The sequence below is a fragment of the Anderseniella sp. Alg231-50 genome, from assembly GCF_900149695.1.
Taxonomy (GTDB): Bacteria; Pseudomonadota; Alphaproteobacteria; order Rhizobiales; family Aestuariivirgaceae; genus Anderseniella.
Window position 1 is genome coordinate 1 of the sequence record NZ_LT703007.1, and the last position, 57,320, is coordinate 57,320.

Genomic DNA, 57,320 nt, shown 5'->3' on the forward strand with positions numbered 1-57,320 from the left:
GGCCCGGGCAATCCACGTGGGCGTAGTGACGGTTATCCGTCTCATACTCAACGTGAGCCGTGGAAATGGTAATACCACGGGCTTTTTCCTCAGGTGCCTTGTCAATCTCGTCATAGGCGGAAAATTCCGCACCACCAGATTCAGCCAGAACCTTCGTGATCGCCGCCGTCAGCGACGTCTTGCCATGGTCAACGTGACCAATCGTGCCGATATTGCAGTGCGGCTTGTTACGTTCAAACTTTGCCTTGGCCATTTTACAGTCTCTACCTTTGCCTGGGACATCAAAAAATCATGAAGCAGCAGTGTTCGGCATTTCGGTCCAGCCTAACTCACGGTCTGAAAATGCCCTGGAGCGGGTGAAGGGAATCGAACCCTCGTCTTCAGCTTGGAAGGCTATTGCTCTACCATTGAGCTACACCCGCCTTCGGTTCAGGGCACACCAAAAAAACTTCAAACTACCGTTCGGTCATCTTCCTCGTTATTCGCCTTTTATGCACGCCAACCAACCAGAACAAGTGGTGGAGGGAGTTGGATTCGAACCAACGTAGGCATAGCCAACGGGTTTACAGCCCGTCCCCTTTAGCCACTCGGGCATCCCTCCGGAACCTGCCGACACCAAAAGTCAAAGAAAAACCAATGACTTATAGTGAAACACAAAACCCTTGCTCAGATGACTTTCGCGCATAAAACATTATGCCCGGGGATTAGCCGGGCGCTTTAGAGCCGTGTTATGGCCATGCGACTGAGTTGTGTCAACAGGATTCGGTCGCAAAAATTCAAGCAAATTCTCAAGCCTGCCAGTTACTTGCCGCTCACCAGAGCGCCAATTTGCCGGAAGGGCTGTTCAATTTTCCCCGTCTCTTTATACAGGCGGTCATGAACAGTTTCAAACAATCAGGCCACAAGCGAAAAATCCGCGACAAGTCCCAAGGTCATGACAGGGCGAAGCCGCGGTCGGGGCAGGCACCTGACGGCAACGATATCATATTCGGATTGCATTCGGTAACCGAGGCCCTGAATAACCCGCGCCGCGAGCTTGTGTCACTGAAATGCACCGTGAATGCACAGGATCGGCTGGCCTCTGCCCTGGCGACGCATCCGGACCTGGAGCCGGAAGTCGTCCACCGCAGCCAGCTCGACCGCATAACCGGTTCAGATGCCGTGCATCAGGGCGCTGTGCTGACCGCAAGGCCGCTCGATCAGCCCGACCTGGATGACATTCCCCTTAACGGCACAATCGTCATTCTCGACCAGGTTACCGACCCGCACAATGTCGGCGCCATCATGCGCTCGTGTGCCGCTTTTTCCGTCACCGCCCTGGTGGCGACCGCCCGGCACAGTCCCGACAGTTCCGCGGTAATGGTGAAATCGGCGTCCGGTGCCGCAGAACATGTTCCCTTCGTCCGGGTCAGTAACCTGGCCCGGGCCATGGCGCAGTTGCGCGACAGCGGCGTCACCCTGATCGGACTGGACAGTGAAGCACCTGAGGATATTGCGTCCCTTGACGTTTCGGCGCCATACGCAATCGTACTGGGTGCGGAAGGCAAGGGTATGCGCCGTCTCACCCGGGACAACTGCGATCATCTCGCCCGGCTCGACCTGCCCGGTGAGATCCGCAGCCTGAACGTGTCCAACGCGGCGGCGCTGTGCCTGTACGCCCTGAAGCGCTGAACGCCACCCTGCCCTTCATTGCCGCCATTGACGGCAATTCAGAAACAGGGACCGCAAAAACGACGCACATTGTCTTAAATGGGCTTGCAACTCACATAAGGGACAAGTATTCAGTCGCCACGCCGAACGGCAGTCGCGCTTGAAACACCAGTGCCTCAGGAGCCGGCTTAGCTCAGTTGGTAGAGCACCTGATTTGTAATCAGGGGGTCGGGGGTTCGAATCCCTCAGCCGGCACCAGTTAGATCAATAACTTAGCAGAATATAACAGGCAGCTGCTTTTACTGCCGGTACCATATGGGTACCAAAAATGTGTTTTGGGGAGTGTCAACGTGCGTCCTTTGGTGTCGGGCATTTTTAAGTCGAATCAACGGGTTGTTAACCAAGGGTTGTTGCGGTTTAACGGAAGCAGCCGGCTCCGCTCTCTCACGCTTGACGGCGCTCCTCTAAACAGGAAAGCATGCGGGAAACACGTATTTTCTCTGGCAACCTGTTCAATCATTTCGTTCCAATTCACCGATCAGTGAGAATCGGATGGCTTTGCCTTCGACGGCCAGGGACCAGTGTGTGAAGTCCAGCACGTCAACACAGTAGTTCCCCCGCCCCTGCAAAATCAGTCGGATTTGAGCCGTCTGCGTTCCTTTCGTGACCAATCCGGTCAGCGTGGCATCACCTGTTAACCGCCATTCCCGGTAAAGTGTCGGGCCAAGTCGATTTTCAGAGTCTGCAGGGTCACGGGTATCGACCCCAAACCGCGTCATCACTGAAGGCAGAGGAAAACTGATCTCACCTCGCTCCTGGCCCTCCCGCGATAGCTTGAACTTCAAAATATCAGGCTCAACGGTACTTTCCAGGGCATATACAAGAGAGCCTTCGGGCTCGTCAGATGACGGCTTGATCAATCCCAATGTGTTGTCCGCACTTCCATCCAGTTCGGCCCTGGAAGTAAACCTGATCGACTGCAGGATATGCCGGCCAAGGGTTCCAACCTCGCTTACCGTCTCACTCCGATACCCCGTTTCGGCGCAACAGGCGCAAGCGTGGGCAGAGTTGATCGGAGCGAATACCAACACAACTAGGATACCGGCGGCTCGATACGACGCTCCGGCCCAGAAGCATGCCTGACAAATGAAACTTACTTTTCCTATCATTCTGGATTCCATGACAAATGTGATCAGGCGCAGCGCAGGACCTGGTAGCATTTAGGGTTTTACCGGCGCAAATTTCATAAACGGCGGCTGGTGCGATATCTATTTTGAAACTTCATCTGGCGTTAAAGTCATCATGTGTTTAACAGCAATATCTCAACTGGCCAACGTGACCGGACGACAAGCTGCTTATCAACACAATCCCGCCTGATTTACTTCTGTTTTTGATCTATCTTTTTAAATACCTTACACTGACAGAATGGGATGGCTTCGTATGGTTATGTCCGCTTTTGTCGCCGGGATAGCTTGTCAGGCCTTTGGTCAGGGAGAGGGTTTCATGGAGGAAAATACCTGCTGAACCCAGCTGTTTTACTCCCTTGTTCACTGTGCTGGACAGGTCGGAACAAAGATATCTCCTGTAAAGGAATATCTAGTTGAGCCAGATATTCGGGAGAAATCCAATCCTTGGATTTCAAAGTTGGCGGACCGACAAGCTGATCATCAAAGTCGTGGTCAGAACAGGGAAGCAGCGCTATGGGTAGCAACAGGCACGACCAGAACAGCGTCAACGATTTCAGGAAGACGCTGGCCGATCTGATCCGGATGAATGATGAGCACCGGGGCCAGTATCCGGACGGCAACCCGGCTACGAGACCACATCATCCTCACCACCACCAGCAGACCCACGCCCGTCACGCCGGCAAGACCAAACCAGGCATGCCCAGGCACTTAACCGAGACGCCGCATCCTGTTGCGCCACCGGAACAACACCGGCACGCTGCATCACGCACACACCTGCCGACCAGGCATCTGCAAAGCCGTGATGAAATGTTTGAAAACCGGATGTCTTCAGTGATGGCAAAACACAGCCGGCAAAAGGACGTTAACAGCGGCATGAAGGTTCAAGCGGGCCTTTTCGCAGTCGGCCTGTTTGCCGCCTGCTCTGCCACCTTTGCCCTGGTTTACTATCTGACGGCAGATGACAGGGTTACCCAGGCCAGTTCTCATTTCCAGGCACCGACTGCGCAGGCAGTATCGGGTACCGGCAGTTCCGGTGTATCCGGCAATATTACAGGCAGCAATCACGTGGCAGCCGCTCTGTCACAACCGCAGGCAGCGCCTGAAGCCAGCGCCAATGTGGCCAATGCCAAGGCACTGTCGGACATTGCCAATGGAAACTGGCTTGTCCTGCCTTCGGATGAACAACAGCAGTCCCGGTCTGAAGAAGCTGCTTCCGCTGGACAGCAGACTGTCAGCCAGGAACCAGTGGATTCAACCGTGCTAACGCGACAGGAATTGTTTGAATCGTTTCAAACCTATCTTGAAAAGACAGGCCAGGCTCCTGTTACCAACAGTCCGCACCAGGAAGCGCTTTTCAACTCGTTTGTCCGGTGGAATATAGAAGTTGCTAAAGCGAACTGAATTTCCAGTCCGGCAGTCGCAGGGTGTGCCCTTCAGCCGGCAGCAGCAAAACCAGGACCGGTACATAAAACAGGTAGCTCGGGTTTTGTCCTGGTAAATGCAGTCAGTAAGACCAACCGAAGCGATACGCATTCCTCAACAGGGAATACAAATTACGGGCCAGCCTGAAGCTTTTTGATTTTCGCCTGTTCGCATGAGGAATGCAGCCCGAAACAGTCAAGCCTGCGGCGTCACTCAGCCGGGCAGCAACATCCTGATCATCGAGCCTAAGGGTAATCAATCTGTCAGCCGGGATTATCCGATGTACCTGTTCGCGATGACGGGCAAAACAATCTTTGAACAAGGCCTCGTCGGCCGATCTGACCAGTCTCTTGTCAGCAGGCAGTACGTGAGAGTACTGCAGGACCTCATAAGGCCGCAGTACCCTTGGCATGACACTGAGAGACCAGTGAGCAGCAAGCGAGTTCCACCAACTGTCGGCATCCCTGTCGATGTACAGGAACACGGCATCATCTCTCATATCAAGCAGTTCATGGTAGATGCCCGCCCAGGGAATGTCGAAATGGGCGTCATATTTTTCTATCACGGGTTGCAGTACGCGGACCACGCCGGCCTTGTCCGAGAGAATTTTCGCTACCATCGCTTCATAGCGATTTCCATCCACCACGGCCGGCGAATGACAACTGGATATACCGTTCTGCAGAAACAGTTGATGAGCGGAGCTTGTTCCGGTTTTGTGGTAGGACACACAAAAGAGTTTCTTTTTTTCCACCATCTGCCTATGCCCAAAAATATTGAGACTTTCTTTCAGTCATGAGAGATGCTCAAAACAAGCAGCGGGTCAAGATGGCCCGCAACCCAAGGTGGCGAGCTCACAGCTGAAAATTCAATACAATTCTGTTTGGAAGAGCACTTTCGAATTATGGTGCAAGAACGCAAAACACTGTTTACTCCCGTTTCGGGTAATTTTCGACCTGTGTTGGGTCTCTTCTGCCGAAGACCAATAGCAGAATCAACTTTGCCCACAATATCGCTGCAAAATGTTGAGAACCGAATGGGTGCAACCGATCCTTCGCTTTACAGCACGCAAAACATTCACCCGTGGAATGGACAACGTTGATGAATTTCAAACCCGGCAAGATATTCCCTGAAGTGAACGGTCCGAAAATTTTTCTAATCGGATACAATAAATGCGGCACCAAAACCTTTCATGACTTTTTCCGCAAAAACGGCTTAAGGAGTCTGCATTTCAGGAAAAAGTACGGGCCTTTCAAAGGCGCGCATCTGGCAAGATCCATGGAAGAAAATTCCAAGTCCGGAAAGAACATTCTGGATGGCGTCTCGCGATACCAGGTCTATTCAGACATGGTCTACGTGGACAATGACACGGCAATTGAAGCCAACAAATTCTTTCGGGAACTCGACAGTCATTATCCTGGCTCCCATTTCATATTCAATGACCGCCCGGTTGAGGACTGGATACGATCACGGATAAATCACGTAGGCGGTCCGTACAACAGCTTCATCGAGAGGTGGCAAAACGCAACCGGGCTTTCACGCGAAGCGGTAATCGACTTCTGGCGAACAGAATATTTCCAGCACAAGAAGCAGGTCCTGGAGTATTTTCAGGGAAGGCCTGACTTCATGCATTTTGATCTGACCCGCCACTCCGTGTCTGACCTGGTTTCCTTTTTAAGCCCGGCATATCGACTGGATGCAGATAAGTGGGCGGTGAAAGGGACAACGAAAGAAAGAAACAGGAAATACAAGCTCACCTGAAGCGGCGCTAGTTTTTCACGTTCGCCTGAAAATCCTTATAGAATCCGTTTTCCGTCGCAAATTTCTTGGATACTGAGCCGGTGATCAGTCCATCGTTCTCGTCCAGATACCGCAATACCAGAACCAGTGTCCTGTAATAGTTGCTGTTACCCGCATAGCTGTTGGTTTTTACGGCATATGCTATTTTGCTGTATACTGATTGCGTGTATTTGAAATGCAGTATCGGCAACATGTACTCGGTCGATGGCGCACTGTTCAATCGGTGAGAACCACGATATGCCACGCCATCCAACCATTTTACGATTGGCACTTTGCAAGTGATTTTGAGCGCGACGTTTGGCTGGTGTTCAAACGCCTGCGCTGTACCATTGTCAGCCACGTCATCTAACATGCGATCAAGCAGGCGGCCGGTTACACTCTGCCCCAGGTCAGACGGGACAGTGTCACCTTCCGTCCATTTCACGTACGGCTTGGAATCATAGAAACTGTAACGATCGAGCAAATCGGACAGCGATTTCGCCTCGAGAGGTTCGGCGAGGTCGGCTGTTGACTGCGGATAGAAGTCGACCATGACTGCGGGAACCGCGGCAATCGCCTTTTCGTCAAGAACCTTCAGGAACGCCTGCACCGTCGGGAATCCAGGCGGGAGTAACAGGTACTCATCCAGATCAGCATAGATACACCACCTACCTTTCAGATAACGGCGGGGAAACCAGTTTTTCCATGCCGCTCCGGCTCTCAGTCCCCATTGTCGGAAGCCGGTAATGTCAGGCCGCAACCACAAGCGCTGTCCAAACTTGTACTTTGACCGGACAAGAACGCAGTCTTTCTGCTGTTGTATGTATCCAGCGGATCCGTCATCAGAGTGGTCGTCGATAAAGCAGAATTGCTCGACGCCCAGCTTGCGGTAGTGATCCAGGAATGACGGCAGGAAGAACATTTCGTTCTTGATTGGGGCAACCAGGGTGAGCCTGTCGTTGGAGAATTTGTCGTAATCAAAGCTGAACATCCTCAACGTCTTAATGGTCGATGCTGCATGGGTCCACACCAATTGTCGCCGCAAAACGGATGCCCCCGCGATCCGGCAGGATTTTGACGCATTGCCGCCACATGTGAGAAGCGGGCAATTATTCCAACACTCCAGCAAGACGGTAGTGAAACTTGTTTGTGTTACACAAAATACCGGATTTAAAGTTGACACAAAATGTGGCAACCGTCCTGAGACACACACCAATTTCAGCAAAACACCCACAATTTCGACAAAAAACCGTCAAACTGCCTGCCCGCTCCCACCCTGGCCAACGCTGTGCAAGGCACCGTCCGGTCCCCCTGCCCCATTTGATTGCCATCGTATTGACGCAGGTCAAGGAAGCCCACTGCACTGCTGATAGCGTCTGGTTCACCGGATCCCGGAATGCTGGACAAGCAGATGCCATGGCATCAGAAAGACGAAGGCGATGACAACACCCGATCACCGGAAACCCTGGACCGACACCCTGCCGTTTCCCAGGCGCTGGCTCGGTTACATCGCCATCAAGCTCCTGGTCGTTGCACTGGGCGTGTATCTGGCCCTGCGCTGGAAAGGCGTGTTGTAGCTTTTGTCGTGAGGCAGCAGATGCCAGACCCACTCACTTGCAACAATAGCGGTCGCCGGATGTAGACAGGTGGCGGGGCTGTATTGCTCTTGTCACTGCCTGACTGTACGGTTCGCTCAAGTCTGAAACTCACCAACAGGTGCAATGATGAGAAAGATCACAGCGACCAAACGTGTGGTCACAATGCAAGTGGCAGCGGTGCTGGTGGTAACCGCCCTGTATGCCGCCTGGTACCTGTTGTCATAACACAGGCACGACATGAGGCATTGGGATCAGTGCGACATGAGCACCGGTGCTGTCATGTTCTGTAGAAGGGTTCTGGTCACCCCGCCAAACACGAACTCCCGCAATCTTGAATGCCCGTAAGCACCGATCACGATCAGGTCGGCTCCATTGTCGGCTGCTTCATTAAGCAGGGCGTCGGCCGGTGACAGGTTGGGAGCAGAAATGCTTCTTGCAAACACCTTCAAGTCATGACGAGAAAGAACTGCAGCCAGTTCCGCACCTGGCAGATCACCGGCAACCTCAGGTTCGTCGCGGGCATTTGCCCATAACAATTCAACGCGTTTCGCTCCTTTCATGACAGGCACGGCATCAAATGCCGCCCGCATTGCTTCACGAGTGGCATTCCATCCGACGATCACATTGGTTCCGATGGACTTAAACTCCCCCATGTTCGGCACGACGAGAACCGGCCTTCCCGATTCAAGTATCAGGCGTTCAACAAAGTCAGGCTCAATGGTGTTGCTTGTCGACGAATTCAACTGACCCGCAACAACGAGATCCGCGTACGGGACATGCCTTAGCATGACGTCTGCCAGCAAACCGGTCTCGCCGTCCACCCGCCGCCATTCCGCCCGAACGGCATGACGGCGTGCAGCGTCTTCAAACCTGGTCTTTACATCTTCCAGATGGTCTTCAAAAAACCGGCTGTTATCGATGTCGGCAGAGATGGCACCAAAGCTGGCGGGAATGGCAATCCCGTGCGGGCTGGGCACCGGGTATACACCCAGCACATGCGCATCATGGCGGTCGGCAAGTGAAAAGGCCGCATCCATGACGGCGTCCTGACGTTCTATATCAACCAATGACACGGCAATTGTTTTAATCGACATACAAACCTCCGTTTTGACCATGCTGCCGATCTACAGACTAGTGATTTGCAGCGGGACCAATCTTGACCTGCATCAAATACTTCAGTTGACTAACCAACATTATCACATGGAACGGGCTCCAATGTCTGCTGGCCGCACCATGCAGACAGTGGCAGAGGGCATCATGCGACGCGCCATTGGTTTGCCCTGGTTTGTTGGTTGTGGCCTCGTTTCTGCATTACCTCAACAAAGTACAAACGAGGTGTATTATTATGAAACAGACCCTTGCATTCACCCTGACCAGCCTGATTTTTGCCGGTTTGACCAGCCTGGCGCCAGCTGCAGAAGCCGCTGGCTCGGGAATTGACACATCGGCCTGTTTCAAGACGACAAGTTACACCGCATCCAGCGGCAAGCGTTACCGGGTAAAGATGCCGAAAGGCCAGGCCTGTTTCGACAATCGTTACGGCATTCAGGGCGGTGCCCATGTTGCAAGAGCGACAGGCGGCGACAATCCCCTCGGCGCCATCAGCGCGGCGCGCTCCATGAACCGTCGCAATGTGGTCTTCGTGGTAATGGGGACATGCGAATCCTCTTGCTGGATTCAGTGGAACTTCATGAAAAACAAGTGCTGGGCCGGCAACCGCGCCCCGACGTTCCGACAGCATGCCACCACCGCCAGCGGCCGCAAGATCAATCCCCATTCCAGGTCACGATCATACTGGATCAACGCCGGTCGTGAAGGCCCGGGACGGCAATGGACAGTCTGGAAGCCGTCCAGCAAGTATCGCTGCTCCGAGACCGTTATGAACATGGCTTCGACCAGCGGCAACACCGGACATGGCGGCCGCGGCAGTTTCAGGCACGACCGGGGACGGACACCAGGCCTGTTTTATGTTCGCGGTGCCCGCTAACACTGATCATCGCAGGATAAAACCACAAGCGAACTGACATTCCGGATGCGTTTCCCGGATGGTGTTGAACGGTACCATCCGGGAAAACAGTGCTTCTTGCATGCGCAAGGGATCAAGACTGTGCAAGCGTTCGGTTTTTACTTCACGCTGATGCAACCGCGATAGTAAGCTGCCGGCATGTCTTCCACCGTCGGCGCGATTCCAGGTCAAAACAAAAACCCAACGGGTTTCAGACGTGCCCTCACCGGCCGAAACCTCCGATTGATATCGGGGCTTATCCTGTTCGGTTTTGTCTTCACTCACCTGGTCAATCACAGCCTTGGCCTGATCTCCCTGGAGGCCATGGAAGACTTCCGGGCCATCCGCATCTCGGTGACCAGATCATGGGCCGGCACGGCAATTCTGCTTCTGGCGGCGGTTGTTCATGCCGTCCTGGGTGTTGAGAAGATAATATCCCGCCGACTTTCTGCAATTTCAGCCCGCGGGCTCCTGCAAATCGCAACAGGTATCCTGATTCCGGTCCTGTTGGCGCGCCATCTGATCGGCATGCGGATCTCGCACGAATTGTTCGGGGTGAATGACAATTACGACTTTGCCCTGTGGGCCATGTGGCCCGCCGAAGCGTGGCGGCAGGCCGGTCTCATTACGCTGGTATGGGGGCACGGAACCATCGGCCTGTATATGTGGATCAGGTTCAAAAACTGGTTCACCTTCTTGAAAGCCCCCCTGCTGGTTGTTGCCACCCTGGTTCCCGTACTGGCGTTTGCAGGATTTGCGGTCGCCGGCAGGCAATTTCATGCTACCCGGACTTTTGACAGCCCACTAAACGGCGAACAGTACACGACAATAATCCGCATTATGGACATTGCCCTTTATCTGTCCCTGGCACTGATCGTGGCAGTCCTGCTCATCAAGGCGGGACAATGGATTACCGCCGGGTTCAAGCCAAAGGTATCGGTAACCTACAACAACACCGTAACCAAGACGGCGCCTGCCGGTCTTACGCTGCTGGAAATATCCCGCGAAGCAGGCATTCCGCATGCATCCGTGTGCGGCGGGCGGGCACGGTGTTCCACTTGTCGCGTCAGGATTGTGTCCGGCGGCGAGAACCTGCCTCCGGCAGATGCCCAGGAACTCAAGGTTCTCAGCCGCGCCGGGATAGACACATCCGATATCCGGCTCGCCTGCCAGATCAGACCAAGCGAACAACTGTCCATCATCCCCCTGGTGCCGGCGGGCCGCGCCACCGGCCGCCGGTCCAGCCGTGACAAATATGCCCAGGGAGTGGAGCAGGTTGTTACCTTGATGTTCATCGACATACGCGGCTTCACCAAGTTCTCCGAAGGCCGCCTGCCGTATGACGTCGTCTACATACTGAACCAGTACATGGGCAGGATGAGCGAAATCATCACCGCGCATTCAGGCTATGTCGACAAATTCATGGGCGACGGCATCATGGCGATCTTCGGCATGGAAGATGAAAACACTCATGGTGCCACCGATGCGCTTCATGCAGCAATTGACATCAGCAAGGCACTGGATGAATTGAACCATAGCCACGAAGCCACCTTGTCTGAACCGTTGCGCATCGGCATCGGCATTCACAGCGGCGAGGCCATTCTGGGCCGCATCGGCACCAGCAGGGTCCATACGGCAGGCGAGCGCATCACCGCGCTGGGCGACACGGTCAACACGGCCAGCAGGCTGGAAGCGCTGACCAAAGAACTGGCACAGGAAATCGTCGTCTCTCTGAAAGTACTTGAGACAGCGAATGTGGATCCGTCCGGCCTGGTTGCGGAAAGCTACGAAATTCGCGGTCGCGAGGACAAGATTGCCGGCATCTCGCTGGCCAGCGCTGCCCAACTGTCAGGTATCATCTCACAAGCCCGTTAGAATCGTTCGCGCAATCTGGCACTTCGGTCGAATTCGTGACACACTGCAATGGATGAAAGCGTGGTCTTAGCGAATGGACACCAGCCTCATAAGCTCATGTATGAGTGGTGAATATCACTGGTACAGCAGGCAAATCCTTGAACTTTATCTTGATCACGTGATCAACACCGGGGATTTTCTGCGCTGGTTCCACATGCCCAATTCCAGTTACATCCCCACGTCAGAGTGCATAGCAAACTCGCTTGACCCCGATTATGACTACCGTCTGTGGCGCCCCGGCCCCCTCGACGGATTTTCAGCGAAGTCCGGCTGAATTTGACCGCTCCATGTCCTTGACACACGCCTAACCTGCAGCCAAACATCACTGCTTACCAGCCCCACTGCGGCGCCCCCCGCCCGGCTTAAAACGGAACACATCCATGAAGTTTGCACCTGACGTCATTTCAGCCATCGGCAACACACCGCTTATCAAACTGAGGAAGGCGTCAGAACTGACAGGCTGCACAATCCTCGGCAAGGCCGAATTCATGAACCCCGGCCAGTCGGTGAAGGACCGGGCGGCCTTGTTCATCATCCGCGATGCCATCAAGTCAGGCCGCTTGAAACCCGGCGGCACCATTGTTGAAGGCACAGCCGGCAATACCGGGATCGGCCTGACCATGGTGGCCAACGCTATGGGATTCAAATCCGTCATCGTCATTCCAAACACCCAGAGCCAGGAAAAGAAAGACACGCTGCGAATGCTCGGTGCCGAACTGGTCGAGGTTCCGGCAGCGCCCTACAAGAACCCGAATAATTTCGTGCGCTATTCCGGACGGCTGGCGGAGAGGTTGAATGATGAGCGCGAAGGTGGAGCCATCTGGGCGAACCAGTTCGACAATGTCGCCAACCGCCAGGCCCACATCGAAACCACCGGTCCGGAGATCTGGGAACAGACTGACGGCCGGATAAACGGCTTCATTTGTGCCGCCGGGTCAGGCGGAACCATAGTCGGCACAGGCATGGCGCTCAAACAGCGCAACAAGGACATTCGTATCGGCCTCGCCGACCCGCACGGCGCGGCTTTGTACAGCTATTTCACCACCGGTGAACTCAAGGCAGAAGGCAGTTCGATCTCGGAAGGCATCGGCCAGGGGCGCATAACCGCAAACCTGGAAGACGCACCGATTGACCACGCCTGGCGAATTGGGGATGCGCAGGCGGTGGAAATCGTTTTTGACCTTCTGAAGGAAGAAGGCTTGTGCATGGGTGCATCCACAGGTGTGAACATTGCAGGGGCCATGGAGCTTGCACGGGAAATGGGACCCGGCCACACCATTGTGACGGTCCTGTGCGACTTCGGATCACGCTACCAGTCGCGCCTGTTCAATCCGGAGTTCCTGAGGTCCAAGGACCTGCCGGTACCGGACTGGCTGGAATCTCCCTTGAGCGTTCCCGACGTTACCGTTGATCCCGAAGCCTAGCGGGTGGTTTTGATGACTGAAGTCCTGTTTCGCGAAGATGCCTATCTGAAAAACTGCACTGCCAGGGTACTGGAGGTAAATGAGCGCGGCGGCATCGTGCTGGATCGCTCCAACTTCTATGCAACCGGCGGCGGCCAACCTGGAGACAGTGGCACCATGCAGTTGGCAGACGGATCAGGCATAGCGATTGCCACGACGGTATATGGCGAAGATCGCACCCAGATTATCCATGTGCCGGCGGAAGGCGCCACACTGCCGGCGGTTGGTGAAAGCGTGGAACTGTCGCTCGACTGGCCACGCCGGTTCGGCATGATGCGGGTTCACACGGCGCTTCACCTGATGTGCGCTTTAGTGCCGTTTCCCGTTACGGGCGGCCAGATTTCACCGGAAGGCGGCAGGCTCGATTTCGACATTGATGATCCCGGCGCAATCGACAAGGATACACTGACGGCAGGTCTTCAGGGCCTGGTGCGGGCGGATCATGGCATTTCGCAACGCTGGATCACCGATGCGGAACTGGAAGCCAATCTCGGCCTTGTACGCACCATGTCTGTAAAACCACCCATGGGTTCCGGCAAGGTTCGGCTGATCGCGATCGGTGAAGACGGCACGGTTGACCTGCAGCCATGCGGCGGAACGCATGTTGCTTCTACTGCCGAGATTGGCAACATTGCTGTCACCAAGATCGAGAAGAAGGGCAAGAACAATCGCAGGTTCAGGCTTGCCCTCATGGACTAGGGTCCGAACCCTAACAACAGGCCTGACGGGGTCGAGACGAAAGTAGACACATGCCGACACTTCTGGACGAGCGCGAAAACCTGGTCTCAACCCAATGGCTTGAACAGCGGCTCGAAGCGCCTGACATCGTCATCGTGGATGCGTCCTATTACCTGCCGGATGCCGGCCGCAACGGCCGTGAAGAATATGACGAGCAGCGTATTCCCGGTGCTGTGTTCTTCGACATTGACGACATATCCGACGAGACCAGCAACCTGCCGCATACCATGCCGCCACCGGAAAAATTCTCCTCGCGGATGAGGAAAATGGGCATCGGTGACGGCATGCGTGTGGTGGTTTATGATGGCGCCGGCCTGTTTTCCGCAGCTCGGGTGTGGTGGATGTTCCGGACTTTCGGTCATTCGGATGTCGCCATTCTTGATGGCGGCTTTCCAAAATGGCTCGCCGAAAACCGGCCGGTTGAAGACGGCCCTGCAATGGCGCGCCAGCCTCGGCACATGAGCGCGCGCTATTCTGCGTCCAGCGTGCGCGACAAGCAGGACATCTACAATGCCATCAACTCAGGTTCACAGCAGATTGCGGACGCCAGATCCCCTGCCCGTTTTTCTGCTCAGGAACCCGAACCGCGCGCCGGCATGCGCGGCGGCCATATGCCGGGCGCACGCAATGTTCATTACAAGACGCTGCTCAATGACGACGGCACGGTGAAATCCACCGACGCCATTGCCAGGGTTTTCGAGGAGGCAGGAATTGACGTGGCCAAACCGGTCATTACCTCTTGCGGATCAGGTGTAACCGCTGCAATTCTCACACTCGGTCTGACGCTCGTCGGACATAACGCCAATTCCCTTTACGACGGTTCATGGGCTGAATGGGGAAGTGATCCCGACACCCCCATCGAAACAGATTGAAGACACAGAAAGCGGCCGGCACATGAAGCGCAAAATTCCATCTTCAGGGTTTGGCAATGCAAAAAAGGCGGCAAGCGTGAAACAGGAGACCCGGGACATCGAAACGACGGTGACGTATCTGTCCATGGATCATCCGCCGTCATTGCGGGTCATGCCGCCGGCCAATCTCAAGCTGGCTCTGATGCATGTGCTGGATCCGACGGTCAGCTATTACCGGTATCTTTATGATGCAGTCGGCAGCGAACACCACTGGATCGACCGCAAGCTGTTAAGCGATGACCAGCTGGCAGCGGCCATCAATGCAGATGGCGTGGACATTTATGTTGCCTATTGCGCCGGCAATCCGGCCGGGTATTTCGAAATCGACGTTCGTGACACCGAAAAGTGCTGGTTGGCCTATTTCGGGCTCTTGCCCGAGTTTCACGGCCTCGGCATCGGCAAATGGCTGCTGTCGGAAGCTGTGCGCACGGCCTGGACCGGCAAGCCCGAAAGCCTGCACGTGGAAACCTGCACCCTGGATTCCCCGCATGCGCTGGGACTGTACCAGAAAATGGGGTTCGTTCCCTATGAGCGTCGCAACAAGACCATGACCGTGCCGGTATAGGTCAAAACACCATGCTCCCCGCCCGCACCCGAAAACTCATCGGGACATTCATCTTCCTGGCATTCCTGATTGTCTACTCGCTGATCGCCATGGCGGTCGGCGCACGCTACCTGGCAACCGTGCACGGCGTCTGGCAGTTCCTGTTTTATGCCGTCGCCGGACTGGCCTGGCTGCCGGGCGCCATGGCGATCATCTCGTGGATGGCGAAGGCCGACAGGCAGTAGCCAAAGGTGGCAAACGCTCACGTAAGTCCCCGTGCCCCCCGAGCCGAATACCCGGAGGGGTGAAAATCGCGCCGCATCATGTCCGGCAAGTCTTGCGCGACTAAAAGATCCGAACCTGCATCGGCGTGATCTGACGGATGCCGCCAAAGCCGAGCATGCGCGGTGGCGACAGCAACTCGATCCTTGGCGCGCCATCCAGAATGGCCGCGAGACTCTCTTCCATTTCGATCCGTGCGAGCATCTCGCCGATGCAGCGGTGCGGCCCAAGTCCGAAGACCGGATGAAACCGTGGATGATCGGTGCGGCGGATATCGAACCGCTCCGGGTTTGCGTAAACCGCCGGATCGCGCATGGCCGACATGGTGCTCAGGCTCAGGGCCACGCCCGCCGGCACCTCGATGTCGTCGAGTTCCACAGGGGCCGTTGTCAGGCGTGGAATGGTCGCGACCGAGGGTTCGCAGCGCAGTCCCTCTTTCACAGCGCCCGGGATCATGCCGTGATCGGACAAGAGCGCGGGCCAGTCGGAGGGGCGTTCGAGCAACAACGCGATCAGCATGGCAAAGGCGGAACGGGTCGTGTCGCTGCCGGCAATGATCAGGCCGACAACCTGGAAAGCCAGACTGTCGAACGGGATGTCGTGGTCTTCCTGCCAGTCGGTGACCAGTGCCGAGAGGAGGTCCGCACTGGAAGCGGCCATGCGCAGGCGCAACTGCCCCTTTACGTAATGAAACAGATCCTTTGTCGCGTTTTCTGTCGTGTCATGCCGGTCGTGCGGATAGACCGGCCCGAAAGCGAGCGAGGCATCGTACACCAGCCGTGCGAAGTGCCGGGTATCGTCTTCGGGAAGGCCGAGGATCGAGGCGATCATCTCAGCAGGCACGCGGGCGGCTACACAGTCGACAAAGTCAAAACTCTCTCCGCGCGGCAAACTTGCGATGATCCTGTCGGCGACGGCGCGAACCTGACCGCGCATTTCCTGCATTGGCCGGTGGGCGAAACTGCGCGCGAACAGGCCGCGCTTCTTGCGGTGCATCCCGTAGTTTGAAAACAGCAGCAGGTCTGAGATGAACCGCGCCGTGATCCCGTCCGGGATCTGCTTGAGCGCCACGAATTCCGGTCCCTCGACCTGACGCGTTCTGGGATCGGTCAATAGCAGTTGTACATGTGCCGCGCGAAGCACGAGATACTGGTTGGGGCCGAACTGCACCAGTGGTGTCTCCCGGCGCAGTTCAGCCAGTCGAGCGTGCGGTGCGTCATTCAACGTAGCAGGGTCGACGAAGGCCGGGTAGGATGTGGTCGTCTTTGTCTGTTCTCTCATAGGGTCGCTCCAGTATGTGTTTGATGTCGCCAGTAATCGCCTCCCCCGATCTGGTCGATTTGCTGCCATCGGATGTGTCGAGGCATTGCGGGCTCACCTAGCACCTCAGCGTTGTCACCAGCGTTGTCATGAGGGTTGTATTGCCAGCACCTCAGCGTTGTTTCTTTGAAGCTGCGCGACAGGTGAAATCCGATGGAAACCCCCTGCATCCGAGCGCTAACCTTGCGACCGGGCAATTTCTCATTTCTGCCAAATCTTTGATGTGATTGTTGTTTCAACTGGCGCGGACTGAGGTGTGCGGTTTGCCACAGACCCTGGACCGGCCGACATTGAACAATCGCGCCAACCGATCGCCAAGTGGCCCGCGATCTTCCGCCAAGTCCGAACCGACCGGGCGGATGCAGTCACCTCCGGCTAAAGACCGCCATAGCGGCAAGGAAAAACTCGGCCGGAAATAGCCACATATCCGATTTCGGAGGATTGAGAAATGGTAGCCATTCCTGTTCTGATCGTTATCCCTGCAACCGATACCGCACGTGAGTCAGCACGCATGTCGGCAGAGTCATTTGCATCCGGGTCCCAGGCCGGGACCGGCATCGATAAAACTGCGGAAAGTGACCTGCCCGAAGGCGTTGTACTGGACACAAACTTTGCCGCCGTACCCCTGGGGATGGCTACACCGACGCCTGAGAGCTTCAGCATGACCGCCACCAGCGATGATCAGCAATTCGTTGTCCGCGGCATGGTGGATTCCGAACAGATCTCCTCGCTGACCAGCACCAGTTCCGACGGTCCACGCGTATTTTGTGACACCCAGGTGGGATTGGCACCGATTTGCCCCGGAGACGCAGCCAGCGGCAATGCCGCGGACGTGCGCGGACTGCTGGGCGTCAGCCAGCTGTCACGCCGGCAATTGAGCGGCGACGGCGTGGCAGTTGCCATTGTCGACAATGGTATAAACTTGGCTCATTTGCGCCAGCGTGGCCTGTCGGCCCGGCTCGATCCTCATGTTTTCTGGACCCCTACCCCGAACATAAAACCCGGCGAGTACCCGGTTGACCACGGCACAATGTGCGCCTACTGCGTATCGATTGCGGCACCGGAATGCACGTTGCTTGACTTTCCGCTTCTTGGCTCGACAACCAGCGGCGGCTCGGTGATGGACGGGTTCCTCTCAGATGCGGTCCAGGCCTACAACGTCATGCTGACCATGATGCGCAAACCGGAGGCAGAACGGCCCTATCATTCGCTGGTGGTCAACAACAGCTGGGGCATGTTCCATCACAGTTGGGATTTCCCCCCCGGTCATCCAGGACGATATGCCGACAATCCAAACCACCCGTTCAACCTGATTGTCGGCAGCCTGGCGCAGTCTGGAGCGGACATCCTGTTTGCCGCCGGCAATTGCGGCACTGACTGCCCCGATGGACGCTGCCAGGGCGTGACGACGGATGTCATTACCGGTGCCAACTCACACCCTGATGTATTGTCGGTGGCAGGTGTGGACGTCAATCAGGATCGCGTCGGTTATTCATCAATGGGCCCCGGCCAGGCGCCGCTGGCGACGGAAAAACCCGACCTTGCCGCCTACACGCACTTCAACGGTTCTAACGCCTTCGGCGTTGGCAGCGCAGATGGCGGCACGTCCACGGCGTGTCCGGTTGCAGCCGGGTGCATAGCCGCGGTCAGAACCAACCTGCCACCAAGCCTGATGTCGCCGGCTGACCTTGCCCAGGCAGCCAGGGACAGTGCCGTGAAGCCCTCGGGCCCGGCCGGCTGGGACAGGGAAGTCGGCTTCGGCATCATCAGCCCGACGAACCTGGCCACGCGGGTGACCCCGATTGTCTAAACGAATGGAAGGCCGGGGCTGTTTCCGGTAGGCTTATAGCCCATCGGAAACTGCCGTCAGGCGCACAAAGCCAGCTTAGAGTGAGTACCATGGGTGAAATGGTGATGATGAATGTGCAATGTCCCGGCGATAAACCGTCCATCGAGGTCGTTGCAAAAAAGCTCAATGTCACCGTCTCAGCGATTGATACAAAGTTCGGTATCATCCTGGTTGATGTGAAGCGCCACATCTACACGGTGCGGGTCGACAAGGAGCAGCTCCCCAAGGATCAGCAACAATCCGAAGGGGTGTCCGGCCCCTACTCCGACCCGAAGATCGCCCCGTTTGGCACGCCTGATGCAAAAGACGAATAACGGCTCAGAATAAATGATTTGGAAAATTGGTCGGAGCGGCGGGATTCGAACCCACGACCCCTTGTCCCCCAGACAAGTGCGCTACCGGGCTGCGCTACGCTCCGACTGAAGCGGGGTATAACATTCACTCGCCATAAAAGAAAAGCCCGCAAGTTCGATTGCGGGCTTATTATTCATCACTGGATTCCAGATCATTTGGCCTGGTCAGGCACCAGCAGGCGGCGGGCTGCGGCGAGGTCGGTCAGGACCAGGCGCAATTCGTCAATCTGGGCCGGGGTGAGTTCGTGCACGATCTTTGTCTCGCGCGGTTCGGCAGGTGCCGGCGCTGCAGTTGCACTTGCTTCGGCTTTGGCTTCCGCCGGCTTGGCGGCTGTCTTGCGGGCTGCCTTGACGGTTTCTTCCGCCGGATCAACCGACACCTCGCCGCGACCAATGCCGATCACATGGGCAATACCGTTGTCCTTGAGGATCTTCTGCGCACCGCGGATGGTGTAGCCTTCACCGTACAGGAGCGTGCGAATGCCCTTGAGCAGGTCTACATCGGCGGGACGGTAATACCGCCTGCCACCGCCGCGCTTCATCGGCCTGATCTGTGAAAACCTGGTTTCCCAGAACCTCAGCACGTGCTGCGGCACGTCCAGCTGTTCAGCTACTTCGGATATGGTTCTGAATGCTTCGGGCGCCTTGTCGGTCAAATCTCAGCCTCTTTCGCGTTCCATGGTCCAGATCAAGTGTGCAGGGCTCCCCCGCACACCCATTCACTCGTCACGCTACTGAAAGTCAGTCGCCCCCGCCGGACGGCGCCTCTCCGTTTACAATCGCCTTCATGATCTGGCTGGGTCGGAACACCAGCACCCGGCGCGGCGTAATCGGCACTTCTTCCCCGGTCTTCGGGTTTCGGCCAATGCGCTGACGCTTGTCACGCACATCGAATGTCCCGAACGACGACAACTTGACCTGCTGGCCGTCCACCAGGGCGTCCGACATCAGATCAAGAACCGTTTTAACCAAATCCGCAGACTCCGTTCGTGACAGCCCTACCTTACGATGGACCGCTTCACTCAAATCTGCACGCGTGAGTGTCTTTGTCATTACTCCACCCCCTCGATGGTGTCTTATCCTAACACCCAATTGCCGGGTAGAGTCAATTGTAACTTTGTATTTAGATCAAGCACTTGCTTTGGGAATTATGCACTGCGCTGCAACACCTGCCGCAAATTTTCCGCAAGGTTACCAGCGAGCCAGTACCGCACCCCAGGTAAAGCCGCCGCCCATGGCCTCCATCAGCACCAGTTTGTCAGGTTGCAGACGACCGTCTTCGCGCGCCACATCCAGCGCCAGCGGAATTGACGCAGCCGATGTGTTTCCGTGATGGCCGACGGTGATGACAACCTTCTCGGTGGTCAGTCCGAAACGGCGTGCTGTTCCGTCCAGAATTCGCTTGTTGGCCTGGTGCGGAACGAACAGGTCGATCTTGTCCGGTTCAACACCGGCCTCCTCAAGCGTCTCGCCCATGACATCGGAAATGTTGGTGACGGCGTGCTTGAACACCTCCCGGCCTTCCATCCGCAGATGGCCGACGGTCTGGGTGCTCGAGGGCCCGCCATCCACATAAAGCTTGTCGCGATAGCGGCCGTCGGAGCGCAACCGCGTTGCCAGGATTCCCTTGCCGGGGTCATCGTCATCATTGGCGGCTGTGACCACAACGGCGCCTGCACCGTCACCGAACAGCACGCAGGTGCCGCGATCGGTCCAGTCGAGAATCCGCGAAAAGGTTTCGGCCCCGATCACCAGGACGTTGCGCGCGGAGCCTGCCCGCACGAAGTTGTCTGCCGTAGTCAGGGCATACACAAATCCTGAACACACCGCCTGAACATCAAAGGCAGCGCCCTGCAGGATGCCAAGCTCGCCCTGAACGGTTGCCGCGGTTGCCGGAAACGTCTGGTCCGGTGTCGAGGTCGCCACGATAACCAGGTCGATGTCGGCAGCCGCAATACCCGACCTGGAAAGAGCTGCCTCAGCCGCCTTGATTGCCAGGTGCGAGGTCAGCTCGCCCTCTGCCGCAATATGGCGCTGGCGAATGCCGGTTCGCTCAACAATCCAGTCATCTGATGTGTCGACCATTTCAGCCAGCTCGGCATTGGTCATTACCCGTTGCGGCAAATAGGATCCGACAGAACGGATTACGGAACGTGTCATATATATTATTTATTCCTGCTCAACTTGCACTGGCCGCTTCGGCCTGTTCGTCCGTGTGATCGTGATGCTCGTGTGGGGCAAGTTCTATGCCCCTGTCAATCCTGTCCACGAGATCATTGGCCACCATGTCAGCTGCAACATGAATGGCAGATGAAAATCCTGTTGAATCCGTGCCGCCATGGCTTTTGACCACGACACCGTTCAGCCCCAGAAACACGCCGCCATTGTAGGTGCGCGGATCAAGCCGTTTCTTTAACCGCGAAAACGCACCTTTTGCAAACAGAGCCGCGATTTTACTCACAACAGTGCGGCTCATTTCCTCACGCAATACGGCGACAATCTGCTGCGCGGTGCCTTCTGCCGTTTTCAGGGCAATGTTGCCGCTAAAGCCTTCCGTCACGATCACATCGACCTTGCCGGTGCCAATATCGGTTCCTTCCACAAAACCTTCATATTGCAGCGGCAGCTCGGCTTCTCGCAGCAACGCGCCGGCCTCGCGAACAGCTTCAACGCCCTTGACTTCCTCCACGCCGATATTCAGCAACCCGACCATGGGGCGCCGGATGCCGAACAGGCATCGCGCCATCGCCGCTCCCATGATGGCATTTGACACCAGCTGATCGGCATCAGCCCCGACGGTCGCGCCCATATCAAGCACGATGCTGCGGCCTTTTTGAGTCGGCCACATCCCGGCAATGGCAGGCCGGGAAACCCCTTCGGTGGTCTTCAGCAACACCTTGGCCATGGCCATAAGGGCACCGGTATTGCCGGCTGAAACAGCTGCATGGGCTTCGCCCTGCTTCACCGAATCAATCGCCTGCCACATGCTTGATGTCTTGCGGCCACGCCGGATCGCCTGCGACGGCTTGTCGTCCATCGCGATTGCCACGTCGGTATGATGCACAATCGAACGGGCTTTCAGCGCCGGCAGGCCATCGAGTTCTGCCATGATCGCCGTCTCGTCTCCGAACAGGACAAAGCTGAGTTCCGAACGCGCTGCAAGCGCTTCGGCAGCGCCTTGCAGCACCACTGGCACCCCGTGATCACCACCCATTGCATCAAGCGCAATAATTATGTCTCCGGAATCACTTTTCAATCCGCATGCCCCTTTTTGTCGAACGTCGAAGGATAGTGGTTTGCGGCATGGACACAACAGGTAAGTGTCGTTTGCACCATCGCCCGCCTAATCACTGTCCTTGAGTTTCAACTGCTTCAACACAGCAAAGGGGCTGACCTTCGGTTCATCGGTTCCAGCTTCTCCCGACGATGATACCGGCAATTCCGCACCGTCTTTTCGGGGATACGGATCAAGCTCCAGGCACAGCGCTTCAACGGCAAATTCGCCCAGCTCGATTTCGCCATCGTCGATGTAGCCGATATCTTCCTCGTCATGTGACACAACGACCTCTACATCATCGGCGGCAAGCCTGCTGTCCCTGGCGATGAAAACCTGATCCAGTTGCGCGCGGACATCGCTTTCGAACGGGTCCAGCGTCACTACGCAGGTCTGGGTAATGCTCGCTGATGCCTCGCCGCGAGCACGAAAACCGCCACGTTTCCAAGGCTGTATATGGATAGTTGCAGATATCGAATGCACTGCTTCCACCCCGAACCGCGCGGCAACCGCGGCACATTCCTCCGTGGTCGCGCTGATGGTCTCCGACGCACCTTCAGGTGCCATCCTGCTAACGTCGAACAGGCGGGAAAATTCGAGATCTTCACTCATATGCTTCAATTACTTCTATCGATTCCGGTTGATAAGGATCAGGGGCGCAGGCCGTCCAGGTTCAGATTGCCGGCCCGGATTTCAGCCCGGTCCATTGCGCCAACCGCGTCATGCATCAGTATGGTGTACTTGGCAAGCCGTTCGGCAGCCTGTGTTCTGCTTTCGGTACCTTCGAAGACATTTCTCACCAGCGCCGCTGCCACTGACGCCTCGCCTTCAGCACGCGCATTTGCATAGGCATTGGCCCGGCCATAATAGACGGAAGCCATCTTCTTTACGCGTTTACCGACCCCCATGTCCCCGACACCCATTTCGCGCAGGGAACGGTCCATGTCACGGAACACTTCATCAATCAGGGCCTGTGCAAACGCCTTGTCCGACTCTTCACCGGCCTGCATATGGCACATCACCGCATCATTGTGCAGTATGATCATGTCGAACCGTCCATCAAGCGTATCGGGCACTGCAAGCTCGGAATACAGGTCCGCCTGCCGTGCCTGTGCCACAATCGCCTCGTAGACGGTTCTGACAGGGTTCAGTTTTTGCGTGCGCGAAAGAATACTTTTGAATATCATGCAGGACCAACTAGACAGAATTGGATTTTGCAGCCACGGGCAACGTGGCTGAACGGTAACCAGCAGCAGGTGTTGCTGCAATTGGCCAACCGGTTTCCGGATGACCGCAACAGAAGTGATACGTCAAGTGCGAACCTTCAAGCCTATTATCGTACCGGCATCAAGTAAATTGCGCAGAGCCCTGCTTTGCTCCGGCTTTGTCCTGGCTGCCGCGGCAGTTCTGTCAGGCTGTTCGCGTGACATCGAACATCGCGGCTACCAGGCCCGTGCGGAGGACTTGCAGAAGCTGCGCCTCGGCATGACCAAGCAGGAAGTTCGCACCTCACTGGGTTCACCGTCGACAACGGCTACGGTCCAGCACCAGGGCGACAGCTTTTACTATATCTCGTCGCGCGTGAAAACGAGCGCTTTTCTGGAAAATGAGGAACTGGACCGGCAAATTCTTGCTGTGCGCTTCAGTCAGTTCGACCAGGTCCAGAGTTTCGGACAATATACCCTGCAGGATGGAAACATCATCAACATGAACTCGCGCGAAACACCATCGCGCGGGCGTGAGTTGACGATCCTGCAACAGATGTTCGGCAACCTCGGCAACTTCACGCCAAACGACACCGGTCCGCCGAAAGGTCAATCAGGCTCTATCAGCAGCCCTGGAAGCAACTACTAGGGCAACAGACAGACTGAAACAAAAAACCCCCGTGCAGTTTTCACACTGCACGGGGGTTTTGCTTTGTCTGGACGTCATTCTTTAGTGCGCAAGGATCGCCAGCAGCAGCAGGGCTACAATGTTGGTGATCTTGATCATCGGGTTAACCGCGGGACCGGCTGTATCCTTGTAGGGATCGCCAACCGTGTCGCCGGTTACAGATGCCTTGTGGGCCTCCGAACCCTTTTCGTGCTTCACACCGTCCTTGTCGACGAAACCGTCTTCAAAGGCTTTCTTGGCATTGTCCCATGCACCGCCACCGGCGGTCATGGATACCGCAACGAACAGGCCGTTGACGATCACACCGAGCAACATGGCGCCCAGTGCCGCAAAGCCCTGGCTCTTGTCGCCGGTGATTGCATACACGAAGTAGAAGCAGACAATCGGAGACAACACGGGCAACAGCGAAGGAACGATCATTTCCTTGATCGCCGCACGGGTCAGCATATCTACGGCACGGCCATAGTCGGGTTTTTCCGTACCCTTCATGATGCCCGGCTTTTCCTTGAACTGGCGACGGACTTCCTCAACCACAGCACCTGCGGCACGGCCCACGGCCGTCATGGCGATACCACCAAACAGGTAAGGCAGAAGACCACCAAACAACAGGCCGACAACCACGTAGGGGTTGGACAATGAGAAGTCGACATTCACGCCTTCAAAGAAGCTGCCCGGCGCTGCATTTGCCGCGAAGAACTTGAGGTCTTCGGTATAGGCGGCGAACAGCACCAGTGCACCGAGGCCAGCAGAACCAATGGCATAGCCCTTGGTAACGGCCTTGGTGGTGTTGCCCACTGCGTCCAGCGCGTCGGTCGTCTGACGCACTTCCGCAGGCAGGTCTGCCATTTCAGCAATACCGCCGGCATTATCAGTCACAGGACCGAAGGCATCAAGCGCGACAACCACGCCGGCAAGCGCCAGCATGGCGGTTACTGCAATTGCAATGCCGAACAATCCGCCCAGGGCAAATGTGGCAATGATACCGCCGATGATGATGAGCGCCGGAACTGCCGTTGCTTCGAGGGAAATAGCCAGCCCCTGAATAACATTGGTACCGTGACCGGAAACCGATGCCTGTGCAATGGAGCGTACCGGGCGGTATTCGGTGCCGGTGTAGTACTCTGTTATCCAGATGATCAGACCGGTAACCACCAGACCGATAAAGCCGCACCAGAACAGGTTGGCGCCGGTGAAGGTCGTTCCGCCTGAGGTGGTGAAGACAGTATCTGCACCCAGCCAGCCCCAAACAATACCTGCCATGGCAATGGCCGACAGCACCGAAGTGGCGATGAAGCCTTTGTAGAGCGCACCCATGATCGAGTTGTTTGCACCCAGCTTCACGAAGAAGGTACCGATGATGGAGGTAACAACGCACGATGCCCCGATCAGCATCGGGAACAGCATCAGGTTGACCGCTGCATCGCCGGTAAAGAAGATCGACGCCAGAACCATGGTGGCCACAATCGTAACCGCGTAGGTTTCAAACAGGTCAGCCGCCATGCCGGCGCAGTCACCGACATTATCGCCGACATTGTCGGCAATGGTAGCCGGGTTGCGCGGATCATCTTCCGGAATTCCGGCTTCAACCTTGCCGACCAGGTCGCCGCCGACATCAGCACCCTTGGTGAAGATACCGCCGCCGAGACGGGCAAAGATCGAGATCAGGGACGCGCCGAAGCCGAGGGCAACCAGCGCATCAATGACCACACGGTCGGTTGGTGCGTAGCCCATGGGACCAGTCAGGATCCAGAAGTAGACCGCAACTCCCAGCAGGGCGAGACCCGCTACGAGGAGGCCTGTGATAGCGCCGGACTTGAACGCAATTTCCAGACCGCCCGCCAGGCTCTTTGAAGCAGCCTGTGCGGTCCTGACGTTCGCGCGGACAGAAACGTGCATGCCAATGAAGCCTGCAGCGCCTGACAGCACGGCGCCGATCAGGAAGCCAATGGCTGCCGTGGCACCAAGCAACAGAAACGCTATGACGAATACCACCGCTCCAACGATCGCAATGGTTGTGTATTGACGATTGAGATAAGCCGTGGCGCCCTCACGAATGGCGTCGCCGATTTCCTGCATGCGGGCATTGCCTGCGTCAGCGGCCAGAACGGACTTTGTAGCCCAGATGGCGTAGACGATAGACAGGATACCGCAGCCTATAATAAGCCAGAGTGTCGAACTCATGGGTGAATTCCTTGCTGTTTATATGACTAAGATCCGGAAATCTGGAGAGTACTCGCCCGGGCGTGTCAGCATGCACAATCCCAAGACGGCCCCTGCTCTTTTGATAGAGAATCCCCTCGAATACCCTTTTGCCCGGATCGACCGGGGCGGAACATATTAAAACTCTGTTAATTAGGCAACCGCTTTGGACAGTTGTTTTAACACTACTATCGGCTATATCGCCCGGTGCCCGCAGAACTGCCATTTCAGCACCGTTTCACGCGCTGTTTAGGGTATGTTTTATCCGGCTGGGTCAGTGGTAGTGACAACCTACCCGCGCAAATGCCCCAAGAGGATCGCAAGGACAGACAATTTCGTCATTGGTCCGGGACTTCGGCTGCACCCAGAATCAGCTTCCGTACACCTTGCATGTTCCTCAACAGTTTGCGTTGACAGACAACATCACGGCGTGATGTGGAACCTGTTTACACACTCGCAACGCGACGGGAATTCAGACTCAGCCAGGCCAGCGCCAACAGGCACAATCCAACCATCGGGAACAGAGCCATGTTGACCGCGTTCCAGCCGATGGCATCCAACAGCTTGCCGGATGTCAGAGACGCGGTTGCGACAGTTGCAAAGACACAGAAGTCATTGACCGCCTGAACCTTGTTCTTCTCGCTGGCGCGGTAACACTCGGTCACCATGGCGGTACCGCCGACATAGCCGAAATTCCAGCCAATGCCCAGCAACACCAGACCAACAGCGAAGTTGGCAAAGGTAATGCCGGTCAATCCTGCGATACCGGCCATGCTCAGCAAGACCATGCCCGCCGCCAGCACACGTTCAACGCCGAACCGCGAAATCAGGCTGCCGGTGAAAAAGCTTGGAACAAACATGGCAAGCGCGTGCCACTGGATAACCCAGGCGCTTTGATCAACGGTAAAACCGCACGCCACCATTGCTATCGGTGTCGCGGTCATCACCAGGTTCATCATTCCATAGGCCATCATGCCGGACATGATCGCCACGATCAGCCGGGGCTGGCGCAATATCTCCGACAACGGACGCGCATCCGATTTGCTCAGATCTTCGCGCTCATGTGGAATATTGACAAAACAGATGACGGCCATGGCAACAATTGACAAAGCAGCAACGGCAGCGAAATTACCGGCGAACATGACCGGTTCGAAAAAGGACCGGCTGCCGATCACGATCATCGGCCCGAACACGGCGGCGGCAATGCCACCCAGCATGACCCAGGAAATCGCTTTCGGTTTGAATGCCGCCGATGCGGTATCGGCAGCGGCGAACCTGTAGTAGCCGGCAAATGCCTGATACCCGCCCTGCAGGAACGTGCCAAATGAAAACAGCCAGAAATCCCGCGCAAATATCGCATAGACACAGATTAACGCGCCAATGAAACCGAACATGGCGCCGGTCAGAAACCCCGCCTTGCGCCCGACATGGCGCATGAACAAGGACGCCGGCACCGTGGCCAGCGCGGTTCCGATCACATAGGTCGACACCGGCACGGTAGCCAGGCTCAATGACGGTGCGATCTGGGTACCCACGAGCCCGGCGGTAATAAAAATATTGATTGCACCCATGCCATAGAACGCCTGTGCAAGCGCGAGCACCAACGCGTTGCGCCGTGCGGCCCGGTCGTCAACAAAGGGAACATCGTCGGAAACAGCTGTCGTCATAGCGCGCACACTGATGCAGAATTGGGTATGGTGCAAGCCGCACAGATTGCAACTCTCGTATGCAGGAAGACCAATGGCCTTGTTGGCAGCGCAAATACAGCGCACAATCATGCTATAGTCGAAGGTGAATACAGAAATCAAACCCAACGGGAGGACATGACCATATGCAGGTTCAGACCATACTCAACGCCAAGGGAACCGCAGTTACTACAGTTTCACCTGACTCAAGTGTACGTGACCTGGCAACATTGTTGCGCGAGAACAAGATTGGTGCTGTTGTCGTGAGCAGCGACGCGGTCGCAATCGATGGCATCGTTTCGGAACGCGATATCGTCCGGCAACTAACTGATTTCGGGCCGAAGTTCCTGTCCGTGAAAGTCCGTGAAATCATGACAAAGGACGTTGTCACCTGTGCGCCGACTGACACTGTGGACAATTGCATGGAGTTCATGACCGGAAGACGCATACGCCATCTGCCCGTCGCTGTTGACGGCAAGCTGACCGGCCTGGTGTCAATTGGCGATATCGTCAAGGCCAAGATGGATGAAATCCGCCTTGAGGCGGAATCGCTGAAACAGTACATCTCGTCCGGCTAAGACCAGCAGCAGTTCACATTTCCTCCGGGTGTCGTTTGCGGGCCATGGCGTCCAGACTGGCATTTACAAACCCCGGTTCGCTGCCGGAAAAGAATGCCTTGGCGACTTCAACATATTCTGAAATCGTCACCTTGGGCGGTACATCATCCCTGAACAGGAGTTCAAAACCCCCTGCCCTTAAAATTGCACGCGACGTCGCTTCCAGCCTGGCCAGCGTCCAGCCCTCGCCCAGACACTCATTCACCTTCTTGTCGATGAGCAACTGGTCCCGCACCACACCCTCGACGATGGCCTTGAGAAACCCGTAATCAGCCTCACCACACTGGCCGTCATCGAACTGCACGCCTATTCTGCCAGACCCGTAATCAGCCAGCACGTCAGCAAGTTCGCTGCCGCCGATATCCATCTGGTACAGGGCCTGGACGGCGCCCAACCGCGACGCAGAACGCGCAACGCCTGTGCGGGGACGGGATGGTTTACCTGCCGGTTTTGCCGAAGTGTCTTTTGCATCAGTCATCACGGGATTCCTGGTCAAGCCGGAACTGCATCATCGCAAGGCAGGCCTCGGCTGCCCCTGCGCCCTTGTTCATGTCCGCGACATTTGCCCTGGCCTTGGCCTGGTCTTCATTTTCAACCGTCAGAATGCCGTTGCCGATACACGCGCCATCGATGCTCAGGTCCATCAGGCCACGTGCACTTTCACCGGACACGATTTCATAATGCGTGGTCTCTCCCCGGATGACGCAACCGAGCGCCACGAAGCCGTCATAGTCGCCGAACTCATATGCAATGGAGATCGTGCCGGGTATTTCCAGCGCGCCGGGCACACTGGTGATCTCGATCTCACATCCTGCAGCCTCAAGGGGTGCCTTTGCGCCTTCAAGCAACTGAGAGGCGATATGCTCATAATAGGGCGACTGCACGATCAGCACGCGAAACTTCTCAGCCGGTGATGCAGCCGGAATTGAGGGTATACTTGTCATTTGTCGAGGCTTTCATTGAGGCGCGCCACATAGCGGGCCAGCATGTCAATTTCCAGGTTCACCTTGTCCCCCACCTGAGCATTGCCCCAGCTTGTGACTGATAAAGTGTGCGGTATCACATTGATGCCGAAATTCACCCCGTTCACATCGTTTACCGTCAAGGACGTGCCATCAAGGCAAACTGATCCCTTGGACGCGATGAACCTGGCGAGTTGTTCTGGCGCGCAAAACACAAACCTGCGGCTGTCGCCGTCATCTTCAATCGAAACAATGTCGGCAACCCCGTCAACATGCCCGGATACGATATGCCCGCCGAGTTCATCACCGGCCTTGAGAGCGCGCTCCAGATTGATCCGGGTGCCCTCGGCCCAGCCGCCAAGTGTGGTTTTCGACAGGCTTTCAGCGGATACATCCACGGTAAAATGGCATCCTCCATCCGCACCGTGGGCAACTGACGTGACGGTCAGGCAACAGCCGGAACAACAGATGGACGCGCCAAGCGCTATGCCTGCCGCGTCATAGCCACTGGAGATCGTGAACTGCGTGTCACCACGCCGTTCAATGCCTTCAATAGTGCCAATATCTGTAATGATGCCGGTGAACATGGCAATCGTTTAACGCACCCGAACGTATTTGGCGAGCCAATCTGCGCCCAGGCTTTCACTTTCTCCGCGCTGCCTGAAACCGGCAGACGCCCTGATGGTATCCAGCGGCAGGCCTGCCATGGCGGCAAGGCCCTGCGGGCCAACTTTCTTGGGCGCTTGCAGCAATACCGCTTCGTCGACGAGGTCAGCCTCCACCAGGGCTCTCGCCATGTGCGCGCCGCCTTCCGCCAGCACATGCGAAACGCCCCTGTCAGCCAGTTTCACCAGCATATCGTCAAGGTCCACTTTGCCGTCGACCGTCGCGCCGCACTCGATCACCTGAACACCCCTGGCTTCCAGTGCAGACCTGGTGTCCGGGGCACAGGCACTGGTTGTCATGATCCACAAAGGCACATCGTTGGCCGATCCCACCAGTCGGCTTGTCAGCGGTATGGACAATTTGCTGTCCGACACGATGCGCACAGGTGAGCGGTCCGCCATACCCGGCAAGCGGCATGTCAGATCAGGGTCATCTGCCAGCACAGTGCTGACGCCGACCAGTATCGCATCCACCTCGGCGCGCAGCAGATGCACCCGATCACGCGCGGCTTCACCGGTGATTGCGGTCGGCTCACCGGGTTTTGCCGCAATTTTCCCATCCGCAGAAACAGCAAGTTTCAGAGTCACATAGGCGCGCTTTTCAATGTGGCGTTTGAGGAAAGCACGCAATTCCCAGTTCACCTGATCCGCCAGCACACCTTGTGTCACGTCAATACCGGCATCCAGCAGCGCATTGTGACCGCCACCGGACACCCTTGGATCAGGATCATCGAGGGCTGTCACCACCCGCGCTATACCGGCTTCAATCAGCGCATCGACGCACGGAGGTGTTCGCCCGTGATGACAACACGGTTCCAGCGTAACAAAGGCGGTAGCGCCACGTGCTGCCTCACCTGCCATTGCGAGCGCCTGTGTTTCGGCATGTGGACGCCCACCTGGGGCGGTTGATGCCACTGCGACAGTCGCACCATCAGACACGATCACACACCCGACAGACGGATTTTCTCCCGTCGATCCACGTTGCCGTCTGCCGGCGGCAACTGCCTGGCGCATATAGATTTCGTCGCTCATGACCAGGCTACCTCAATCAGGCTTGCCGTCACGGTCATCGGCTGTGTTGTTATCATTGTCGTCGTCACTCTCATCGGGCATTTCGTCTTCCGATGAAAGCTCGCCCAACAATTCCTCGAAATCCCGGGCTTCCCGGAAATTCCTGTATACGGAGGCAAACCGGACATATGCCACATCATCGAGAACCCGCAACCCCTCCATGACATGCTCGCCAATGAGATCGCTGGTAATTTCCGTTTCACCCAGGCTCTCGAGTTGCCGGACGATGGATGACATCATGCGTTCAAGGCGTTCCGGGTCAACCGGCCGCTTGCGAACAGCAATTGCAACTGATCGCGCGAGTTTGTCCCGGTCGAAAGGCACTCGCTTGCCGGATTTTTTCAGCACTATCAGCTCGCGCAACTGAACACGCTCGAAAGTCGTGAACCTTCCGCCGCAATCCGGGCAATGACGCCTGCGGCGGATGGCGGCTCCGTCTTCCGACGGCCGCGAATCCTTCACCTGTGAATCGTGGCTGCTACAGTAGGGACACCGCATGAGCAGTCAGCCCCTCCTCTTGATTTGACGGTTCGACTCAATCGCTTCCGATCAGGAATAGATCGGAAAACGACCAGTCAATGCAACCACCTTATCCTTAACGGCTGATTCTACTGCGGAATTTCCATCCTCACCATTGGTTGAAAGCCCATCCAACACCTCGATGATCAACTGACCGACCTCCCGGAATTCCGCAACACCAAAGCCGCGGGTGGTGCCGGCCGGCGAGCCGAGGCGAATGCCGGATGTGATCATCGGTTTTTCAGGGTCAAACGGGATGCCGTTCTTGTTGCAGGTGATGTTTGCCCGGCCAAGCGCGGCCTCGGCTGCCTTTCCTGTGACCTTCTTCGGGCGCAGGTCGACCAGGATGACATGTGTGTCCGTACCGCCGGACACCAGGTCAAGGCCACCTTCGAGCATGGCTTCAGCCAGCGCGTTGGCATTGGCAACGACGGCTGCGGAATACTCCTTGAAGTCCGGACGCAGAGCTTCCCCGAACGCCACCGCCTTGGCTGCGATCACATGCATCAGGGGGCCACCCTGAAGGCCCGGAAAAACAGATGAGTTGAACTTCTTTCCCAAAGCCGCATCGTTGGACAGGATCATGCCGCCGCGCGGACCGCGCAGGGTCTTGTGGGTTGTGGTTGTCGCCACGTGCGCATGCTCCAGCGGATTGGGATGCGAACCGCCGGCAACCAGACCGGAAAAGTGCGCCATATCGACCAGGAACCAGGCACCTACCTTGTCAGCGATTTCGCGGAACCGCTTGAAATCGATAAATCGCGGATAGGCCGACCCACCGGCGATGATCAGCTTCGGCTTGTGTTCGAGCGCCAGTTTTTCGACCTCGTCATAGTCGATCCTGTGGGTCACCGGATCGACCTTGTAGGGAACCGGGTTGAACCACTTGCCGGACTGATTGACCGGCGAACCGTGCGTCAGGTGACCACCACAGGCAAGATCAAGCCCGAGATATGTGTCGCCCGGCTGCAGCAGTGCAAAGAATACCGCCTGATTGGCATTTGCGCCCGAATGGGGCTGCACATTGGCATACTCGCAATTGAACAACTGACAGGCCCGTTTGATTGCCAATTCCTCGGCAATGTCCACATACTGGCACCCGCCATAGTAGCGCCTGCCGGGATAACCTTCGGCATATTTGTTGGTCAGCACCGAACCTTGTGCCTCCAATACGGCACGCGACACAATGTTTTCTGACGCGATCAGCTCTATCTCGTTCTGCTGACGTCCAAATTCCTGGGAAATCGCTGATGCCAGCTCGGCGTCAGATCCAGCCAGGGTGTCGGAAAAAAAGCCGGGAAAAATACCGGATTGAGTAGATTTCGGTTGAGCGGTCATGATCGGAGCTTCCCTCTGCACTATTTTCGGGCAACACAAGATGATCCGTATGACAGATAATGGCGTGACATCGCAATGCGTGATCCTCACCAAGCGGCAATGCGTCGCTGAGCTCAGGAAATCCTGCATTCGTTAAATGAATAGGTGAACCTACCCGGCGCGGCCTTCAGGTGAACCAATCGGCTGGCCGGTAATGAAACCGGTACCGTCAAGATCGTAGATGTCGGGGCGGAAGCGCACCATGCCGTCAGGGCCAGCCCACGCTGTCAGGTACACCCAGTGCACGGCAACCTTGCCCTTAAGGGCAACGTCAATGCGATCTTCCGAGCGCGCAACGGATTTTATCTGACGCAAATTCCAGCCGTCCTGATTGCCCAGCACCCAGGATGTCAACTGGTGAACATCCTCCACACGCACGCAGCCTGAACTGAAATAGCGCTGGTTTTCCTGGAACAATGTCTTGGTCGGCGTGTCATGCATGTACACCGAAAACTTGTTGCGGAAGTTGATCTTGACCGACGCCATGGCATTTTCACCGCCGGGTTCCTGGCGGAAATGATATTTATCGGCAATCTCTTCGGCCGGTGCCCTCCAGTCAATCGAACGCGGATCCACTTCCGGGCCGCGATAGCCGTCGAAAATCTTGATCTGCATTTTTTTCAGGATCGACTTGGACTTGCGCACCTTGGGTACGATGTCCTTGATCACGATGGACTTGGGTGAGTGCCAGTATGGATTGAAGTTTATTTCGCTAATTTCGCTGGTCACGATTGGCGACGGGCGCTCGGGCTTGCCGACAATGACAGCATGACTTGAGACAACGCGGTTGCTCTGCACCGCCTCGAGCTTGGCTGCAGGAATGTTGACCAGCACATATCTGCTGTTCAGGTCTTTGGTATATTCCGGCAGGCGGATCAGGTTGGCCTGCATGGTTTCAAGCTTGGACCTTGCTGACACCGACATGGCAGCCGCGGTTGCCTTGTTGACCCGGCCGGTAACCCGAAGGCCATGGTTTTGCTGAAAACCGGCGACGGCCTGAGCGACAACGCGGTCATATTTTTCACCGTCCACTGCACTGCGGGGCAGATACCCTTCAATAGCCAGGCGCCGGCGCAGCGCTGTGACAGCGCGTCCCTTTCCGCCCTTGCGAAGTGACCTGGAGGCAGAAGTCCGTCCCCAGCCGCCGCCGCGCACAATTCTCTCATAGAACTTAATTGCGGACTCCAGCGCCTGTGCGCTGCGTGTACTCAGCATCGGAGCGACTGAACGGTTGCTGCTGTATATCTGAGTGCGCGAGGACAATTTATCGGTTGCCTCTGCACGCGGAGGCGAAGACCTCAGCCAGTCGGTTGCGGAATTCAGCGTAGTCGCACCGCGTTCGCCATTGGCGTCAATGCCAGTGTTCGCAGGCTGAACGGATCGTGTACGCGGATAGTAGTTACGCTCAATCGACTCGGCGGCGGCCTCCTCAACAGGCAAACCGGTGTACGACAACGTACTTGCCATCAAGGCAACCAGTGAAACTCTTGCAACCCCAGCCAACATCTCACATTTCCTGATCAACGAATACTATGCCTCGTGCATACAACATTCGCGGTTTTGAGGATAGTGAATGTCTGTTAATTCCGACCTCAATTGGGCAACCCAACCCAATTGCGGGCCTGTTCAACAAAAAAACCCGCGAAAAGCTGAGACCTTTCGCGAGTTCAATTTTTTGCGAGACTGCGGGAAAACCCGGCTCATAGTGGACTTACGGCACAATCTGCGCCCTCAAGCATCCATTTTGTCTGAGTACCCGGTCGCCGCCAGTGTTACAGACGATACAGAATCTGGTCTGTCCAGAACCGCTCAAGACGGCCCAGAGCCTTGTTCAGGCGATCAAATTCTTCAACGTCAATGTCGGCAACTTCGCGCAAAGACAGCAACTGACGGTTATAAAGCGCGTCAATCTGTTCGCGAATCACCTGACCACGTTCGGTCAGCGAGATGCGGACTGAACGCTTGTCGGCGCTTGAACGTTCATGGCTTACATATCCCTGATCAACCAGCTTTTTCAGGTTGTAGGAAACGTTTGAACCCTGGTAGTAGCCGCGGGTTTTCAATTCGCCTGCGGTCAATTCGCTGTCACCGATGTTGAACAGCAGCAGTGCCTGAACGGAATTGACTTCCTGTTCACCGTTGCGTTCAAATTCGTCCTTGATCACATCCAGCAAACGACGGTGAAGCCGCTCAATAAGTGTCAGTGACTCAAGATAGCGATTCTTGATTTCAGATTTGTCCTGGTCCACGTCATCGCGGACCGCCATTGCGGTCATCTTATTCATGTTCAATACCTGCCCGTTTATGTTTTAAGTTCGTCTATTTTTAAGTGGCAGGTTTTGTCCCTGCCTTGACGATGACTCTAGGGCGGGTTTTTTAAGATCAGCTCAATGATATAGGTAAATCAGAGGCTAATTTGCATCAAATTTGACAGATATGGCGTCACGGTTAGCAAATACTTGCAGGCTCCATTTTTCGCTATTTTCTGCCAGCCAGATGCTTGATTATGCCTGAAAAATCAGTGTTTGCGCCGCCTTCATCCATAAACTCTTTGTAAAGCTCAAGTGCACGCGCGCCCATTGGAGTGAAGGTTTTCGAACTTTCCGCAGCTCCTTTGGCGAGATCGAGATCCTTGAACATCATGGCGGCGGCGAAACCGGGCTGGTAGTCACGGTTGGCCGGTGATGTCGGGACCGGACCTGGAACGGGGCAGTATGTGGTCATCGACCAGCTCTGACCGGATGCCGTTGACGAGATATCAAAAAACCGCTGTGCATCCAGTCCCAGCCGTTCCGCCATCAGGAAGGCCTCACACGTGCCAATCATTGAAATGGCGAGCAGCATATTGTTGCAGACCTTTGCCGCCTGGCCGTTTCCGGGGCCGCCGGCGTGGACAATATTCTTGCCCATGATGTCCAGGAACGGTTTGGCGCTTGCGAACGCGGGATCGCTGCCGCCGCACATGAACGTCAGTGTCCCGGCCGCAGCACCAGTCGTGCCACCGGACACCGGTGCGTCAAGCATCTGGTGACCTGCCGCGTCGGCCAGCGCAATCACGTCCCGCGCAGTCTCAACGTCGATTGTTGAACTGTCGATCATCAACGTACCGGGCTCACAAACAGAAATCAGGCCATCATCACCGGTGTAGACATCCCTTACGTGCTTGCCGGCCGGCAACATGGTCACGACAACAGACGCGCCCGCAACAGCCGCCTTGATGCTGTCGGCGGCAACCCCGCCGGCCGACACAAATCGAGCCACACTGTCGGCAGAAAGATCAAACCCGCGAACCTCATGGCCCGCCTTGACCAGATTGTCCGCCATCGGGCCACCCATATTGCCCAGACCAATGAAACCGATACTCGCCATGAAATGCTGCCTCTCTGAAAACACGTGCTTTGCTGTTGCGGTAACATCGCAAGTACTGACCGTGACATGCAAGAGGCATCACCCCCGCCGCAAGGTGTTTCACTGCAATGGTCTTGTGTTATCGAGAGGCAGGCTGATAAGACCGCGTTCAGCAGTATTATTTCCGGATCCGCCATGACCTCACGTTCTTATACATTCTCCCACGCCGTCGTGCGCAAACCCAGTGCCAGCATTGTTGATGGATTGCGCGCTGTCGATACCGGTGTGCCGGACCTGGAGCGGTTCCGGCAAGACCATGCCCATTACGTGTCACTGCTGGCCTCAACGGGTGCTGCGGTGAGCGTACTTGAACCGCTTGATGACTATCCTGACTCCGTCTTTGTGGAAGATGCAGCCCTGTGCCTTCCGGAACTTGCAATTGCCATGCGGCCAGGCACACCGTCACGTGTCGGCGAAGCAGCGGTCATGGCCCCTGTTCTGTCGGAGTTTTACAGCGAAGTGGTCGCGATTGACGGGCCGGGGTTCATTGACGGTGGCGATGTGCTGGTGACAGAGCGGGAGATTCTTGTTGGGCGTTCAGCGCGGACCGATGCTGCCGGGATTGCCGAGCTGGCGCAAATAACCTCGCCCTGGGGATACACGGTACGGGAAGTTGAGACGCCTGCCGGCGTGCTGCATTTCAAAACCGACTGTTCCCTGATGGACGAGGAAACGGTGCTGGCCACAAGCCGTTTGTCGGACACCGGATGTTTTGACGGATACAAGGTCATCAACACGGCAGATGGTGAGGACGCGGCCGCAAACGCCATCCGGTTCAACGGACTTGTCCTGATGCCGGCGGGTTTTCCAAAGACCGCGGCAAGACTTTCTGCAGCGGGATATGATGTTCGCGAAGTCGGCAACAGCGAGGCAGCAAAACTCGACGGCGGGATGTCATGCCTTTCCCTGCGGTTTTCCCCGCCTGCCTGATCGCGGCGATCCGGCCCAGCCCGGCCTGGAAAATCGATCAGACGGGTAATTCTTCAGACAACGGGTCAAAATAGGCGTTGATCTCGTCAGTCCTGACGGCGCTCAGGGATGCCGGCTGCCAATTGGGTGCCATGTCTTTGTCGATGACCACAGCACGGGTTCCTTCAAAGAAATCATGGCCGGTGAATATCCGATTGACGATGCGGTATTCCAGCCGCATGCAGGCGTTGAAATCCAACGTCAGCCCGTCCCGCAATTGCCGGTGGCATATCTTGAGGCTCGTTGGCGACTTCAGCACCATGATGTCCGCCTGCTTCTGAGCCCACTCCGACGGGTCCGACCTGAGGCTCTCGAAGACATCATCTGCAGAGTTCTGCAGGAAATGCCGGTCAATCGCCCCGCGGTGACGCCCGAAGGTTTCCGGATCAATGGGAACGGCGTATTGCTCAATGGCTTCATCGACGTCGGCGAACGACCGGAGCGCCCGTTTCAGGTCCGGCAACTTCTGTTTTGGAACGAAATGCGTACCGACGCCTGCATATACGGCGTCCCCGGCTTTCAGCCGTGCGCCGGTCAAGCCCATATACATGCCGGTTTCACCGGGACAGCGCGGCAGGAAGTAGGTTCCCCCGACATCGGGAAACAGTCCGATCCCGGTTTCCGGCATCGCGAAGGTGGTGGCCTCCGTGACGATGCGGTGCGAACCATGCACGGACACGCCGACGCCGCCGCCCATCACGATGCCGTCCAGCAATGCGATATAGGGTTTGGGATAATGCTTGATGTAGGTGTTGAGCAGGTATTCCTCGCGGTAGAAATCGAGGAATTGCGGGTCCATCGCCAGGCCCCACTCATACAACTGGCGAATGTCGCCGCCGGCGCAAAATGCCTTGTCACCGGCACCTTCGATAACAATGCGCTTCACGCCGCGATCGGTCTCCCAGGCGCGCAGTTGAGCATCCAGGGCACGGACCATGCCGACGGTCAGCGCATTCAGCGCCCGCTCGCGATTGAGCGTTACGATCCCGACCCGGCCTTCCCGGGAAAAGATGATCTCGTTTGAAGTCGTCATCGGCGGTCACAAACCAATCTATGCAAAACTACTGCCGCAGCATGTCGCGTGAAATGATCAGTCGCATGATTTCATTGGTGCCTTCAAGAATTTGATGAACACGCAGGTCGCGAAGATAGCGCTCCACCGGATAGTCCTGCAGATACCCGTAACCGCCAAACATCTGCAATGCGTCATTGACCACCTGAAAGCCTGTATCCGTTGCCTTGCGTTTCGCCATGGCTGCAAACCTTGTGGCCTCGGGGTGCTTGTCATTTACCTTCTGGGCAGCGGCGTAAAGCAGGATTCGGGCGGATTCGAGTTCTGTCTGCATGTCGGCCAGCCGGAACTGCAAGGCCTGAAATTCGGAGATCGCCTTGCCGAAGGCTTTTCTGGTTTTCATATAGTCAATGGCATGATCAATGCAGGCTTGCGCGCCGCCGATCGAGCAAGCGCCGATGTTCAGCCTGCCGCCATCCAGGCCTGCCATGGCGATCCGGAAACCATTGCCCTCTCCGCCGATCAGGTTTTCAACCGGTACGCGGCAGTTGTCGAAATTCACCTGTGCTGTCGGCTGTGAGTGCCAACCCAGCTTTTTCTCGTTGGCGCCGAAACTCAGGCCCTCGGTGCCATCCTCTATCATGATGCAAGAGATACCGTTCGGAGTGTCATCTCCGGTGCGCACCATGGTCAGGTAAAGATCATTGGCCCCTGCCCCGGAGATGAACGCCTTGGACCCGTTCAGCACATAGTGGTCACCGTCTTTCACCGCCCTGGTGCGCAGCGCTGCCGCGTCGGACCCGGATCCGGGTTCGGTCAGGCAGTAGCTTGAAATCTTGTTCATGGCCGTCATGTCCGGCAGAAACTTTTGGCGCTGGGCCTCGTTCCCGAAACTGTCAATCATCCAGGCCGCCATATTGTGAATTGAGATGAAGGCGGCCGTTGAAGGACAGGCCCTGGACAGCTCTTCAAAGATAAGTACGGAGTCGAGTCGCGACAGGTTTGACCCGCCAACATCATTCTTCACATACAGACCGCCAAACCCCAGCGCCGCCGTCTGTACAATCGTGTCGCGCGGGAAGATGTGTTCAGCATCCCACTTCGCAGCATGAGGAGCCATTTCATCCGCTGCAAAGGATGCTGCGAGATCGCGAATGGCGCGTTGCTCTTCTGTCGGCTCGAAATTCACTGTTTTGACCTCAGCGCTTGTGGTTTCCACTATATGACGTTGATAGAGCCGCACAGCCCAAACGGTCAACATGACTAGCGACTGACAGACACATGGTGCATAGTTGACGAGTAAAAATCCATGAGAACCAGGTTTCGATGACCCATCCCCGCTCGCAATCACAAAACACACTTGCTCAAACTCCAGCAGGACAGGAGGCGACCGAGGGTTATCCGGCCACACGCCTGCGCCGGACAAGACAGTCTGACTGGTCGCGCCGGCTGGTGCGGCAGTCCGCACTGACACCGGACGACTTCATCTGGCCGATCTTTGTCACGGAAGGACAAAACGAGCGCCAGCCGGTTGCTTCAATGCCCGGCGTGGAGCGCCTCAGCATCGATCTGGCTGTGACCGCGGCCAGGGAAGCCCGCGACCTCGGTATTCCGGTAATCGCCGTGTTCCCCAACACGCCAACGGAAAAACGCAGCGCTGACGGCAGCGAAGCGCTGAACCGGGACAATCTGGTGTGCACCGCCGTACGCGCCATAAAGGACGCTGTTCCGGACATCGGCATCATGACCGATGTTGCGCTGGACCCATACACTACCCACGGCCACGACGGACTGCTGCAGGACGGCCGTATTCTCAATGACGAGACAATTGAAATTCTGGTAACCCAGTCCCTGATCCAGGCCGAGGCCGGGTGTGACATTATCGGCCCGTCCGACATGATGGACGGGCGCATCGGAGCCATTCGCTCCGGGCTGGAAACATCCGGATTTCAGGATGTGATGATCATGGCCTACACGGCCAAGTACGCGTCCGCCTTCTACGGTCCGTTCCGGGACGCGGTGGGATCATCAGGTACCTTGTCGGGCGACAAGAAAACCTACCAGATGGATTTTGCCAATATTGACGAGTGCGTACGCGAAGCCGAACTCGATATCTCTGAAGGCGCCGACATGATCATGGTCAAGCCCGGCATGCCCTACCTAGATGTGGTGACGCGCCTGAAGGCCGAGTTCGGTGTTCCCACCTTCGCCTACCAGGTGTCGGGCGAATATGCGATGCTGACAGCAGCGGTCCAGAACGGCTGGCTTGACGGCGACAAGGTCATCATCGAGGCGCTGCACGGGTTCAAACGTGCCGGGGCGGATGGCGTACTCACCTATTTCGCGCGGGATGTAGCGCGACAACTCAATGGCTGATCTCACAGGGAATTTACAATGGACACCAACGTTTTCAGATTGCTTCCAGGCGGTGATCCCGTTTCCGGCATGCAACCGTCAGACCTGACGCCAGCGGACACCTTCACCTCGGAAGACCACACGGAGCTCAACCACACGTTCTTTGCTACTCCTGACGAGTCCGTGCTTTCAGGTGTCTGGGAGTGTGCACCGTGTCGCGAAGAGATCGACAGCTATCCGGTACATGAAATGATGACGGTGATTTCAGGATCGGTGACCGTGACCAATGCCGAAGGCAATGCGGAGACTTTCACAGCCGGTGATACATTTTACATTGCCAAGGGTGCAAAGTGCACCTGGCACATCAAGGAGACGCTGAGAAAATTCTACATGATTGTGGAATGACGCAGCCACGTCATACGGGAAACTCGTCCACCGTGGCGTAATCCAGCTCGCCGAGGCCGTTGAAGTCGGTGCGCAGGGCATTGGAGTAGGCTCCCATCCAGCCAAACATCACATAGTCACCTTCATCAATTGCGTCCGGCAACTCGATTTTCGCCGGCAAGGTGTCGAGGCTGTCGCAGGTCGGGCCGAAAATGGTGAAAGCACGGCCTGCACCGTCAAACCGTGACCCGTCCGATTTGAACGCGGTTGCAGGCGGCGAGATGCCGGAGAATTTTATCTCGTTCATCGAACCGTAAATGCCATCGTTCAGATACAGGCTGTTTTCCTTGCGCAAATGCACCTGTGCAATGGTGGCACCCCCGGTCCACGCCAAAGCGGATCCCGGTTCACAGTTCAGATTCACATCGCTCATGTGCATAGCCTTTGCTGCCTCGATAGCTGCGAAGAAATCTTCCAGCTTGCGCTCCCTCGGCATCAACACCGATGGATACCCGCCGCCAAGGTTTGCGTATTTGAGCAAAACACCGGCAGCCTCCGCACACCCTGCCCCCATTGCCATTGCCTCGCCCCAGGCTTCCGGGTTCGGAGCCTGCCAGCCCACATGCATTGCCACTGCCACGTCGAACCCCAGCTCCCCGACACGCCGCATGAGACTTGTTGCGGTTTGGCCGTCACAACCGAACTTGGAATTCAGGTCGACGGCGGAGTCCGGATTGGCCTTGGCGATGCGCACTTCAATGGTGCAGTCGCGGCCGCAGATATCGGCCAGCTTGGCCAGTTCCCTGTCATGATCGACAACGAAGTCGCGGACACCGAGATGCTTGTAGGCGGCAGTAATGTCGGCGCGTGACTTGACCGGATGATTGAACGCACAATGCGCATCACCCAATTGGTCACGCACCAGATTGATTTCTGCAATCGAGGCGACATCAAAACCCTTCACACCACCCTCGACCAGCCAGTGCAGGACTGAGGGATGCGGGTTTGCCTTCACCGCGTAATGGACATCGCCTGGAAAACCCGTGGCAAACCGTTCCGCCTCGTTACGGAAAGCGGCCGGACAAAAGCACATGACAGGTTGATCCGGTGCTGTCGATGCCAGCAACTCATCGACAGACCGGTAGTGAGGTAATGTCATGGAGCGCGAGGCCTTACTTGTCTTTGTCGAGCAGTGCGATGAGGCTGGACGTATCCCAGCGACCGCCGCCCATAGCCTGGACCCGCGAATAGAACTGGTCAACCAGGGCGGCAACCGGCAGGTGCGACTTGTTGTTGCGTGCCTCTCCCAGGCAGATGCCCAGGTCCTTGCGCATCCAGTCCACTGCAAAACCGAACTCGAACTCGCTCGCGATCATGGTCTTGTAACGGTTTTCCATCTGCCAGCTGCCGGCAGCGCCCTTGGAAATGACATCGACTACCGCTTCCATGTCGAGGCCGGCGTTCTTGCCGAAATGAATGGCTTCGGACAGGCCCTGCACGAGGCCGGCAATGGCAATCTGATTGCACATCTTCGCCAGCTGACCAGCGCCGGGTCCGCCCAGCAGCCGACAGCTTTTGGAAAAACAGTCGATAAGGCTTTCCGCCTTGTCATAGTCGGCCTGTTCGCCGCCGCACATCACCGTCAGCGCGCCATTCTCGGCACCGGCCTGTCCGCCGGAAACCGGAGCGTCCACGAAGCCGATACCCTGAGCCGCTGCGGCAGCCTGCAGTTCCCGGGCCACATCTGCGGATGCGGTCGTATGGTCCACAAACACGGCACCTTCCTTCATGGACTGAAATGCGCCATCCGGACCTGTCGTGACAGAACGCAAGTCGTCATCATTGCCGACGCAGGCAAAAACAAAGTCAGCGCCTTCTGCCGCCTGCTTCGGTGTCAATGCATGCGAACCGCCATGCTCGGTAACCCATTTTTCAGCCTTGGCGGTTGTACGGTTGTAGACAACCACATCATGGCCCCCCTTGGAGACCAGATACCCTGCCATGGGATACCCCATCACACCCAGACCGATCCATGCTGTACGAACGCCCATGCCTCAAAACCCTTTCAAGTAAATCCGGCGCAAATCCCGGTTATTCAGAAATTGCTCCAACTGTTAGATTGATTGCTATTGGTATTCGCTTTAAGCCAGCCGTTCAATCCACATGACATGTCAGTTTCAGCAGGCAGGATGACAATCACTTTTGAAGACATAGAACGCGCCGCCACAGCCATTGCCGGCAAGGTACCCCGGACGCCGATTGTGCGGGCCTCCGCCTTGTCCGAGCAGACCGGTGCCAATGTAATGTTGAAGCTGGAAACACTGCAGACAACCAACGCATTCAAAGTGCGTGGGGCCTTGAACAAACTTCTGTCGCTTACACCGGATGAGCGAAAGCGCGGCGTCATTGCCCTGTCAGCAGGCAACCATGCACAGGCAGTTGCCTTTCATGCGACCCAACTCGGAATACCGGCGACCATCGTGATGCCGGAAACAACGCCGTGGACCAAAGTGGAGCGCACCAGCCAGTTTGGCGGGACAGTTGAATTGGCCGGCGAAACACTCGCTGAAGCTCGCGATCATCTCAACAGCCTCATTGAAAAGCACGGCCTTGTGCTGGTCCATCCATACAATGATCCACTGGTCATGGCCGGTCAGGGCACGGTCGCGCTGGAAATGCTGGCAGACGCACCGGACCTCGACACCCTGCTTGTCCCGATCGGCGGTGGCGGACTGATCAGCGGCATGGCGGTGGCTGCGCGGCAAATCAAGCCGGATATCAAGATCATCGGCGTTGAAATCGAGCGCTACCCATCCATGCATGCAGCGATCAACGATACCGGGGCTGCATCCGGCGGTTCCACACTGGCGGAAGGCATCGCAGTTCGCGATGTGGGCGAGCTGGCAGTCGAGGTGTGTCGGAAGCTTGTCGATGACATTGTACTGGTCAGTGAAGCTGCGGTGGAAAAAGCCGTCGCCACCCTGCTGTCACAGGAAAAACTGCTGGCAGAAGGTGCCGGTGCAGCCGGCGTAGCTGCTCTGTTGCAGGATTCTGGCCGTTGGCAAGGCAGCAATGTCGGACTGGTGATTTGTGGCGGCAACATCGATCAGCGGATGCTGGCGTCCCTGATCGTACGCGAACTTGGCCGTGACAAACGGGTGGTTTCGCTCAGGTTCCGCATTGAAGACAGGCCCGGTGTTCTGGGTCTCATTTCATCGGCGCTCGGCGAACAGAAAGCCAATATTCTGGAAGTCCACCACCAGCGCAACTTTCTTGATGTGCCTGCCAAAGGCGCGGTGCTGGAAATCACCATCGAGACGCGCGGGCCGAAGCATGCGGATGAGATCATCGCCTTCATGCGCAAACAGCCATACATAGCAAACGTATCCCAGTTCGGCGCCGGTGAGTAAAGTCACAGACAGCATGATTGCATTGTTGACAATCAAAGCTGCGCATTTAACCCTTGCACCAAAGTCGGTAATTGTTTGTACAATTGTTTATCTGAAACCACACCAAGACAAACGGAATGCCAGACCTTGAGTGTTGAGCGCCGAAATTTCCCGCAGTTTTTCATAACTGCACCGGCACCCTGCCCTTATCTCGAAGGCCAGCAGGAGCGCAAGGTATTCACGCATCTGATTAATGCGGATGCGCGCCAGCTGCACGACACACTGGCGCAAGGCGGTTTCCGGCGATCCCAGAACATCGCCTATCGCCCTGCTTGCGACGGATGTGCCGCGTGCGTTTCGGTGCGTGTTCCGGTATCCCGGTTTGAGTGGACCAAATCATTTCGCAAGCTGTTACGCCGCAACCGCCATATCGTCGGCAATACCATGCCGGCGAAAGCCACAGCCGAACAGTATGCCGTGTTCAGGCGCTACATCGACGAACGCCACGGCAGCGGAGGCATGTCTGACATGTCCATGATGGACTATTCGGCCATGGTCGATGAAAGCTTTGTCGACACGCGCCTGATCGAATACCGGCTTGCCGCGCAGCCGACACTGTCGGGTCCCGACGGGCGCAAGGGCGAACTTGTCGCCACAGCGCTGACCGACATTCTGGAAGACGGCCTGTCGATGATTTATTCATTTTTCGCGCCGGAATATGCGGCCAGCAGTTTCGGCACTTATATGGTCCTGGATCATATCGAACGGGCAGAACGCGCCGGTCTGCCCTACGTGTATCTGGGGTATTGGGTCGAGGGTTCGCAGAAAATGGATTACAAGGCCCGCTTCCTCCCCCAGGAGCGTCTGAGCCAGACAGGCTGGTTGTTGCATCAACGGCGAGACAAAGAACACAAATGACAACTACTGTCGCTCCTGTGTCCCGATTATCTCCGGAAAGAGGCATCGCCCTGTCCTTTTTGGGCGGTTTGCTGCTTTCGTTTGATGTGCCATTGCTCAAACTGTCAGGAGCAGACACCTGGACGATCATCTATGTGCGCGGCACAATGCTGTTTATTGCATTGTTCCTGTTCTGGCTTTTCACCAACAGGTTGCGGGAAAACAAGACACGCTTCATCAATGGGAAAACCGGATATGTAATTGCTGTTCTGGCCGGGGTCGCAAACATCATGTTTGTTGCCTCCATCAGCCTGACTTCAGTTGCAAATGTTGTCTTCATATTGGCCTTCAACCCGATGTTTGCCGGAGTGCTGGGCTGGCTTTTCCTCAAGGAACGCCTCGGCCCTGCCACCTGGATTGCCATAGCATGTTCACTATCGGGCGTGATGCTGATCGTGGCGGAGGGATTGCAACTCGGGACCTGGCAAGGCGACCTGCTGGCGTTGGGCGTTGCATTGATCATGGCAGCTTCCCTGACCATCATCCGCTATTCAGGCACCAATCAATCTCTTAGTGCGGGTGCCGGACATCTGATGTCGGCTATTTTTGCCGCTCCATTTGCGGTCCCGGGCAGCCTTACTGCCGCCGGATGGGGCTGGTTGTCGATCAACGGACTTCTGGTGACGCCGGCTGCAACTGCGTTTCTGATGATTGGCCCGAGATATGTGGCGGCCGCCATTGTGGCCATGTTCTTCCTGCTTGAAACAGTCCTCACTCCAATCTGGATGTGGGCAATATTTTCAGAAATGCCGAGCACCCTTTCGCTGATCGGCGGCGCCATTGTTATAGCGTCCCTGGCCGGTCACACCCTGTGGCGGTTCAAAACGAAACGCGACCGCGCATCTGTGCCACAATGACCAGGCTTCCAGACTTCTTGCGCCGATACCCCTAGAATCAGTACTTTTCGGCAAAATTTGCCGGTATTTCGTGTGGCATGGTTGTTGCTGCTGTTCACGATGTAGTGAAACGATTTGCAAGCAGAGGGCAGAATGCTGCATCGGGGACTCAGTAATCCATTGGCCGCAGTGGACGTCGTAAATCAATTGACAGCGGTCTGTGACAAGTATGGAACCCGCCTCAGATTCTCAAACGATCTGGAAGCGTTCTATTCCGTTCGCCAGGACGTCCGTCAGGATGTGCCTTCCCCCATGTTCGATTTCAATGTCACCGGACTGAAAGACAAATCCTTCTGGATCTGCCTTCTGAACAGTGATGATGTTGTGGTCGGGCTGCAGGCATGCCGACTCGATGTGGTCGACACTTCGCTTGCCGAATGGGCGATCGGGTGGATGAGCGGCCTTTACATGAAGCGGGACCAACTGATGGTACCGGCTCAGCTTCAGCCCTATCCCGAGTCCCGTTCTTTCAAGCTCAAGGGAAAAATCGTCTATCACGGCGAACTGTGGATCGCCAGTTCAACCAGACGCCAACCGGGCCTCGCCGACGCCTTCTGTTTCATGGGCATGGTGTTGTCGCACATCAAATGGCAGCCGGACGCCATCTGGGCACTGGTATCAAACACCATGGCAACGCGTGGAATGGCGACCCGGTTCGGATATCTTCGCCAGGAGCGAAGTTTCCTGAACTGGAAGATTTCACCGGACGACGTGCCACACAATGAATGGCTGCTCCTGCTGGAGAAACACGACATGGAGCACTTGCTTGAAGAGCGTGCGGCAAACGGGCCAATAACTACGGAAGTGTGATTTCCACGTCGGCGAAATCGGTGACCACCGACACACCCTTACGTCCATCCCCAAACGAATACGGAACAATGGCGCGCTGGTAGCCCATCCACTTGTTGACCGTGTCATTGACCGGGAACACCGCCATCACATGATCATAAACGACTTGCTCGGTCTTCAGTGATTGCTTGTAGGCTTGTGAGACGATGGTGTCATAGGAATGTCCGGTGAGACAGGGAAACGAGTCCGGTGACATGCCATAGAGTTTCGCAAGGCTGGAACTGGTTCCTATCCGCTCAACAACAAACCGGCCCGTCGATGGATCATAGACACAATCGACACAGGTTTCCGGATCAGCCCGCCCGCCAACCAGGGTTTCCCCGATCAAGTTGCTGACAGTGCCGAGGTTGTCGGTTTCCATTGCTTTCACGAATGTCTTCTGGCGCAGGTGTATATCACTTTTGACGATCAAATCGTGAAGACGCAGATAGGCCTCTGTCGGGTCCTGCACCGTCTGGCTGAACCAGCCGGACAGAAAAAATTCGAATGTGTACGGGCCGCGCAGACCGGAAAGGGTTTCAGCCACATAATAAAGCGACGCCCAGTTGGACGCGAACATGGCCCAGCGAACAACAGTTCCCTTATGGCCTGTCTTCACATGAACACCCCCTGATCTTTGCATCAGCGCTTCAGGAGTATTGATCTGCGGGTTCGAGAAGGGGTCAACATCGACCTTTCCGTTCACCACCCAATATTCTGTGCCGTCCATTTTCCATACCGTTGATTGATCCAACAGTCACGCTCTGTGCCAAGCCGAAAAATTTTACGTCTCTCGAGCAGCAGAACACCATAATTAGGTCACATTTGAGCAAACAAACAGTTAAGCAGCAGGCGGGCTTTTATTACTGGAAATTAGGGAATGGCAGCAGTTATGAAGCAGGTTTCACAACATTCTGCGCAACATTCAGCTTATGCCGCCCAAGTTGAACCGCACAGTGACCTTGCCCTATTTCACCCGATACGGAGACTGACGGCTGCATTGCCGATCAAGCACCAAAACTGTTGTTTCGAGGGAACCCTTTTGGCGGCAAACGACCGGCCTGGGCGCGGGTCCCCAGCCATTCATCCAGTTCCGTAACGGTCCAGTTGCGTCCTGACGTGTCGGTCCAGCTCAGTCCGTCGGACAGCTTGAAGCTTCGCACGTCGGCGAGGCCGCCGTCCTTGAACTTCTGCAGGCGGACGCCCTTTCCGCGCGGCATTTCCGGCAGTTCATCAAGCTTGAAGATGACCAGCTTGCGGTTTTCCCCGATGCTGGCCACGTGATCATCACCGTCGACAACGTGACGGCAGACATGAGCCTCGACGGGCAGCTTCACGTTCAGCACCTGCTTGCCCTTGCGCGTATTGGCAAGGCAATCATCCTGGGCCACGACAAAGCCGTCACCATTGGTCGACGCCAGCAGCAGTTTGCCGCCTGACTGATAGATGAACAACGCGACTATGGCATCGGCTGCGTCCATGTCGGCCATCAGGCGTACAGGTTCACCGTGTCCCCTGCCGCCGGGCAGCTTGTTTGCGTCCAGCGTGAAAAACCGCCCGGACGAACTCAGCAGCAAAATCTTGTTGGTGGTTTCCGCATGCACCGCAAACCGGGCCTTGTCACCGTCCTTGTAGGAAATGGTGCTGGTGTCCTGAAGGTGCCCTTTCAGCGCGCGGATCCAGCCCTTCTCCGAACACACAACCGTAACCGGTTCCTTTTCGATCATTGTCTCTTCAAGATTGAAGTCGATATCCGGTGCCTCGGCAAATTCGGTGCGCCGGGCGCCAAGTTCGGTTTTCTTGCCGAACTTGTCCCGTGTCTCGCGGACTTCAGCGGCAATGCGGCTCCATTGTTCGTCTTCCGAGGCAAGCAACGCTTCCAGACCTGCCTTCTCGGCGCTTAGCGCATCATGTTCCTTGCGGATTTCAAATTCTTCCAGCTTGCGAAGGGCCCGCAGGCGCATGTTCAAAATGGCCTCAGCCTGAACATCAGTCAGCTCGAAACGCGCCATCAACACAGGTTTTGGTTCTTCTTCTGCCCTGATGATCGCAATCACTTCATCAATGTTCAGATAGGCGATCAGATAGCCACCGAGCACCTCCAGCCGGCGCGAAATCACCCCGACGCGATGATTGGAACGGCGGACCAGCACATCCTTGCGATGTTCAAGCCATTCGCGAAGCACTTCCGACAGAGACATGACTTTCGGCACCTTGCCGCCGGACAGCACGTTCATGTTAAGCGACAACCTGCTTTCCAGGTCAGTCAGCTTGAACATCTGCTCCATCAACAAGACAGGGTCGACCGTGCGGCTTTTCGGCTCCAGCACCAGGCGAACATCTTCGGCAGATTCATCGCGCACATCACCAAGCAGCGGCAGTTTTCGATCAGTCAGGAGTTCAGCGATTTTCTCAACCAGCTTGCCTTTCTGTACCTGGTAGGGAATCTGGGTGATCACGATCTGCCAGGTTCCGCGCCCCATATCCTCCGTGGCCCAGACCGAGCGCACCCGAAAACCGCCGCGCCCGGTCCGGTAGGCTTCGGCCATCTGGGCAGGCGTGTCGATAATGATGCCACCGGTCGGCAGATCAGGTCCGGGGACAAACTGCATCAGTTTGTCTATGCCAGCATTGGGAAACTTGATCAGATGCAGGGCCGCATCGCATAACTCACCGGCATTGTGCGGCGGAATGGAAGTCGCCATCCCGACCGCAATGCCGGTTGCGCCATTGGCCAGCAGGTTCGGAAATGCGCCCGGCAGGACGACAGGTTCAGAATCCTCGCCATTATAAGTTTCGCGAAAATCAACGGTGTCCTCGTCGATACCGTTGAGCAGCGCCATCGCTACATCCGTCAGGCGGGCTTCGGTGTACCTGTAGGCAGCCGCGTTATCTCCATCGATATTGCCGAAATTGCCCTGGCCCTCGACCAGCGGATAGCGCTGGGCAAAGTCCTGCGCCAGGCGCACCATGGCGTCATAGACCGCCTGGTCGCCATGCGGGTGATATTTACCGATCACGTCGCCGACAACGCGCGCGCACTTTTTGAACCCCTGGTTGGGATCGAGCTTCAGCATGCGCATGGCAAACAACAGGCGGCGATGAACCGGCTTCAGCCCGTCACGCACATCGGGCAGCGCACGGTGCATGATGGTTGACAGGGCATACGCCAGATAGCGTTCTTCCAGCGCTGATCTGAGATCAACCGGTTCAATTCCTTCAGGCGCGCCGGGCGGGGCCAGGTCAGACATGATTCGTTTCCTTCACTACGAACTCACTAAATGCCGCTTTTCTGGTGATTCATGCAACATATTCGGCATTCAGATTCCCGATTTGTGCATGCGCAAGCAGGAAAGCCGCAACTCGTATGCAGCTAAATGCGGCTTTAACGGATATGACGCGTTGGCTAAACCCGGTGAATCAGCACATGAACGATGGGGCGTTTCCCCCACTCCGTCTCGACACGGCGGCGGATTGACTGACGGAGTTTTTCCTCAACAGCCTCGTCTATCTGGCGGCGTTTGCGCGGAATGGATTCAAACACCTCTTCGACAATATCCAGCACAAGTTCGAAGAACTCATACCCGGCCCCGGTTTCTTCCGGCATGCCGTCCAGAACGGCCTGCGGATCATCCACCATCCGGCCGCTGCCATCGATCACCAGTGACACGGCAACCACGCCGACATGGGCAAGCTTGCGTCGCTTGCGCGCCGGACCTTCTATGCTGGGCACGATGATGCGACCGTCCACATGCAGCCTCCCGCCGGGAACGTCATCAACAATTTTTGCATCACCCGGTGCCAGCCGCAGCACCTCCCCCGCCATCGCCGAGGCGGTTTCGGGAATACCGCATTCAGCGGCAAACTCGGTCTGTTTCATGAGATGGCGCGCTTCACCATGCATCGGCACAAGCAGCTTCGGCTTTACCCAGCCATAGAACTGGCGCAACTCGTCCTGACGGGGATGGCCGGATGTATGGACCAGCGCATCATCCGAAGTAATGACCTCAACCTGTTGTTCGGCAAGCTTGTTGAGCAATTCGCCGACGGACTTCTCATTGCCGGGGATGGTCTTTGAGGAGAAGATCACCAGGTCGCCCTTGTCCAGTGTAATGTCCGGATGATTGTCTGCAGCTATGCGCGCCATGGCGGCACGGGGTTCTCCCTGCGAGCCCGTGCATAACAACACCACCTTGTCTCTGGGGAGATAACCGTACTCGGTCTGGTCGCGGAAACTATTGCCTTCCTTCAGGAGACCGACTTCCCGGGCAGCGGCAATGATGTTGTGCATCGCCCTGCCCGCCACAACGACCTCGCGCCCGTTGGCGCGCGCTGCCTGTGCGATCGAGGTTATGCGGCCGACGTGGCTGGCAAATGTCGTTATCGCCACCCTGCCCTTTGCTTCACCGATGATATTGGCGAGGTTGTCGGAGATTTCCGCCTCAGACGGTGAATGGCCCTCCCGCAGCACATTGGTTGAATCGCAGACCAGGACATCGACGCCTTCATTGCCGATCTCCCTGAAGCGATCAATGTCCATCAACGGTGCAATTGTCGGCGTAGGGTCAAGCTTCCAGTCGCCGGAATGGACAATCGTGCCGGCGGACGTGCGGATGGCCAATGCGGCGGGTTCGGGAATTGAATGAGTGACAGCCACATATTCAACCGAAAAACCTGCCGCTTCGACCGTTCCGCCAAGCGGCACAACACGCAGCGGCACTTCACCCAGCAATCCGGCTTCAGCCAGTTTCCGCTTTACCAGTTCGGCAGCAAACGGCGTGCAGTAAACCGGACACCGCAACAACGGCCACAGCCAAGCGATGCCGCCAATATGGTCTTCGTGGCCATGAGTCAGGAAAATTCCAAGCAGGTTTTTTGCCTGGGCTTCGAGATAACTGACGTCCGGCAAGATCACATCGATACCGGGGTCGCGCTCGTCTCCGAACTTCACGCCGCAGTCGACGAGAATCCATTTACGCCTGGCAGGCGTGCCGAGCCCGTAGGCATAGGCATTCATGCCGATTTCCCCCATGCCGCCCATAGGCAGCAGCACCAGTTCAGCCCCCGGCTTCTTGCGCCCCGTCATTACGTCCCCAGTCCACCTGTTTCAGGAACCAAAATCGTTCCCGATCATTACACCCCGGTTGTTGCCAGGCTGATCACGAGGAGCCACGCTGCTCCAGCCATTCAACATCACCTGCATGATGGGTCCACAGCGAGCCGTCGTCCAGTGTCAGTTCCAGCGCACCGTCATCACTCAATCCCGTAAACACACCCTGCTTGCCGCCTTCGACCGATATCCGGCCGCCGCGGCCCAATGCAGCGGCCATCCAGTCGTCGTGAATACTGGAAAGCCCTGCTCCTTCCGCCCATTGCCGCAAACGTGTGTGCATGGCGTCACGCAGATGTTCCAGCATCGCGCGCGGCTCGATCACGACGCCGCAGGCAGAAAGATCCGTTGCCGGCCAGCGGGTATCGCCCGGGTGGTGAAGCAGGTTGATACCGCACCCCACAATGGCAATGTGAGAGTCTTGCCGCGCCATCGTCTCGATAAGTATGCCGGATATTTTCTTGCCGCCGACAAGAACATCATTGGGCCATTTCAACTGCACCGGCTCTGCAACACCGGCCAGCATTACCGCATCGCGCACAGCCAGACCGGCGACGAGAGACAGACTGGCCAGACGCCCCGGCTCCGCATCTGACGGCCATGTGAGGCTGGCGTACAAATTACCAGGTTTCGAAACCCAACTGCGTCCCAACCTGCCCTTGCCGCTTGTCTGTTCGGCGGCGGCAATCCAGACCGGTTGACGGTTTTCAACCGCCAGCCGCGCGTGTGCTTCATCATTGGTGGAACCGACGCTGTCGTGCCAGATGATGTCGGGCAGCGCGCCTGCTGATCCGCTCACAGGAACAGCGACGCAGCTGCGGCATTGGCCGCGATATTAAGCTGTTTGAGAACCAGCACCATGCCGATTGCCATTACTCCGGCAGCAATCGCAATGACCCGTATTTCCATTGGTGCGACATCGAATTCATCAACCGGTTCGTCGAAGTACATGATCTTGACGACCCGCAGATAATAGAATGCAGACACGACCGATGCCAGGACACCAATGACCGCCAGTGCGTACATTTTCGCGTCAATGGCAGCGAGAAACACGAAGTACTTGCCGAAGAACCCGGCCAGCGGAGGAATGCCGGCAAGCGAGAACATCAACATGGCAAACACGAACGCCATGACACTGTCATTGCGCGCCAGGCCGGACAGGTCGGAAATTCGCTCTACAGCGGTACCGCGCCGGCGCATATAGATCACGCAGGCAAATGCACCCAGGGTCATGATCATGTAAATCGCCATGTAGATGACCACGCCGCGTACGCCCGACTGGGTTCCGGCGGCCAGACCAACCAGCGCGTAGCCCATGTGGCCGATTGAGGAATAGGCCAGCAGGCGCTTGATGTTGTTCTGGCCGATGGCGGCAAATGCACCCAGCACCATTGACGCAATGGAGATGAACACTATCACCTGCTGCCACTGGGCAACTGCGCCGCCAAACGCGTCATGCATCACCCGCACGAACACAGCCATTGCGGCCACCTTCGGTGCAGCGGCAAAGAAGGCGGTAACCGGTGTCGGGGAACCTTCGTACACATCGGGCGTCCACATGTGGAACGGCACCGCAGATATCTTGAACGCCATCCCGGAAATCAGGAACACCAGGCCAAACAACAGTCCAAGGCCGACCCCCTCTCCCGCCGCTGCGCGGGCAATCTCGGAGAACGCAACCGAGCCTGAAAACCCGTATATCAGAGAGGCGCCATACAGCAACATGCCGGACGAAAGCGCACCCAGTACAAAGTATTTCAGCCCTGCCTCCGAAGAACGCGCACTGTCCCGGTTGAAGGCTGCAACCACATAAAGCGACAGCGATTGCAGTTCCAGGCCCATATAGAGTGCGATCAGGTCATTGGCCGAAATCATCATCATCATGCCGACCGTGGCCATCATGATAAGTATCGGATATTCAAACTGGTCCAGTTTCTCGGTTTTCATGAAGCTTGACGACATGATGATCGCAGCAGCAGACCCGAACAGGACGAGCATCTTCATGAACCGGGCAAACCCGTCCACGACAAACCCGTCCAGGAAGGCACGCTGCGTTTCACCGTCAGACATGAGCACGACCAGCCCGGCAGTGACGGCAAGGGCGGTGAGCGCCAGCGTATTGATCATCTCTGTCGGATTGCGCTTCCAGAACACACCAAGCATGAGAAGCGCCATGGTCACTACCGCCAGGAATATCTCCGGCAGTGCGGCCGTTGCATCGGCTATCGCTAGTATATCGCCCATTTACCCGATCCTGACTTTCTCAAACCTCTTGAAGCAATTGCATCCGGCGTTCATGCCCGGCTGCCGCTGCCAACTATGTTCTAGTTCCCGATTGCCACAGCCGCTGCCCGCACGACCGCGGCCTGGGCATCGAATGCTGTCTGCATATCGACCAGCAGATTGTCCACCGACGCGGAAATCGCCGTCATTACCGGCGCTGGATACACACCGAAATATATAGTTGCGGCCACCAGCGGCACCAGTGTCACGGCCTCACGCGGGGTAATATCGGCCATCGCTTTCAAACTGTCCTTCTGCATCACGCCAAACACTACGCGGCGATACAGCCACAACGCATAACCTGCCGACAGTATGACGCCGGTCGTGGCAAAGAACGCCACCCAGGTATTGGCCTTGTATGCACCGGTCAGCGTCAGGAATTCACCGACAAACCCGGAGGTTCCCGGCAGCCCGACATTGGCCATGGTGAACAGCAGGAATATCGCTGCATAGGCGGGCATTCGATTGACCAGTCCGCCATAGGCGGCAATCTCGCGGGTGTGCATCCGGTCATAGACAACGCCGACGCACAGGAACAACGCGCCTGAAATGAAGCCATGGCTGATCATCTGGAAGATCGCGCCGTCTATGCCCTGCTTGTTCAGCGAGAATATGCCCATGGTGACAAAACCCATGTGCGCCACCGACGAATAGGCAATCAGCTTTTTCATATCTTCCTGCATCAGCGCCACCAGCGATGTATAGACGATGGCGACGACCGACAGAACGAAGACCATGGGTGCAAACATTTCGGACGCCAGCGGGAACATCGGCAGCGAGAACCGCAAAAAGCCGTATCCACCCATCTTCAGCAGGATTGCCGCCAGCACGACCGAACCGGCGGTCGGGGCCTCAACGTGGGCATCCGGCAACCAAGTATGCACGGGCCACATCGGCATCTTGACGGCAAAGGAGGCAAAGAAGGCCAGCCACAGCCAGGTCTGCATTTCAGGCGGGAAGTTCTTGTCGGCCAGTATCTCGGCGATGTCAGTGGTGCCGGCATATGAATACATCGCCATGATGGCCAGCAACATCAGTACCGAACCGAGCAGCGTGTACAGGAAGAACTTGAAACTGGCATATACGCGCCGGGCACCGCCCCAGATACCGATGATCAGGAACATCGGGATAAGGCCTGCTTCGAAGAACAGGTAGAACAGCACCAGGTCCAGCGCACAGAACACACCGATCATCAGTGTTTCCAGCACCAGGAACGCGATCATGTATTCCTTGACCCGCTTTTCCACGCCCCAGCTGGCAATGATGCACAACGGCATCATTGCCGTGGTCAGCAACACAAACGGCATCGAGATACCGTCCACGCCGAGGTGATAGGTCATCAGGCCGCCAAGCCAGGTGACCTTGTCTTCGAGCTGAAAGCCGGACTGGGCAGGATCGAAACCGTTCCAGGCCAGAAGCGAAAGAACAAAGCTGATCAGCGTCACTGACAAGGCGGTTGCGCGCATATTGCGCCGTGCAACAGCATCATCACCACGGATCACCAGAATGAACAGAGCACCAACCATAGGCAGGAAAGTGATCGTTGATAGAATGTACCAGCCGGTCATCAGTGTGCTCCTGCAAACATGTACCAGGTGATCAGGAACGCAGCCCCGAGCAACATGGCAAAGGCGTAGTGATAAACGAAACCGGACTGCAGTTTCACGATGCGGCTGGCGGCTCCCATGACGCGCGCGGAAACCCCGTCCGGCCCGAAGCCGTCAATCATCCATCCGTCACCCTTCTTCCACAGGAAGCGGCCAAGCCACATGGCCGGGCGAACGAAAATGAGGTCGTACAGCTCATCGAAGTACCATTTGTTGAGCAGGAACTTGTACAGCGGCTCGTTTTGTGCAGCCAGTTGTTTCGGCAGTTCCGGATTGCGGATATAGAACAGCCACGACAGTGCAAAGCCGATGACCATGGCAACGAACGGCGACCACACGACCCAGCCCGGCACATGGTGCAACTCGGTGACAATGTTGTTTTCCGGCAGCCTGTAAATCGCCGTTCCCCAGAACAACGCTTCGTTGTGCCCGATAAAGTATTCCTTGAACGCAATACCGGCAAACAGCGCACCCACCGCCAGCGCAAACAGCGGCACCAGCATGACATACGGAGACTCATGCACATGGTTCATCACATCACGGCTGGCGCGCGGCTTGCCGTGGAAGGTCATGAATATCAGGCGCCAGGAATAGAATGATGTGAAACAGGCGGAAACCACCAACAGCCAGAAGGCCAAAGTGGCTGCGCCGCTATGCGCGGCAAAGGCGCTTTCGATAATCGCGTCCTTGGAGAAGTACCCTGCCGTCAGCGGGAAACCGGTCAGCGCAAGTGTCCCGATCAGCATCATGATCCAGGTCAGTTTAAGTTGCGGCGCGAGACCGCCCATGTTGCGCATGTCCTGTTCGTCGGACATGGCATGGATAACGGAGCCAGACCCCAGGAACAG

57 protein-coding genes and 4 tRNA genes (1 of these 61 running past the window's edge) are annotated in these 57,320 nt (G+C 56.6%); 24 read left to right on the forward strand and 37 right to left on the reverse strand.

Annotated features, from left to right (window positions below; genetic code table 11):
* The 3 genes from DHN55_RS19995 to DHN55_RS20005 form a co-directional block, all read right to left on the reverse strand.
* Window positions 1-253 (reverse strand): GTP-binding protein (locus tag DHN55_RS19995; RefSeq protein ID WP_337660593.1); only part of this gene is annotated, 253 nt, incomplete at its 3' end.
* Window positions 254-348: 95 nt separating this feature from the next.
* Window positions 349-422, reverse strand: a tRNA-Gly gene (locus DHN55_RS20000).
* 94 nt (window positions 423-516) lie between these two features.
* Window positions 517-601 (reverse strand) — tRNA-Tyr (locus tag DHN55_RS20005).
* A gap of 275 nt (window positions 602-876) precedes the next feature.
* Between DHN55_RS20005 and rlmB the strand changes: the two genes are divergently transcribed.
* Window positions 877-1,671, forward strand: a complete 795-nt coding sequence (rlmB, locus tag DHN55_RS20010; protein WP_108883333.1) for a 23S rRNA (guanosine(2251)-2'-O)-methyltransferase RlmB — start codon at window positions 877-879, stop codon at window positions 1,669-1,671.
* Between the two features lie 161 nt (window positions 1,672-1,832).
* A tRNA-Thr gene (locus DHN55_RS20015) sits at window positions 1,833-1,908 on the forward strand.
* A gap of 254 nt (window positions 1,909-2,162) precedes the next feature.
* Here the strand turns inward: DHN55_RS20015 and DHN55_RS20020 are convergent.
* Complete coding sequence (locus DHN55_RS20020) at window positions 2,163-2,819, reverse strand: hypothetical protein (RefSeq protein ID WP_337660594.1); 657 nt, start codon at window positions 2,817-2,819, stop codon at window positions 2,163-2,165.
* Window positions 2,820-3,350: 531 nt separating this feature from the next.
* Here DHN55_RS20020 and DHN55_RS20025 point away from each other — a divergent pair.
* Window positions 3,351-4,238: a hypothetical protein gene (locus DHN55_RS20025; RefSeq protein ID WP_108883335.1), complete on the forward strand. Its 888-nt coding sequence runs from the start codon at window positions 3,351-3,353 to the stop codon at window positions 4,236-4,238.
* 103 nt (window positions 4,239-4,341) lie between these two features.
* On the opposite strand, the gene DHN55_RS22645 is transcribed toward DHN55_RS20025, so the two are convergent.
* Complete coding sequence (locus DHN55_RS22645; protein WP_108883336.1) at window positions 4,342-5,013, reverse strand: sulfotransferase; 672 nt, start codon at window positions 5,011-5,013, stop codon at window positions 4,342-4,344.
* Window positions 5,014-5,357: 344 nt separating this feature from the next.
* Here DHN55_RS22645 and DHN55_RS20035 point away from each other — a divergent pair, with 344 nt between their 5' ends.
* On the forward strand, window positions 5,358-6,017 hold the full coding sequence (locus tag DHN55_RS20035; RefSeq protein ID WP_108883337.1) for a sulfotransferase: 660 nt from the start codon (window positions 5,358-5,360) through the stop codon (window positions 6,015-6,017).
* A gap of 7 nt (window positions 6,018-6,024) precedes the next feature.
* On the opposite strand, the gene DHN55_RS20040 is transcribed toward DHN55_RS20035, so the two are convergent.
* Window positions 6,025-7,260 (reverse strand): glycosyltransferase family 2 protein, encoded by a 1,236-nt coding sequence (locus DHN55_RS20040; protein WP_337660596.1) that lies wholly within the window; start codon window positions 7,258-7,260, stop codon window positions 6,025-6,027.
* Window positions 7,261-7,474: 214 nt separating this feature from the next.
* Here DHN55_RS20040 and DHN55_RS22540 point away from each other — a divergent pair, with 214 nt between their 5' ends.
* Window positions 7,475-7,612 (forward strand): hypothetical protein, encoded by a 138-nt coding sequence (locus tag DHN55_RS22540; RefSeq protein ID WP_337660597.1) that lies wholly within the window; start codon window positions 7,475-7,477, stop codon window positions 7,610-7,612.
* Window positions 7,613-7,884: 272 nt separating this feature from the next.
* Here DHN55_RS22540 and DHN55_RS20045 read toward each other — a convergent pair whose 3' ends face one another.
* On the reverse strand, window positions 7,885-8,727 hold the full coding sequence (locus DHN55_RS20045; RefSeq protein ID WP_337660598.1) for a universal stress protein: 843 nt from the start codon (window positions 8,725-8,727) through the stop codon (window positions 7,885-7,887).
* Window positions 8,728-8,978: 251 nt separating this feature from the next.
* On the opposite strand from DHN55_RS20045, the gene DHN55_RS20050 reads away from it, so the two are divergent.
* The 8 genes from DHN55_RS20050 to DHN55_RS20085 all read left to right on the forward strand — a co-directional run bounded on the left by DHN55_RS20050 (window position 8,979) and on the right by DHN55_RS20085 (window position 15,453).
* Window positions 8,979-9,620, forward strand: a complete 642-nt coding sequence (locus DHN55_RS20050) for a hypothetical protein (protein WP_108883340.1) — start codon at window positions 8,979-8,981, stop codon at window positions 9,618-9,620.
* Window positions 9,621-9,881: 261 nt separating this feature from the next.
* Window positions 9,882-11,513: an adenylate/guanylate cyclase domain-containing protein gene (locus tag DHN55_RS20055; RefSeq protein WP_337660599.1), complete on the forward strand. Its 1,632-nt coding sequence runs from the start codon at window positions 9,882-9,884 to the stop codon at window positions 11,511-11,513.
* 100 nt (window positions 11,514-11,613) lie between these two features.
* Window positions 11,614-11,826, forward strand: coding sequence for a hypothetical protein (locus DHN55_RS20060; protein ID WP_337660600.1), 213 nt, complete (start codon window positions 11,614-11,616; stop codon window positions 11,824-11,826).
* Between the two features lie 106 nt (window positions 11,827-11,932).
* Window positions 11,933-12,976 carry a cysteine synthase A gene (locus DHN55_RS20065; RefSeq protein ID WP_108883343.1) on the forward strand — a complete coding sequence of 348 codons (1,044 nt, stop codon included), beginning with the start codon at window positions 11,933-11,935 and terminating at the stop codon, window positions 12,974-12,976.
* 12 nt (window positions 12,977-12,988) lie between these two features.
* Entirely contained in the window at window positions 12,989-13,714 is a 726-nt protein-coding gene (locus tag DHN55_RS20070) for an alanine--tRNA ligase-related protein (protein WP_108883344.1), read from the forward strand.
* Between the two features lie 50 nt (window positions 13,715-13,764).
* Window positions 13,765-14,625 carry a 3-mercaptopyruvate sulfurtransferase gene (sseA, locus tag DHN55_RS20075; protein WP_108883345.1) on the forward strand — a complete coding sequence of 287 codons (861 nt, stop codon included), beginning with the start codon at window positions 13,765-13,767 and terminating at the stop codon, window positions 14,623-14,625.
* A gap of 22 nt (window positions 14,626-14,647) precedes the next feature.
* Entirely contained in the window at window positions 14,648-15,229 is a 582-nt protein-coding gene (locus tag DHN55_RS20080) for a GNAT family N-acetyltransferase (RefSeq protein WP_108883346.1), read from the forward strand.
* A gap of 11 nt (window positions 15,230-15,240) precedes the next feature.
* Window positions 15,241-15,453, forward strand: coding sequence for a DUF2842 domain-containing protein (locus DHN55_RS20085; RefSeq protein ID WP_108883347.1), 213 nt, complete (start codon window positions 15,241-15,243; stop codon window positions 15,451-15,453).
* 100 nt (window positions 15,454-15,553) lie between these two features.
* Here DHN55_RS20085 and DHN55_RS20090 read toward each other — a convergent pair whose 3' ends face one another.
* Complete coding sequence (locus DHN55_RS20090; protein ID WP_337660601.1) at window positions 15,554-16,771, reverse strand: cytochrome P450; 1,218 nt, start codon at window positions 16,769-16,771, stop codon at window positions 15,554-15,556.
* Between the two features lie 487 nt (window positions 16,772-17,258).
* Here DHN55_RS20090 and DHN55_RS20095 point away from each other — a divergent pair, with 487 nt between their 5' ends.
* Window positions 17,259-18,620 (forward strand): S8 family serine peptidase, encoded by a 1,362-nt coding sequence (locus tag DHN55_RS20095; RefSeq protein ID WP_337660602.1) that lies wholly within the window; start codon window positions 17,259-17,261, stop codon window positions 18,618-18,620.
* 89 nt (window positions 18,621-18,709) lie between these two features.
* Window positions 18,710-18,973: a hypothetical protein gene (locus DHN55_RS20100; RefSeq protein WP_108883349.1), complete on the forward strand. Its 264-nt coding sequence runs from the start codon at window positions 18,710-18,712 to the stop codon at window positions 18,971-18,973.
* A 27-nt stretch (window positions 18,974-19,000) separates the two neighbouring features.
* Here the strand turns inward: DHN55_RS20100 and DHN55_RS20105 are convergent.
* From DHN55_RS20105 to DHN55_RS20135, 7 genes are all read right to left on the reverse strand, one after another.
* Window positions 19,001-19,077: transfer RNA gene (locus tag DHN55_RS20105), tRNA-Pro, on the reverse strand.
* Between the two features lie 87 nt (window positions 19,078-19,164).
* The gene (locus DHN55_RS20110) at window positions 19,165-19,668 is read right to left on the reverse strand and encodes a MerR family transcriptional regulator (protein WP_108883350.1); all 504 of its coding nucleotides are present in this window, start codon (window positions 19,666-19,668) and stop codon (window positions 19,165-19,167) included.
* Window positions 19,669-19,753: 85 nt separating this feature from the next.
* On the reverse strand, window positions 19,754-20,065 hold the full coding sequence (gene ihfA, locus DHN55_RS20115) for an integration host factor subunit alpha (RefSeq protein ID WP_108883351.1): 312 nt from the start codon (window positions 20,063-20,065) through the stop codon (window positions 19,754-19,756).
* Between the two features lie 138 nt (window positions 20,066-20,203).
* A complete protein-coding gene (locus DHN55_RS20120; protein WP_337660657.1) occupies window positions 20,204-21,178 on the reverse strand; it encodes a beta-ketoacyl-ACP synthase III in 975 nt (324 codons plus the stop codon).
* A 13-nt stretch (window positions 21,179-21,191) separates the two neighbouring features.
* Window positions 21,192-22,268 (reverse strand): phosphate acyltransferase PlsX, encoded by a 1,077-nt coding sequence (gene plsX / locus DHN55_RS20125; RefSeq protein WP_337660603.1) that lies wholly within the window; start codon window positions 22,266-22,268, stop codon window positions 21,192-21,194.
* Between the two features lie 87 nt (window positions 22,269-22,355).
* Entirely contained in the window at window positions 22,356-22,898 is a 543-nt protein-coding gene (locus DHN55_RS20130) for a YceD family protein (RefSeq protein WP_108883353.1), read from the reverse strand.
* A 38-nt stretch (window positions 22,899-22,936) separates the two neighbouring features.
* Window positions 22,937-23,473, reverse strand: coding sequence for a ubiquinol-cytochrome C chaperone family protein (locus DHN55_RS20135; protein WP_108883354.1), 537 nt, complete (start codon window positions 23,471-23,473; stop codon window positions 22,937-22,939).
* A 169-nt stretch (window positions 23,474-23,642) separates the two neighbouring features.
* Here DHN55_RS20135 and DHN55_RS20140 point away from each other — a divergent pair, with 169 nt between their 5' ends.
* Window positions 23,643-24,140, forward strand: a complete 498-nt coding sequence (locus tag DHN55_RS20140; RefSeq protein WP_337660604.1) for an outer membrane protein assembly factor BamE — start codon at window positions 23,643-23,645, stop codon at window positions 24,138-24,140.
* A gap of 81 nt (window positions 24,141-24,221) precedes the next feature.
* Here DHN55_RS20140 and DHN55_RS20145 read toward each other — a convergent pair whose 3' ends face one another.
* The gene (locus tag DHN55_RS20145) at window positions 24,222-26,360 is read right to left on the reverse strand and encodes a sodium-translocating pyrophosphatase (protein ID WP_108883356.1); all 2,139 of its coding nucleotides are present in this window, start codon (window positions 26,358-26,360) and stop codon (window positions 24,222-24,224) included.
* Between the two features lie 464 nt (window positions 26,361-26,824).
* Window positions 26,825-28,045: an MFS transporter gene (locus DHN55_RS20150; protein ID WP_108883632.1), complete on the reverse strand. Its 1,221-nt coding sequence runs from the start codon at window positions 28,043-28,045 to the stop codon at window positions 26,825-26,827.
* Between the two features lie 164 nt (window positions 28,046-28,209).
* Between DHN55_RS20150 and DHN55_RS20155 the strand changes: the two genes are divergently transcribed.
* The gene (locus tag DHN55_RS20155) at window positions 28,210-28,641 is read left to right on the forward strand and encodes a CBS domain-containing protein (protein WP_108883357.1); all 432 of its coding nucleotides are present in this window, start codon (window positions 28,210-28,212) and stop codon (window positions 28,639-28,641) included.
* Between the two features lie 13 nt (window positions 28,642-28,654).
* On the opposite strand, the gene nusB is transcribed toward DHN55_RS20155, so the two are convergent.
* From nusB to mmsB, 9 genes are all read right to left on the reverse strand, one after another.
* Complete coding sequence (gene nusB, locus DHN55_RS20160) at window positions 28,655-29,158, reverse strand: transcription antitermination factor NusB (protein WP_108883358.1); 504 nt, start codon at window positions 29,156-29,158, stop codon at window positions 28,655-28,657.
* A complete protein-coding gene (gene ribH, locus DHN55_RS20165) occupies window positions 29,151-29,624 on the reverse strand; it encodes a 6,7-dimethyl-8-ribityllumazine synthase (RefSeq protein ID WP_108883359.1) in 474 nt (157 codons plus the stop codon). Before ribH ends, nusB begins: the two co-directional genes overlap by 8 nt.
* Window positions 29,621-30,229 (reverse strand): riboflavin synthase, encoded by a 609-nt coding sequence (locus tag DHN55_RS20170; RefSeq protein WP_108883360.1) that lies wholly within the window; start codon window positions 30,227-30,229, stop codon window positions 29,621-29,623. The genes ribH and DHN55_RS20170 overlap by 4 nt, the downstream gene beginning before the upstream one ends.
* A gap of 9 nt (window positions 30,230-30,238) precedes the next feature.
* Window positions 30,239-31,339 (reverse strand): bifunctional diaminohydroxyphosphoribosylaminopyrimidine deaminase/5-amino-6-(5-phosphoribosylamino)uracil reductase RibD, encoded by a 1,101-nt coding sequence (gene ribD, locus DHN55_RS20175; protein ID WP_108883361.1) that lies wholly within the window; start codon window positions 31,337-31,339, stop codon window positions 30,239-30,241.
* A 12-nt stretch (window positions 31,340-31,351) separates the two neighbouring features.
* Window positions 31,352-31,876: a transcriptional regulator NrdR gene (gene nrdR / locus DHN55_RS20180; RefSeq protein ID WP_108883362.1), complete on the reverse strand. Its 525-nt coding sequence runs from the start codon at window positions 31,874-31,876 to the stop codon at window positions 31,352-31,354.
* Between the two features lie 51 nt (window positions 31,877-31,927).
* A complete protein-coding gene (glyA, locus tag DHN55_RS20185; RefSeq protein ID WP_108883363.1) occupies window positions 31,928-33,235 on the reverse strand; it encodes a serine hydroxymethyltransferase in 1,308 nt (435 codons plus the stop codon).
* A 150-nt stretch (window positions 33,236-33,385) separates the two neighbouring features.
* Entirely contained in the window at window positions 33,386-34,489 is a 1,104-nt protein-coding gene (locus DHN55_RS20190) for a L,D-transpeptidase family protein (RefSeq protein WP_337660605.1), read from the reverse strand.
* A gap of 557 nt (window positions 34,490-35,046) precedes the next feature.
* Window positions 35,047-35,559, reverse strand: coding sequence for a transcriptional regulator LdtR (gene ldtR / locus DHN55_RS20195; RefSeq protein ID WP_108883365.1), 513 nt, complete (start codon window positions 35,557-35,559; stop codon window positions 35,047-35,049).
* Window positions 35,560-35,752: 193 nt separating this feature from the next.
* Window positions 35,753-36,643, reverse strand: a complete 891-nt coding sequence (gene mmsB, locus DHN55_RS20200; protein ID WP_108883366.1) for a 3-hydroxyisobutyrate dehydrogenase — start codon at window positions 36,641-36,643, stop codon at window positions 35,753-35,755.
* A gap of 174 nt (window positions 36,644-36,817) precedes the next feature.
* On the opposite strand from mmsB, the gene DHN55_RS20205 reads away from it, so the two are divergent.
* Window positions 36,818-37,612: a dimethylarginine dimethylaminohydrolase gene (locus tag DHN55_RS20205; protein ID WP_108883367.1), complete on the forward strand. Its 795-nt coding sequence runs from the start codon at window positions 36,818-36,820 to the stop codon at window positions 37,610-37,612.
* Between the two features lie 37 nt (window positions 37,613-37,649).
* Here DHN55_RS20205 and DHN55_RS20210 read toward each other — a convergent pair whose 3' ends face one another.
* Window positions 37,650-38,684: a 3-hydroxyisobutyryl-CoA hydrolase gene (locus DHN55_RS20210; protein WP_108883368.1), complete on the reverse strand. Its 1,035-nt coding sequence runs from the start codon at window positions 38,682-38,684 to the stop codon at window positions 37,650-37,652.
* 28 nt (window positions 38,685-38,712) lie between these two features.
* Window positions 38,713-39,852 (reverse strand): acyl-CoA dehydrogenase family protein, encoded by a 1,140-nt coding sequence (locus tag DHN55_RS20215; protein WP_108883633.1) that lies wholly within the window; start codon window positions 39,850-39,852, stop codon window positions 38,713-38,715.
* 137 nt (window positions 39,853-39,989) lie between these two features.
* On the opposite strand from DHN55_RS20215, the gene hemB reads away from it, so the two are divergent.
* Entirely contained in the window at window positions 39,990-41,039 is a 1,050-nt protein-coding gene (hemB, locus tag DHN55_RS20220; RefSeq protein WP_108883369.1) for a porphobilinogen synthase, read from the forward strand.
* A gap of 18 nt (window positions 41,040-41,057) precedes the next feature.
* The gene (locus tag DHN55_RS20225) at window positions 41,058-41,423 is read left to right on the forward strand and encodes a cupin domain-containing protein (protein WP_108883370.1); all 366 of its coding nucleotides are present in this window, start codon (window positions 41,058-41,060) and stop codon (window positions 41,421-41,423) included.
* 10 nt (window positions 41,424-41,433) lie between these two features.
* Here DHN55_RS20225 and DHN55_RS20230 read toward each other — a convergent pair whose 3' ends face one another.
* Window positions 41,434-42,561: a hypothetical protein gene (locus tag DHN55_RS20230; RefSeq protein WP_108883371.1), complete on the reverse strand. Its 1,128-nt coding sequence runs from the start codon at window positions 42,559-42,561 to the stop codon at window positions 41,434-41,436.
* 13 nt (window positions 42,562-42,574) lie between these two features.
* Window positions 42,575-43,453 (reverse strand): NAD(P)-binding domain-containing protein, encoded by an 879-nt coding sequence (locus DHN55_RS20235; protein ID WP_108883372.1) that lies wholly within the window; start codon window positions 43,451-43,453, stop codon window positions 42,575-42,577.
* Window positions 43,454-43,591: 138 nt separating this feature from the next.
* Here DHN55_RS20235 and DHN55_RS20240 point away from each other — a divergent pair, with 138 nt between their 5' ends.
* From DHN55_RS20240 to DHN55_RS20255, 4 genes are all read left to right on the forward strand, one after another.
* On the forward strand, window positions 43,592-44,812 hold the full coding sequence (locus tag DHN55_RS20240) for a threonine ammonia-lyase (RefSeq protein ID WP_108883634.1): 1,221 nt from the start codon (window positions 43,592-43,594) through the stop codon (window positions 44,810-44,812).
* 126 nt (window positions 44,813-44,938) lie between these two features.
* Window positions 44,939-45,709 (forward strand): arginyltransferase, encoded by a 771-nt coding sequence (locus tag DHN55_RS20245; RefSeq protein ID WP_108883373.1) that lies wholly within the window; start codon window positions 44,939-44,941, stop codon window positions 45,707-45,709.
* Window positions 45,706-46,605: an EamA family transporter gene (locus DHN55_RS20250; protein WP_108883374.1), complete on the forward strand. Its 900-nt coding sequence runs from the start codon at window positions 45,706-45,708 to the stop codon at window positions 46,603-46,605. The genes DHN55_RS20245 and DHN55_RS20250 overlap by 4 nt, the downstream gene beginning before the upstream one ends.
* A gap of 291 nt (window positions 46,606-46,896) precedes the next feature.
* A complete protein-coding gene (locus tag DHN55_RS20255) occupies window positions 46,897-47,454 on the forward strand; it encodes a hypothetical protein (protein ID WP_337660606.1) in 558 nt (185 codons plus the stop codon).
* Here the strand turns inward: DHN55_RS20255 and DHN55_RS20260 are convergent.
* From DHN55_RS20260 to nuoL, 7 genes are all read right to left on the reverse strand, one after another.
* A complete protein-coding gene (locus tag DHN55_RS20260) occupies window positions 47,441-48,202 on the reverse strand; it encodes a hypothetical protein (protein ID WP_108883376.1) in 762 nt (253 codons plus the stop codon). The genes DHN55_RS20255 and DHN55_RS20260 overlap by 14 nt on opposite strands.
* A 277-nt stretch (window positions 48,203-48,479) precedes the next feature.
* Window positions 48,480-50,723, reverse strand: a complete 2,244-nt coding sequence (gene parC / locus DHN55_RS20265; protein ID WP_108883377.1) for a DNA topoisomerase IV subunit A — start codon at window positions 50,721-50,723, stop codon at window positions 48,480-48,482.
* Between the two features lie 155 nt (window positions 50,724-50,878).
* Entirely contained in the window at window positions 50,879-52,558 is a 1,680-nt protein-coding gene (locus DHN55_RS20270) for an RNase J family beta-CASP ribonuclease (protein WP_108883378.1), read from the reverse strand.
* 73 nt (window positions 52,559-52,631) lie between these two features.
* Window positions 52,632-53,381, reverse strand: a complete 750-nt coding sequence (locus tag DHN55_RS20275; protein WP_108883379.1) for a biotin--[acetyl-CoA-carboxylase] ligase — start codon at window positions 53,379-53,381, stop codon at window positions 52,632-52,634.
* Window positions 53,378-54,826 (reverse strand): NADH-quinone oxidoreductase subunit NuoN, encoded by a 1,449-nt coding sequence (gene nuoN / locus DHN55_RS20280; RefSeq protein ID WP_108883380.1) that lies wholly within the window; start codon window positions 54,824-54,826, stop codon window positions 53,378-53,380. The genes DHN55_RS20275 and nuoN overlap by 4 nt, the downstream gene beginning before the upstream one ends.
* Before the next feature lie 80 nt (window positions 54,827-54,906).
* On the reverse strand, window positions 54,907-56,433 hold the full coding sequence (locus DHN55_RS20285; RefSeq protein WP_108883381.1) for an NADH-quinone oxidoreductase subunit M: 1,527 nt from the start codon (window positions 56,431-56,433) through the stop codon (window positions 54,907-54,909).
* Window positions 56,433-57,320, reverse strand: the 3' portion of a protein-coding gene (nuoL, locus tag DHN55_RS20290) for an NADH-quinone oxidoreductase subunit L (RefSeq protein ID WP_443111148.1). It continues 1,089 nt past the right edge of the window; the window shows 888 of its 1,977 coding nt (coding positions 1,090-1,977); its start codon lies off the right edge, out of view — the gene reads right to left on this strand; the stop codon is at window positions 56,433-56,435. Before nuoL ends, DHN55_RS20285 begins: the two co-directional genes overlap by 1 nt.

Excerpts from the sequence above, each read along its gene's own strand:
- DHN55_RS20260 (WP_108883376.1), bottom strand. The coding sequence starts at position 48,202 with ATGGACGGCACAGAATATTGGGTGGTGAACGGAAAGGTCGATGTTGAC.
- DHN55_RS20135 (WP_108883354.1), bottom strand. The coding sequence starts at position 23,473 with ATGATATTCAAAAGTATTCTTTCGCGCACGCAAAAACTGAACCCTGTC.
- DHN55_RS20235 (WP_108883372.1), bottom strand. The coding sequence starts at position 43,453 with ATGGGCGTTCGTACAGCATGGATCGGTCTGGGTGTGATGGGGTATCCC.
- DHN55_RS20060 (WP_337660600.1), top strand. The coding sequence starts at position 11,614 with ATGAGTGGTGAATATCACTGGTACAGCAGGCAAATCCTTGAACTTTAT.
- ldtR (WP_108883365.1), bottom strand. The coding sequence starts at position 35,559 with ATGAATAAGATGACCGCAATGGCGGTCCGCGATGACGTGGACCAGGAC.
- DHN55_RS20155 (WP_108883357.1), top strand. The coding sequence starts at position 28,210 with ATGCAGGTTCAGACCATACTCAACGCCAAGGGAACCGCAGTTACTACA.
- DHN55_RS20205 (WP_108883367.1), top strand. The coding sequence starts at position 36,818 with ATGACCTCACGTTCTTATACATTCTCCCACGCCGTCGTGCGCAAACCC.
- DHN55_RS20230 (WP_108883371.1), bottom strand. The coding sequence starts at position 42,561 with ATGACATTACCTCACTACCGGTCTGTCGATGAGTTGCTGGCATCGACA.
- DHN55_RS20090 (WP_337660601.1), bottom strand. The coding sequence starts at position 16,771 with ATGAGAGAACAGACAAAGACGACCACATCCTACCCGGCCTTCGTCGAC.
- DHN55_RS20285 (WP_108883381.1), bottom strand. The coding sequence starts at position 56,433 with ATGACCGGCTGGTACATTCTATCAACGATCACTTTCCTGCCTATGGTT.
- DHN55_RS20225 (WP_108883370.1), top strand. The coding sequence starts at position 41,058 with ATGGACACCAACGTTTTCAGATTGCTTCCAGGCGGTGATCCCGTTTCC.
- DHN55_RS20020 (WP_337660594.1), bottom strand. The coding sequence starts at position 2,819 with ATGATAGGAAAAGTAAGTTTCATTTGTCAGGCATGCTTCTGGGCCGGA.
- DHN55_RS20065 (WP_108883343.1), top strand. The coding sequence starts at position 11,933 with ATGAAGTTTGCACCTGACGTCATTTCAGCCATCGGCAACACACCGCTT.
- ribD (WP_108883361.1), bottom strand. The coding sequence starts at position 31,339 with ATGAGCGACGAAATCTATATGCGCCAGGCAGTTGCCGCCGGCAGACGG.
- DHN55_RS20190 (WP_337660605.1), bottom strand. The coding sequence starts at position 34,489 with ATGCTGAGTACACGCAGCGCACAGGCGCTGGAGTCCGCAATTAAGTTC.
- DHN55_RS20035 (WP_108883337.1), top strand. The coding sequence starts at position 5,358 with ATGAATTTCAAACCCGGCAAGATATTCCCTGAAGTGAACGGTCCGAAA.
- DHN55_RS20150 (WP_108883632.1), bottom strand. The coding sequence starts at position 28,045 with ATGACGACAGCTGTTTCCGACGATGTTCCCTTTGTTGACGACCGGGCC.
- nusB (WP_108883358.1), bottom strand. The coding sequence starts at position 29,158 with ATGACTGATGCAAAAGACACTTCGGCAAAACCGGCAGGTAAACCATCC.
- DHN55_RS20240 (WP_108883634.1), top strand. The coding sequence starts at position 43,592 with ATGACAATCACTTTTGAAGACATAGAACGCGCCGCCACAGCCATTGCC.
- ihfA (WP_108883351.1), bottom strand. The coding sequence starts at position 20,065 with ATGACAAAGACACTCACGCGTGCAGATTTGAGTGAAGCGGTCCATCGT.
- nrdR (WP_108883362.1), bottom strand. The coding sequence starts at position 31,876 with ATGCGGTGTCCCTACTGTAGCAGCCACGATTCACAGGTGAAGGATTCG.
- DHN55_RS20270 (WP_108883378.1), bottom strand. The coding sequence starts at position 52,558 with ATGACGGGGCGCAAGAAGCCGGGGGCTGAACTGGTGCTGCTGCCTATG.
- DHN55_RS20170 (WP_108883360.1), bottom strand. The coding sequence starts at position 30,229 with ATGTTCACCGGCATCATTACAGATATTGGCACTATTGAAGGCATTGAA.
- sseA (WP_108883345.1), top strand. The coding sequence starts at position 13,765 with ATGCCGACACTTCTGGACGAGCGCGAAAACCTGGTCTCAACCCAATGG.
- glyA (WP_108883363.1), bottom strand. The coding sequence starts at position 33,235 with ATGACCGCTCAACCGAAATCTACTCAATCCGGTATTTTTCCCGGCTTT.
- DHN55_RS20255 (WP_337660606.1), top strand. The coding sequence starts at position 46,897 with ATGTTCGATTTCAATGTCACCGGACTGAAAGACAAATCCTTCTGGATC.
- DHN55_RS20095 (WP_337660602.1), top strand. The coding sequence starts at position 17,259 with ATGGTAGCCATTCCTGTTCTGATCGTTATCCCTGCAACCGATACCGCA.
- DHN55_RS20145 (WP_108883356.1), bottom strand. The coding sequence starts at position 26,360 with ATGAGTTCGACACTCTGGCTTATTATAGGCTGCGGTATCCTGTCTATC.
- parC (WP_108883377.1), bottom strand. The coding sequence starts at position 50,723 with ATGTCTGACCTGGCCCCGCCCGGCGCGCCTGAAGGAATTGAACCGGTT.
- DHN55_RS20130 (WP_108883353.1), bottom strand. The coding sequence starts at position 22,898 with ATGAGTGAAGATCTCGAATTTTCCCGCCTGTTCGACGTTAGCAGGATG.
- DHN55_RS20100 (WP_108883349.1), top strand. The coding sequence starts at position 18,710 with ATGGGTGAAATGGTGATGATGAATGTGCAATGTCCCGGCGATAAACCG.
- rlmB (WP_108883333.1), top strand. The coding sequence starts at position 877 with ATGAACAGTTTCAAACAATCAGGCCACAAGCGAAAAATCCGCGACAAG.
- nuoN (WP_108883380.1), bottom strand. The coding sequence starts at position 54,826 with ATGGGCGATATACTAGCGATAGCCGATGCAACGGCCGCACTGCCGGAG.
- ribH (WP_108883359.1), bottom strand. The coding sequence starts at position 29,624 with ATGACAAGTATACCCTCAATTCCGGCTGCATCACCGGCTGAGAAGTTT.
- DHN55_RS20070 (WP_108883344.1), top strand. The coding sequence starts at position 12,989 with ATGACTGAAGTCCTGTTTCGCGAAGATGCCTATCTGAAAAACTGCACT.
- DHN55_RS20210 (WP_108883368.1), bottom strand. The coding sequence starts at position 38,684 with ATGACGACTTCAAACGAGATCATCTTTTCCCGGGAAGGCCGGGTCGGG.
- DHN55_RS20050 (WP_108883340.1), top strand. The coding sequence starts at position 8,979 with ATGAAACAGACCCTTGCATTCACCCTGACCAGCCTGATTTTTGCCGGT.
- hemB (WP_108883369.1), top strand. The coding sequence starts at position 39,990 with ATGACCCATCCCCGCTCGCAATCACAAAACACACTTGCTCAAACTCCA.
- DHN55_RS20025 (WP_108883335.1), top strand. The coding sequence starts at position 3,351 with ATGGGTAGCAACAGGCACGACCAGAACAGCGTCAACGATTTCAGGAAG.
- DHN55_RS20080 (WP_108883346.1), top strand. The coding sequence starts at position 14,648 with ATGAAGCGCAAAATTCCATCTTCAGGGTTTGGCAATGCAAAAAAGGCG.
- DHN55_RS22645 (WP_108883336.1), bottom strand. The coding sequence starts at position 5,013 with ATGGTGGAAAAAAAGAAACTCTTTTGTGTGTCCTACCACAAAACCGGA.
- DHN55_RS22540 (WP_337660597.1), top strand. The coding sequence starts at position 7,475 with ATGACAACACCCGATCACCGGAAACCCTGGACCGACACCCTGCCGTTT.
- DHN55_RS20085 (WP_108883347.1), top strand. The coding sequence starts at position 15,241 with ATGCTCCCCGCCCGCACCCGAAAACTCATCGGGACATTCATCTTCCTG.
- DHN55_RS20045 (WP_337660598.1), bottom strand. The coding sequence starts at position 8,727 with ATGTCGATTAAAACAATTGCCGTGTCATTGGTTGATATAGAACGTCAG.
- mmsB (WP_108883366.1), bottom strand. The coding sequence starts at position 36,643 with ATGGCGAGTATCGGTTTCATTGGTCTGGGCAATATGGGTGGCCCGATG.
- DHN55_RS20250 (WP_108883374.1), top strand. The coding sequence starts at position 45,706 with ATGACAACTACTGTCGCTCCTGTGTCCCGATTATCTCCGGAAAGAGGC.